Genomic DNA, 57,671 nt, shown 5'->3' with positions numbered 1-57,671 from the left:
GGCCAGCAGCACCGAATTGTCGTCCCCGGTCTGTGTCAGCACCGCGACATTGCCCGCAGCGCCCGTCTGCACCACTTCGCCGGTGTTGCCGTTGCCGGTCTGAGTCAGCGTGGCGACGTGATCCCCGGCATCTTCCTGATCGATGTCAGCGGTGTTGCTATCGCCGTCCTGCTCGATTTCAGCAGTCTGGCCATTGTTTGCCTGATTGATCGACGCGCTGTTTGCATTGCCGATCTGTTCGATGAAGACGTTTTCCGAACCCGTTGCCGGTGCCTCGATCGGAGTGAATGTCTGCGCTGCCACAGGCGCAGCGCAAAGTGCGGCTACCGAGGATGCGGCGGCGATTGCCAGCTTGGAGATCGTGTCTGTCATCATCGGTTTGGCCATCATTTCGTTATCGTAGCACAAGATGCCGGGGCAAGGACACTATCCTCGCCCCGGCATGTATGGTTGCTTAAGATCAAGGGATCGGCGGCACACCCTGCGTCACGGTGACGCTGTTGCCCGATCCACCCTGCGTCACGGTCGAGCTGTGCGCGTCGGTGTATTGGGCGACTGTCGCCGAGTTTGCGTCGCCGGTCTGGGTGATGGTGCTGCTCGCGCCGGTCGCCAACTGATCGACGTCGATCGTGTGGTTGGAACCGTTCTGGCTAATGGTGCTGGTGTTATCGATACCTTCTTGCAGCACATCAATCAGGTTAACGTCTGACGTGGTCAAATCGCCTTGGTTGATGGTGCTCGTGTTACCGTCGCCGGTCTGAACGAGAGCGATCGAGTTGCCCGTCGCTTCGCCATTCAGCCCCTGAGAACCGTTGCTTGTATTGCCATTGCCAGTTTGTTCGATGTCCGTTGAGTTCGGACCATCGCCGAACTGAGCAAAGGTTGACGTGTTTCCATCACCGATCTGGTCAACGAAGACTGTCGACACACCCGCAATAAAGCTATGATTGCCGGTCTGTGTGATGATCGACGTATTGTCGCTGCCATCCTGGACGTTCTCGGCAGTATTGGTCACACCGCTCTGCTCGATGAACGAGGAGTTCAACGAACCGCCGCTCTGATCGATCAATGCAGCGAGGTTGTTCGCAGCGCCGCCAGCAGCGTCGTCTCCGGTCTGCAGGATCGCGGCCTCATTGTCTACAGCGGTGGCTTGCTGGAAGATGAAAGCATCTTCGCCGCGTGCATTGCCTTGCTGAATAATGCCGGCAAAGCTGCCGCTGCCGTTCTGCAGGATCTCCGCATCATTGGGCGAGCCCGCGCCACCGGCATCGCCGGTCTGCTCGATCTGGGCATCGTTGCCGTTGCCGTTCTGCGTCACATTGGCGAACATGGTGTCGCCGCCTTGCAACTGGTCAACGGTTGCGGTGTTGCCATCGCCGTTCTGCGTCACGTTCACGTCAGCGCGCGATACATCTTCCTGATTGACGGTCGATGTGTTGTCCGAACCTTCTTGGGTGATGACAGTGTCGATATCGACGCCGCCATTATTCGGGCCAACCTGCACGAACGAGGTGTTGTTGCCACCGGCCGTGTTCGTCACGTTCTGGTTCACGGTCACACGGGCCGAGAACGCACCGTCCTGGATGATTTCGGAACTGTTGGCATCACCGTCCTGATTGACCGTCGCCGTAAGGCTGAAACGATCCTGCAGGATGGTCGAAGTGCCGTTGGTGCCCGACTGGGTTACGGTTGCGGTGCCACCGCTCGCGGCAACCTGATCGATCTCGGACGAGTTGTTTGCACCGGTCTGCGTGACCGTTGCAGTTTGCGAACGAGCGCTTGCAGTCTGATCGATCCGCGAGAAGTGATCGTCACCTGTCTGCGTCACTGTGGCTGTAGCACCGGTGTTCGTGCCGCTCTGGACCTGCGTGATCAGCGATTCACTCAGGCCGTCCTGCGTCACGATCGCCGTAACATTGGTGCCGTTGGTCGAAGTCGTGGACTGGAGCACGGTCGAGGTCGCACCATTGGACTGCGAGACGTCGGCATCCAGATTGCTGGTTGCTCCGCCGCTGGCAGTCTGGATGATGCCCGAAGTGTTGCCATCAAAGCTTTGAGTGACATTGGCGGTCAGCAACCCTGCTCCATCGCCCGTGGATTCCTGGACGAGGTTTGATTCGTTGCCGTTGCCCGTCTGGCTAACCACAGCCGAGGGATCGGCGAGATCAGCGCCATCATCGGTCTGAAGAATGCCCGAAAGGTTGTCGTCACCGTCCTGCGTCACATCGGCGGAAATGCCGGTGCCGTCCTGGATGATTTCGGAATCGTTGCCCGATCCGCTCTGGTCGACGCTTGCGGCAAGATCGGTGCCCGTCTGGTCGATGGTCGAGGTGCTCTGGGCAAAGGCCGGGGCCGAAACGGAAAGCGCGATAATCGATGCGCCTGCGAGAATAGTCTTTTTCATCATTCGTACCTTTCAGATGTCTGGTTTGCGACCTGTCCATCTTCGTTGGGGTATTTGTTGTAAGCGCCGGACGGACCCCCCGTCCGCCCGGCTCTCAAGCTGATGAAATCAAGGAATCGGCGGGGTGCCCTGAGTGACGGCGGCGATGTTGTTGTCGCCGGTCTGGGTCACGGTCGAAGTGCTGCCATCGTACTGCAGGACGGTTGCATCGTTCAGGCTGCCTTCCTGCGTGATGAAGCTCTGGTTGCCGATGCCAACCTGCTCGTTGAAGGCGGTGTTGTCCGTTCCGGCAACAAGGCCGTTCTGCTGGATCGCGCTCAGGTTATCGTCGCCATCCTGCTGGATGTCGGCGGTGTTGAAATCACCGCCACCGGCAAAGCCCTGATCAACAAATGCCTCGTTGCCGGTTACCGCACCGACCTGCAGAACATAGGCTTCGTTACCTTCACTGTTCTGAAAAACCTGAGCGGTGTCGAAGCTGCCAACTTGATCAATGTCGGCGATGCTGTCGCTGCTGGCATTATCTGCGCCCTGCCCGACGATCGCAAAGTTGCCGTTGCCGGCCTGGTTTACGCTGGCATCCTGCGAAGTGCCGGCCTGCGCCACCAGAGCAACGTTGTCGGCGCCCAGCTGATCAATGGTCGCAAGGGCAAGATCCGAACCGGTTTCGGTGCCGCCGACGACCGAGGTGTCGCCTTGCACGATGACGCCCGCATTGCCTGCGCCGCCGCCCTGATTGATCGTGGCTTCACCGTTGGTCGCGTCGACCTGCACGATTTCGGCGGTGTTGGTATCAGCAAGCGAATCCTGCGTGATGGTTGCAATGTTACCGTCCGAAGTACCGGTCTGATCGATATCAGCGAAGGAATCGGTGCCTTCCTGCGTGACAGAAGCGGTGTTCGTTCCAGTTGCCGACTGGTCGATGTCCGACTCGTTGCCGGTGCCGGACTGCGTTACGTCAGAATCGTTGTTGTCGCCGATCTGGCTGATGGTCGAGGTGTTCGAGCCTGTCTGCGTCACGTCGGCAGTGTTGCCATTGCCGTTCTGGGTGACGGTCGACGTGCTTTGCGCAAACGCCGGGCCTGCCATTGCAAGCGCCAACAGCGATGCTCCGGTCAAGATTGTCTTCCTCATTGTCTACTCCTCTTCGGTGATGTCGGATTGATGATGCGCGGCAGCCGCGCAGAGCCCCTTGGTCGCTGGAACGCGACGGAGAGCCTTTCCGGTAAATTCACCAGACTGCCGGTTGCGGGATGAGGAAAGCAGGCGCGTAGCGCGCGCAGCAACCGGGTGACCCGGCTGAATTTTCGCGCTCACTACGTATTTCTGCATAATTGCGTCACCTGCTTCAGCAGGCGATAACCAAGCATGGCAACGGCGCGTAAGACGCCGTGCTAAAGGGTAATCGCTACCAATATCTCGCACGCGTTGGAGTTGCAGCTCCGCTGCGTGCACCTTTTGCGACCCGCTCTTCGCGCCCCTTCTTATTTCTGGACGCGTTCGAACCTATGCTTCGATCTTAGAGGGCCAGGATCCCTTGTCCTCATCCCCTCCACCATCGACGACTGTAAGCGCGGTAAGAGAGCCCGCCCGCCTCACGGCTTCCTGAACATCTCTCGCATCGTAAATTCCGTCTCGCTCGGCGCGATAGGTTTCCATCAGCGCTCGGGTCGACTCCATATCGGAGAACCGCCAGAGGCCGAGATCAACGCCTTCAAGCACAAGGCCGTAAACCGCCTTCTCGATCGCTTGCTGCAGGGCGACCTGATCCGGCTCGTTCGAAGTGATACCCCATTCCGCTTCGAGCAGTTCGCGGAACGCCACGAAACGATAGGCGTTGGCGCCGATTGCCTGGCTGGCGATCGTCTTCGACGCTTGAACATTGGTGAGAACTTCGCCGGTACGCACCGAAACCGCACGCAGGTAAACGGTCACGGTATCCCGACGATACTCGGTCCGCGCGCCGATGCCGAGGAACGCTGCTCCGGCTCCGCCGGTCACGGTGTTGGTGTCATATCCGACAATCCCGCCTTCGAGCAGGACGCCCGCAAACAGCAGCGCCGGCAGCGCATTGGGATCAGTCTGCTCTTCACCCAGATAGCGGCGACGCATTTCACCGATGATCTGGCGCTCCTTGAGCAGGTTATCGAGACGTTCACGCTCGACAACGGTGAACCATTGACGGTTGCCCGCATCCTGCAGCGCCTTGACCAGAATCGAGCCCGCCCCTTGGGTCACAGCGCGCGACAGGATCTGGCCGGTGTTGGTCGGACGGAACTGTCCGGTCTGATCGGTAAAGCCGTAGACGGCGATCGCAACCTGCCGCTGCGGCGGGGGCAGCTGGTTGAGCAGGTTCTGCGTCTGCGTCTTCTTCGGGAAACATGCGAGGCTGGTCTGCTCAGGCAGCAGATCGCGCCCGCTCTGCCCAACGCTCATGCAGCCACTCAAACCGAGAGCAAGTGCCGCCGCAAAGCCAATCTTGGCAAACGAACGCATCAGTTCACCTCGATGAAGAGAGGAATGACAATCCGGGTTTCTTCACCGGTGTCGTCGTCGCGGATGATCAGCGTGACCGAATCGAGCGAGCGGAAGAATTCGATGGTCTGGCCGCCGAATGTGATCGTCCCCTGCTCCTGCGGATTGTCACCGAAGATCGCATCCACAATCTGCGAAGACAGGGCCGAGAGCAGCCGCGATTCAAGCTGCCGCGCAAAAATACTCGACTGGCTGTTGCGATCCACGGCATCGGGATCGCGCGTCTTGTTCTGAGCGTTGGCAATGCCAAGGATGTGATTGGAATTGAAGGGGTTGCCGCCAAAGGTCGGACTTATCGGTTCATGCACAAGGTCTTGTGCAAGAGCCGGACTTGCGGCGGCGCCGAGACCCAGCGCTAAAACTACCGCGGAAAAACGTAGCATTCTCAAACCCCCCTGCCGGCCAAGCGGCAGCCCACACACTCGTTAACCTATTCAGTCTGAGACCGCTGACGCGAATCTGACCGAGTCGAGCAACTTAATAACACGTCCAGAACGTTTGGCCAGAGATTCCGGGACTTTCCGGGCCTTTTGAGGCGGCAATGTTCTAAACCGGGACCCTAGATCGCAAACGCCAGCTTGCGCAATTTGGTTAATGTCAACTTACGCAGAAATACGACAGTCTGGCAGGAATAAGCTTTCGGTTTGTGAGCAGTCAGAGATTGGGCCGCAGCCAGCGCTCAGCAATGGCGACATCCACACCCCGGCGCCGCGCATAGTCTTCAAGCTGGTCCCGCCCGATCTTTGCCACGCCGAAATACTGCGATTCCGGATGCCCGAAATAGAACCCGCTGACAGCAGCGGTTGGCCACATCGCAAAGCTCTCCGTCAAGCTCAATCCGGCGTTTGTCCCGGCATCGAGCAGATCGAACAGGATCGGCTTCAGCGAATGATCGGGGCAAGCGGGATATCCGGGTGCGGGCCGGATGCCGCGATATTCTTCCTTTATCAGCGCCTGATTGGTGAGCTGTTCGCCCGGAGCATAGCCCCACAGATCGGTGCGGACATGCTGATGCAGCGCCTCGGCAAAGGCTTCGGCGAAGCGATCTGCCAGAGCTTTCAGCAGGATGTCCGAATAATCGTCCTTGTCCGCCTGAAACCGGGCGGAATGCGGCTCGATCCCGTGAATGCCGACAGCGAACCCGCCGATCCAGTCACCATTGGGATCGATGAAATCGGCAAGGCACATATTGGCGCGATCCCGGCTCTTGCGGATCTGCTGGCGCAGGAACGGCAGGACTGTGCGCGTTTCGCCCTCGGGATCGTGGATCGTCACATCGTCGCCGTCGCGCGCGCACGGCCAGAACCCGCAAACGCCGCGCGCGGTGAGCCATTTTTCGTCAATGATCTTGTCGAGCATGGCATCGGCATCCGCCTTCAGGCTGCGCGCGCTTTCACCGACGATTTCATCGTCGAGGATTGCCGGATAATTGCCGTGCAATTCCCACGCGCGGAAGAACGGCGTCCAGTCGATATATTCGCGCAAATCGGCAAGCGACCAGTCATCAAACACATGCACACCCGGCTTTTCGGGCGGGGCCGGTTTGTCCGACAGATAGGCGTCGTAGAAATTCGCGCGCGCTTCCTCCAGCGTCAGCAGTTGCTTTTCCGCCTTGCCCGCACGGGCATCGCGCACATGGGTGTATTCGTCTGCAACCTCGGCAACGAAAGCGTCCCGTTGGGTATCCGACAGCAGTTTTGAAGCCACACCGACCGCTCGGCTCGCATCGAGTACATGGATCACCGGACCTTCGTAATTCGGATCGATCCTGAGCGCGGTGTGGACCTTGCTGGTCGTCGCCCCGCCGATAAGCAACGGCATGCTCATCCCGGCTCGTTGCATTTCTTCGGCAACGGTCACCATCTCGTCGAGCGAAGGGGTTATCAGGCCGGACAGGCCGATCATGTCGGCCTTGTTCTCGTTCGCCGATTTGAGGATGTCCTGCCAGGGCACCATCACGCCCAGATCAACTACGTCATAGCCGTTGCACTGCAACACCACGCCAACGATGTTCTTGCCGATATCGTGCACGTCGCCCTTGACGGTCGCCATGATGATCGTGCCCTTGGAACTGCGTTCGGCCTCGGGCAGCAGTTCCTTCTCCGCCTCGATATAAGGGATGAGGTGCGCGACCGCTTTCTTCATCACGCGCGCGGACTTGACCACTTGCGGCAGGAACATCTTGCCGCTGCCGAACAGGTCGCCGACGACGTTCATGCCGTCCATCAGGGGGCCTTCGATCACCTCAATCGGCCTGCCTCCGCGATCCGCGATAGCGGCGCGGGCCTGTTCGGTATCATCGACAATATGCGCGTCGATGCCCTTGACCAGCGCGTGCTCCAGCCGCCGCTCGACGGGCCAGCCGCGCCATTCCTCGGCCGCCTTCTCGTCGGCGACGCTCTTGCCCTTGTAGCTTTCGGCGAGGTCGATCAGCCGCTCGGTCGCATCCGCTCGGCGCATCAGGATCACGTCCTCGCACGCCTCGCGCAGGGTCGGGTCGATCGTGTCGTAGACGTCGAGCTGCCCTGCGTTGACAATCGCCATGTCGAGCCCGGCGGGGATCGCGTGGTAGAGGAAGACCGAATGCATCGCGCGGCGCACGGTTTCATTGCCGCGGAAGCTGAAGGACAGGTTGGACAGCCCGCCGCTTGTCTTGGCATGCGGGCACAATGCCTTGATCTCGCGCACCGCCTCGATGAAATCGAGGCCGTAGCGGTCATGCTCCTCAATCCCGGTCGCCACGGCGAAGATGTTGGGATCGAAGATGATGTCTTCTGGCGGGAAGCCGATGCCAGTGAGGAGGTCATAGGCGCGCTTGCAGATTTCGACCTTGCGCGCCTTGGTGTCGGCCTGTCCGACTTCGTCGAATGCCATGACGACAACAGCAGCGCCGTAATCCATGCACTTGCGCGCCTGTTCGAGAAACGGTGCCTCGCCTTCCTTCATGCTGATCGAATTGACGATCGGCTTGCCGCTTACGCACTTCAGCCCTGCTTCGATCACGGCCCATTTGGAACTGTCGATCATCACCGGCACGCGCGCGATATCAGGTTCAGCAGCGATCAGCTTGAGGAAGGTCGTCATCGCGTGTTCCGCGTCGAGCAAACCTTCGTCCATGTTGACGTCGATCACCTGTGCGCCGTTTTCGACCTGGTCGCGCGCGACTTCGACGGCTGTGGCGTAATCATCCGCCATGATCAGCTTCTTGAACCGGGCCGAGCCGGTCACGTTGGTGCGCTCACCGATGTTGATGAAGCGGGCGCTTGATGCTTGCTGGTTCATGGGAATCAGGCCGCCACCACGAATGCTTCAAGCCCGGAAAGCCGCATAGCGGTTTCGGGTGTGGGAATTGCGCGAGGGGGCAAGCCCGTTACCGCTTCGGCAATCGCCTTGATATGCGCCGGAGACGAACCACAGCACCCGCCAAGGATATTGGCTTGCCCCTTCTCGGCCCATTGCCGCACCAGGAATGCAGTCGTGTCGGGCAGTTCGTCATACTCGCCCAGTTCATTGGGCAATCCGGCGTTCGGATAGGCCATCAGCAGAGTGTCCGCTATCGCCGAAAGCGACTGGATATGCGGGCGCAGCTGGTCCGCGCCAAAGCTGCAATTGAGCCCGATGGTAACCGGCTTGGCGTGCCGCACGGCATACCAGAATGCCTCGACCGTGTGGCCCGACAGGTTGCGGCCCGAAAGGTCGGTAAGCGTCATCGAGATCATCACCGGGACTTCGCGACCTAGCTCCGCCTCCAACTGCTTGACCGCCATGATCCCGGCCTTGGCGTTGAGCGTGTCGAACACGGTTTCAATCAGGATGAAATCTACCCCGCCTTCCACCAGCGCGGCGGCCTGTTCCTTGTAGACGGCGGTCAGCTCGTCGAAATCGATTTCACGATAGCCCGGGTCTTCGACATCGGGTGACAGCGACAACGTCTTGTTGGTCGGTCCGATCGCGCCCGAGACAAAGCGGGGGCGGCCGTCCTTGGCCGCATACTCATCCGCCAGCGCCCGCGCGATCCTGCCCGAAGCAATATTGATCGCGGCGACCTGATCCTCTGCCGCATAGTCGGCTTGCGAAATGCGGTTGGCGGAAAAGGTGTTGGTCGAGATCACGTCCGATCCCGCATCGAGATAGCTGCGCGTGATCTCTTCGATCACATCGGACCGCGTCAGCGCGAGGATGTCGTTATTGCCCTTCTGATCGGCGGGCAGGCCAAGATCGCCTGCGTAATCCTGTTCGGAGAGCTTGCGCTCCTGAATCTGAGTTCCGAACGCGCCGTCAAAGATCAGCACGCGCTCTTGCGCCGCGGCATTGAGCCGCTGGCGCGCTTCGCTGGGGGTGAGTGTCATCGGGCATCTCCCTTGGGCCGTTTGCCGAGCATGTGGCAGATCGCATAGGCGAGCTCAGGCCGGTTCAGGGTGTAGAAGTGGAAATCGCGCACGCCCCCGGCGTAGAGGCGGCGGCACAGTTCGGCGGCGACAGTAGCAGCGACGAGCTGACGTGCGGCGGGCCTTTCATCCAGCCCTTCGAACAGGCCATCCATCCACTCGGGTATCTGCGCTCCACAAGCTCCCGCGAATTTGCGCGCCTGCGCGACATTGGTGACGGGAAGAATACCGGGCAGAACCGGCTGCTCGATCCCGTTCTTCGCCAGTTCATCACGGAACCGGAAAAAGGTATCGGCGGAAAAGAAGAATTGCGAAATCGCGCGGGTGGCCCCCGCATCCAGCTTTCGCTTGAGATTGTCGATATCCGCCTGCGGGCAATCGGCATCAGGGTGGGTTTCGGGATAGGCGGCGACCGAAATCTCGAAATCGGCGATTTCCTTCAACCCCTTCACCAGTTCGGCAGCGCTGGCGAAGCCTTCCGGATGCGGGACAAAGGGCGCCCCCGGCTCGCCTGCATCACCGCGCAGCGCGACGATATGGCGCACACCTGCCTCCCAGTAATGCTCCGCTACTTCGCGGATTTCCGCCTTGGAGGCGCCGACACAAGTCAAGTGCGCGGCCGCCGGAAGCTTCGCCTCGGCGATGATCCGGGCGACGGTTGCGTGCGTGCGTTCGCGGGTGGAGCCGCCTGCACCGTAGGTTACCGAAACGAAGCTCGGATCAAGCGGTTTCAATTGCTGCACCGCGTCCCACAATTGCGCCTCCATCTTCTCGCTCTTGGGCGGGAAGAATTCGAAACTCACCGCGACATCTCCGGGCAGGCCCGAAAACAGCGGCGTGTCGACAGCGGTGCGGTGTTCGTGGAGTTGATCGAGTGTCGGGGTCATGATGTCGCTTTGTTGGCGGCCTGAATGGGGGTTGCGGCTTCGGCGCCGGAGGAGGTGCTGCGACGGCCGATCCAGATCTTTACAATCAGCTCAACGCCTTCGAGCGTGATCGGTTCACCGGGAGTGAAGCCCGCTGATTGCAGCAAGTCATTCATCTGGACATCGGAGAAACCGAGGCGGGCATGCTGATGCCGATCGCGCAGGTCTTCGCGATCATGCGCGGCGAAGTCGACAATCGCGATCCGCCCGCCGGGGCGCGTAACCCGCGCAGCTTCGGCCATAGGCAAGGCGGGGTCCTGCGCGAAGTGCAGCACCTGATGCAGCAGCACCGTGTCGAAACTGGCGGCGGGGAACGGCAGGTCTGCGAAATCGCCTTGTACCAGTTCCACCCGCGATGCGGGCAGATGTTGGAGTTTTGCCCGCGCGACCCGCAGCATTTCAAGGTTCTTGTCGAGCGCCACAACCCGCTCCGCCGCAGAGGCGAACAGTTCGGCCATGCGCCCAGTGCCGGTACCGATGTCGAGCACCACGCCGAGCGGCGCAGTGCCAAGCGTTGCGGCAAGTTGTTCCTCCACCTGAATGTCCGGGGTGTGGAGCGCGCGCAATTCGTCCCATTGTTCGGCGTGGCGCGCGAAGTAATCTTCGGCATTGACCTCGCGCGCCTCGCGGATCGCGGCCAGCTTGCGCCGGTCATCCTCGCAAACTGCCGCGAATTCCGGACTTTCCCGTTCGGCAGCGGCCAGCAATTGGTCGAGTGCGGCAAGCACCGGGCCGCTTGCCTCGCCACCACCAGCGGCACGCAGGAACACCCAGCTGCCTTCGCGACGGCGCTCTGCCAGACCGGCATCGCACAGGATACCGACATGACGCGAAACGCGCGGCTGGCTTTGCCCCAGAACCTGCGCCAGTTCACCCACCGCAAGTTCCATGGCCGACAGCAGCCGCGCAATGCGCAACCGCGTGGGATCAGCCAAAGCCTTGAACAGCGCGTCGATAGTCATCGCGCACGACATATAAAGATATTTTTATATGTGTAAATCCGCTGAGTGAGCCAAGCGCCCTAGGCAATTCTGGCCGCACCGGCGGACGGCTTGAAAATGCCGACCTGCGCCGGGGCCGAAACCTTGCGAATTGCCTCCACCGCGTCAACCGGCGCAAGGGCGACCAGCGATCCGCCAAATCCCCCGCCGGTCAAGCGGACTCCTCCGTCCCGGCCAAGCACTTCGCTGATCAGCTGGAACAGGCGGTCCACTTGTGGAACCGAGGCTTCGAAATCGTCCCGATAGGATCGGAAGCTGTCCGCCATCAATCCGGAAATCTGCGCAGCGTCGGCAGCCTCCAACGCGCTGGAGAACTGGCTGACTCGTGCGATTTCGCTGACGACATGGCGCGCACGGCGGAATTCGAGGTCAGGCAGATTGCCTCTTTCGGCTACCAGTTGCTCTGGCGAAACATCGCGCAGGGAAGCCGCGCCGTAATGCCGCGCCGCCGCTTCGCACTGGACACGGCGTTCATTATACGGGCTGTCGCCGAGCGAATGCCGCACACCGCTATCGATGATCACCAGCGCCAGATCGCGCGGCATGGCGATGTGCCGAAAGCTGAGGTCGCGGCAATCGAGCATCAGCGTATGCCCCGATTGCGAGCATGCCGACGCCATCTGATCCATGATCCCGCATTGCGTGCCGACCATCTCGTTCTCGGCCCTTTGCGCCACTTGAGCGAGCGTTTCGGGCGCGGCGGCTGTTCCTGCCAAAGTCGTTAGAGCGAGGCCTGAGACCACCCCTAGCGATGCAGAGGAGGACAGACCCGCTCCGATCGGGACGTTTCCGGCAATCGCGATCCGTGCCGGGGCAATCTGATGGCCGCTTTCCATCACGAAGCGGGAAACGCCGCGCACATGGTTGGCCCATTCGACCTGCGTTGCCGCGATTGGTTCACGCAGCGAAAAGCTGTCGCGCTCATCGCCCAGATCCAGCGCTACGCTTTCGATCCGTGCATCATTACCCGCGCCAATTGCGATCATGGTCTCGCGGTCGATAGCGCAGGGCAGCACCAGCCCGTCATTATAGTCGGTGTGTTCACCGATCAGGTTGACCCGACCCGGCGCGGCAAAGATCGCCTGCGGTTCCTCGCCATAGGCCGCGCGAAAGCCTGCGCGCACGCGCTCCAGCAATTGCTCGCGGTGGTTCATCGCTCGCCCCGGTAGTGCTCGGTGCCGCTGACGTTACGCAGCATTTCCGCCGCGCGTTCCGGCGTCAGGTCACGCTGCGCCTCAGCCAGCATTTCATATCCCACCATGAACTTGCGCACGCTCGCCGAGCGCAAGAGAGGCGGGTAGAAATGGGCGTGGAGCTGAAACCACTTCAACGGCGTGTCCTCGAAAGGGGACTGATGCCAGCCCATCGAATAGGGAAAGCTGGTGCGGAACAGATTGTCGTAGCGCGTCGTCAACGCCTTGAGGATTTCAGCAAGGCTGTCGCGCTCGGCATCGCCAAGTTCGGGCAGCCGCTGAACCTCGAACCGCGGCAACAGCAAAGTCTCGAACGGCCAAGCCGCCCAGAACGGGACGATGGCGATCCAGTCGGCGTTGATGTCAACGACGCGCTCGCCCGCCTGCGCTTCACGTGCCGCCAGATCGAGCAACAGGCTTGAGCCATGCTCGTCATGATAGGCGGCCTGCTGCGCGGTTTCTTCGACCAATTCGTCGGGCAGATGGGCGGTCGCCCACACCTGTCCATGCGGATGCGGGTTGGAACAGCCCATCATCGCGCCCTTGTTCTCGAACACCTGCACGCAGGCGTGCGATTGCCCCAGTTCCTCGCTCTGCCGCGCCCAGACGTCGATCACCTCGCGGATTTGGCCCGGCGCCAGTTCGGGCATCGACTTTGAATGATCGGGCGAAAAGCAGATGACCCGGCAGGTGCCGCTGGTCGTCTCCGCGCGCAGCAGTGGGTCAAAGGTTTGCTCCGGCGCGGCTCCGTCCGGCTCCAGCGCGGGAAAGTCGTTATCGAAGACGTAGACGCCCGAATAATCCGGGTTCGCCTGACCCCCGACGCGGGTGTTGCCGGGACACAGGTAGCACGCGGGATCATAGGCTGGCGGTGGCGGATCGGGCTCGCTCTCCTCCCCCTGCCACGGACGGCCCATGCGCTGCGGCGACACCTGCACCCATGCACCGGTGAGCGGATTGTAGCGCCGGTGGGGCTTCGAGAAATCCAGGCTCACGCCGCCGCCTCGCCACGCCGCCCGAATCCGACGAACTGCGCCCGGTTGCCCATCGCCCGGTTCACCGCGAGCGCAGCGATCACGCTCGTCACCAGCGTCACCACCATGAAGTCGATGTAATGCATCGCGATGTATCCTTCGGGCTGAAGGTAGAAGGTGAACCCGCCATACAGCGCCACACCCCAGATCACCCCGCCAATCGCCGCAGGAGCTTCGACATTGCGGAACAACAGACCGGCGACAAAGGCGCTGAGGATCGGCATTGAGAGCAACCCGTTCAGTTGCTGCAAAAGGTTGATGATGCTGAATTCGGTCGGATCGGCGCTGGCCGCGTCGATATAGACCGTCACCAGCATGATCGATGTCAGTGTCAGCAGCACAGATACGGCAGCGGCGAGCTTCCAGTGATCCTTCACCTCGCCCGCGAACTGTTCGTGGAAGTCGACCGAGTAAAGCGCCACCGAACTGTTCAGCACCGCGCTGAAAGTGGTGATGACAGCCGCTGCCACCATCGCCGCGAACGCGCCCGAAAGCCACGGCGGCAGCACTTCGGCAATCAGCTGGCCGTATGCCGCATCGCCGACATCGCCGAACAGCTTGTAAGCGACGATGCCGGGGATGACGACAATCGGCGGCACGATGAGGATACGGATCGCAGCGGCGGCCAGCACACCCTTCTGCGCTTCCTTGACCGTGGGCGCAGCCATCGCGCGCTGGGTGATGTTCTGATTGGTCGACCAGTAGAATATCTGGATGAAGATCATGCCGGTGAACAGCGTATGGAACGGGATCGGGCTGTCCGGCCCGCCGATCATGGTCAGCCGTTCTGCCGGGACGCCATCGGTGATGTTCCAGTCGACCGCCGCCAACGCCAGCGCCACGATCAGCAGCGCAAGGCCAAGAATTCCGATGCCGGAATAGGTGTCCATCACCGCAACCGCGCGCAGCCCGCCAAAAATCGTGTAGGCCGCCGAAATCACCGCCAGAACCGCAGCGAAAGCCAGCACCGGGAGCTGATCGCCGAACAGCGCCTGCATGAATGTGCCGCCCGAATAAAGCACGGCGGGCAGGTAGATCAGGATATTACCGAAGAGGAACAGCGCCGAAATCAGCGTACGGATGCTCCGCCCGTTGTAACGCTTTTCCAGAAGCTCGGTCACGGTGGTGCAATTGTTGCGATAATAGATCGGCACAAACACGAAAGCGAGGATCAGAAGCCCTGCAAATCCGGCGATTTCCCACCACGCCAGCAACGCCATCTGGTTGCCGTTCATGCCCACCAACTGGTCGGTCGAAAGGTTGGTCAGCGTGATCGAGCCCGCGACAAACAGCCAGCTAAGCCCCCCGCCTGCAAGGAAAACATCCTTTTTCGATCCGTCATGCTTTGCGCGGCGGATCGTCAGCCAGGTGGCAAGGCCGACCAATGCCGTAAGGACAATCGCGACACCGATCTGCACGGCACTGGTGGTGGGAAGCTGGTTCAGCATGTTATCGTTACGCCCCTCTCGCATTCCCCGCTTTGCGCGCGGGGTTTGCGCGGTTAGAGCCGAACGCCAACGAGCGGGCAAGTGCGGTTTTTCGCATCTGCACGGGGGAAGGAAAAAAGGGCGGGACGATCATTTTGACCCAAGGCGTGCACCATGTGCGGCTAGATGGCGCCGCGAAAACGCTGGTCTTTGCATTGGTCGAAGGCGGGACGGCGGATGTCGTCTACCTCGGCGCGCGCCTGCCCGAAGGTGAAGATCTTGCCGCGCTCGCTCATTCCACCATGCGTGGGCGGCACGAAAACCAGGCTGACACGCCGCCTGTGCCGGGTATCGTCCCGCAAGCTGGCCATGGCTGGCAGGGCAGCCCCGTGGCCAGCTTCCGCCGTATTTCGGGAGAGCCACTGCACACCGATTTGCGCCTGATTTCCTGGTTTCACGAAGGCAGCGAGCTTACCTGCAGGTTTGCCGATGCGCAGGCCAATATCCACCTGTCGACGCATTGGGCGATAAAGGGCAGCGACACCGTATTCTGCGACAGCGACGGCTGGAACGAGAATGCCGAGCCGATTGTGCTTGAACGGCTTGCCTCGATCAGCATGCCGATCCCGCGCCGCTTTGCCGACTTCACCGCATTCAGCGGGAGATGGGCCGGCGAAATGCGCGAAAGCCGCCAGCCGATTGCGCCCAACGGATTTGCGCGCCGCTCTGCCGGGGGAAAGCCCGGATTTGGCGGCGGCAACTGGCTGCTGCTGCACGCCGACGGTGGCGAAGAAGTGCTGGGGTTCCATCTCGCCTCAAGCGGGGATCACGATACCCGGATCGAATGCGACAATATCGGATCGGCAGACGGACGCGCCATACTCCAGATGGGAGCGGCCTTTCCTGACGGGGGCGAGGTTATCAAGCCGCAAGGCGCGTTTGGCGCGCCGCCGGTTCTGTTTGCGCTGGGTCAGAACAGGTCGGAGCTCGCCCATGCATTCCACCGCCATGCGCGCGGACACGTCCTGCGCGGACGGCCGAACTGGGGGCCGCGCAAGGTGCATCTCAATTCGTGGGAGGCACTGGCGTTCGATCTTTCCGAAAGCGGCCTGATCGCGCTGGCTGAAAGCGCCGCAGAGATTGGCGTGGAACGCTTCGTGCTGGACGATGGCTGGTTCGGTGGACGGCGCAATGACCAGAGCAGCCTTGGCGACTGGTTCGTGTCGGCTGATGTCTTCCCGCACGGGCTCGATCCGCTAATCCAACGGGTGCACGCGCTGGGCATGGATTTCGGCCTGTGGGTCGAGCCGGAAATGGTCTCTCCCGAAAGCGATCTCTATCGCGCGCATCCCGACTGGTGCCTCCATCTCGAAGGGCGGGATCGCCCGACCATGCGCGGCCAACTTGTACTCGACCTGACCCGGCAAGAGGTCCGCGATTATCTGTTCGAGCGGTTGGACGCGCTGCTGCGCGATCACGCCATCGCCTATCTCAAATGGGATCATAACCGCGACCTTTTCCCCGCAGGCGCGCGGCAATCGGATCAGGTCAGCGGGTTCTACCGCCTGCTCGATCGGCTGCGTGCCGCGCATCCGGCGGTGGAGATAGAAAGCTGTTCGAGCGGCGGGGGGCGGATCGATTTCAGCGTGCTGTCGCGCGTCCAGCGGGTCTGGCCGTCGGACAACAACGATCCGATAGAGCGCGTTCGCATCATGCGTGCTTGGTCGCAATTCCTGCCGCTGGAGGTGCTGGGCAATCATGTCGGCCCTTCACCCAATCCGATCACCGGGCGGCAAACGGACATGGATTTCCGCGCCAAGGTCGCACTGTTCGGGCACATGGGGGTGGAGGCTGATCCGGGCGCGATGAGCGAGGCGGAGCGCGAAGTGCTAAAGGCGCATATCGCGCTATACAAGCAATGGCGCGAAGTGCTGCATTCGGGCGATCTGCATTTCCTCGATCACCCCGATCCCGCCGTTTACACACAGATTGTCGTGGGCGACACCAGCGCCCTCGCCCTTGCCGCGCAGACCGGCTTTTCGGGGGAATTCGACGCCGCGCCGGTAAGGCTCAAGGGGCTTGATCCCGAAGCCCATTACCGCGTCACATTGCTGCTTCCGTGGCCGCAAAAGGCGGCGTTGTACTTGCCGAACAAGCGACACTGGCGTGACGGCTTCTCGCTTTCGGGCAGGTCGCTGATGACACAGGGCCTCGCCTTGCCCCTCACCCATCCCGAAACCGCCTTGTTGATCGCATTGGAGAAGGTTTCCGCATGAAGCTGGGCTGCTGCTATTTCCCCGAACACTGGCCCGAGGCGATCTGGGCGGACGATGCCCGCCGGATGCGCGAGACGGGGCTTTCTATGGTCCGCATCGGCGAATTCGCGTGGAGCCGGATCGAGCCGGAGCCGGGCCGGTTCGACTGGGGCTGGCTCGACCGGGCGATAGAGACCTTGCACGCGGAGGAGCTGGAAGTGGTGCTGTGCACGCCCACCGCTACACCGCCCAAATGGCTGGTGGATTCGATGCCGGACATGGTTGCCGTGGACGAACAGGGCCGCCCACGTGGCTTCGGATCGCGGCGCCATTATTGTTTCAGCCATCGCGGCTATCGCGAGCAATCGCGCCGCATTACAGACGCGATCGCCCGGCGCTATGGCCAGCACCCCGCAATCACGGCGTGGCAGACCGACAATGAATATGGCTGCCATGACACGGTGCTGAGCTTTTCCGACGCGGCGGCGGCAGCTTTCCGCGAATGGCTGGCCGCGCGCTATGGCACCATCGACGCGCTCAACACGGCATGGGGCAATGTGTTCTGGAGCATGGAATACCGCTCCTTCGCCGAAGTTGATCCACCGCATCTGACCGTGACCGAGGCGAACCCGGCGCACTGGCTCGACTATCGCCGCTTTGCCTCTGACGAGGTGGTGGCATTCAACCGCGAACAGGTGGACATCCTGCGCGAACATTCGCCGGGGCGCGATATCACCCACAACTTCATGGGCTTCTTCACCGAGTTCGATCACCACGATGTCGGGCGCGATCTCGATGTGGCGACATGGGACAGCTATCCGCTGGGTTTTCTGGAGCAATTCTGGTTCTCCGACGCGGAGAAGAACGCCTATTTGCGGCAGGGCCACCCGGACATCGCGGCCTTCCATCACGATCTTTACCGCGGTTGTTCCAATGGCCGCTGGGGCGTGATGGAGCAGCAACCCGGCCCGGTGAACTGGGCACGCTTCAACCCTGCACCGCTGCCCGGCATGGTCACGCTGTGGACGCTGGAGGCGATGGCGCACGGTGCCGAATTCACTAGCTATTTCCGCTGGCGGCAGGCCCCGTTTGCGCAGGAACAAATGCACGCCGGCCTGCTGCGGCCTGACAGCAGCGATGCCGAAGCCGCCGGGGAAGCACGCGCTGCGGCGGACGTGATCGCGAAGATCGGCCCGCAGCAATGCGCAAAGGCTCCGGTGGCGCTGGTGTTCTCCTACGAGGCGGCATGGGTGTGCGGCATCCAGCCGCAGGGGCGAAGCTTCCGCTATCTTGAGCTTGCCTACGAATGGTATTCCGCGCTCCGAGGGTTCGGGCTCGATATCGATATCGTCGCACCCGATGCCGATTTGAGTGACTATCGCGCTGTCTTCGTCCCGACCATGCCGATTGTACCAGACGGGTTCGTATCGCGCCTCTCGAACCTCACTTGCCCGGTGCTGATCGGCCCCAGATCGGGCAGCAAGAGCGAGAGCTTCTGCATTCCCGAAGGCCTGCCCCCCGGCGAATTGCGCGACCTGGTCCCTGTCACCATCACCCGTGTCGAAAGCCTGCGCGACGGGATTGTCGAAACCGGTGAAGGTTGGAGCGTCGTGCGCTGGCGGGAGGATGTGACAAGCGATCTTGCCCCCGAATTCGCGTTGGAGGACGGACGCGGCCTTGTGTTTGCGCACGGCAATCACCGCTATCTCGCCGCTTGGCCGGACGGAACCCTGTTGAACCAGTTGGTCATTCGCATCGCGGATGAAGCCCGGATCGAGCTCCTTCCGCTACCCGAAGGATTACGCGTCCGACGCAGCGCCACGCATCTGTTTGCCTTCAACTATTCGACCGGGCCGATCACCTTCGATCTGACCGGCGAAGTCATTGACCCCGCAGGCGTTTCAATTACGGCGTTGCCCCTATGAGCGCGACCAAGACCTATGCCATCATCGGCTGCGGCATGATGGGCCGCGAACATATGCGCAATCTGGCGCTGATCCCCGGTGCAAAGCTGCTCGGAATTGCCGACCCGGACGAAGGATCGCGCAATGCCGCACTGGCGCTGTCCAGAGAACTGCGGGCAGACGGGGACAAGGTCGGCGCCTACAGCGATCCGGTGGGCGCATGGGCGGATACCGCAGGAATGCTGGCGATGACGCGCCCCGACGCGGTGATCATCGCCGCGCCCAATCACACTCACCACGCCATCGTGCGCCAGCATATCGAGCCATGGCATGGCGTCCTTCTGGAAAAGCCGATGTGCACCAGCGTGGAGGACGCGCGCGATCTGGTGGCCTTTGCACAGCAGCATCCGTCTTTGTTCTGGGTGGGGCTCGAATATCGCTACATGCCGCCGGTCACGCGCTTCATCGAGCGGGTGCATTCGGGCGAGGCAGGCGATATCCGCATGCTCGCCATCCGCGAGCATCGCTTTCCGTTTCTGGTGAAGGTCGGCGACTGGAACCGCTTCAATCGCAACACCGGCGGCACCTTGGTCGAGAAATGCTGCCACTTCTTCGACCTGATGCGCCACATCCTTCAGGACGAGCCCGTGCGCGTCTTTGCCAGCGGCGGGCAGGATGTGAACCACCTCGACGAACGCTATGGCGGGGAGGTGCCCGACGTCATCGACAACGCTTTCGTGCTGGTCGATTTCAAGCGCGGGGCGCGGGCCATGCTCGACCTGTGCATGTTCGCCGAAGGGTCTGAGGAGCAGGAAGAGATCAGCGCCGTCGGCCCGATCGGCAAGCTGGAAGTGAAGCTGCCCGGCGGTGCCATCGCATGGGCACCGCGCGCCGGAGCCGTCAATGACAAGGGGCAACGCATCGCCAGCTATGTCCGCCCCGCGCCCGAAAAGGTCGAAACCCCTAAGGACGCGCTCGACGCCGGAAGCCATCATGGCGCAACCTATTTCCAGCTGCGCGATTTCCACCATGCGCTGGTTCATGGCACAAAACCGCTGATCAACGCATCCGACGGCTATCGCTCCGTCGTGATGGGCGCCGCCGCGCAGCAAAGCATCGCGACCGGCCTGCCTGTCGACATCCAATTCGAGGACTGAGAACCAATGCTCCCTGAAATGCCCCGCATCGGCTTCGGCCTCTGGAAGATCCCGAGCGAAGACACCGCGGCGAGCGTGGTCGAGGCGGTGCGTGCCGGATACCGCCATTTCGACAGCGCCGCCGATTACGCCAATGAAGCGGAAACCGGCGAAGGCCTGTCGCAAGCCGTGGCCGAAGGGCTTGTGACGCGTGAGGAAGTGTGGGTCACTTCCAAGCTGTGGAACACATTCCACGCCGCCGAGCATGTCGAGGAGGCATGCCGCAAGACGCTTTCCGACCTGCGGCTCGACTATCTCGACCTGTATCTGATCCATTTCCCGATCGCGCTCGAATATGTGCCGATCGATGTCCGCTATCCGCCCGAATGGCTGCACCATCCGGACGCGCCCGATCCAGTGATGAAGCGCGCGCCCGTGCCGTTGCAGGAAACCTGGATGGCGATGGAAACGCTGGTGCACAAAGGGCTCGTGAACCGCATCGGCGTGTGCAACTACAACACCGCGTTGATCCATGATCTGATGAGCTATGCGACGATCAGGCCCGCCATGCTCCAGATCGAGGCGCATCCCTATCTGACTCAGGAAAAGCTGATCCGCTGCGCTCGCGGATACGGCATCGACGTGACAGCGTTTTCTCCGCTGGGGGCGCAAAGCTATTTCGAGCTGGGAATGGCAGACAGCGGCGAGAGCCTGCTGGGTGCGGCGCCGGTGATGGTGGCAGCGCAAGCTCACGGAAAGACCCCGGCGCAGGTTTTGCTCAAATGGGGTGTGCAGCGCGGAACGGCGGTGATCCCCAAGACTTCAAAGCCCGAACGGATGCGCGAGAATATCGACATTGAAGATTTCGAACTGAGCGCGGTCGAAATGGCCGCGATCAGCGCACTTAACCAGAACCGACGCTTCAACGATCCGGGCGTCTTCGCCGAAGCCGCCTTCAACACCTTCCATCCGATCTATGACTGACAAGCAGACATCAGAATTTCCCGGCATCATTCCGGGCGGAGGCGATCTTGCCGCCTTCCTGAACGCCAACAAGAGCGCAGTCGATGCGGCGCTGGCCGAAGCGGGGACGCTACTGTTTCGCGGGTTCGACGTGCCCGATCCGCTGGCCTTCGATGCCGCGATCGAGGGGTATGGAGAAACGGGCTTCACCTATGAAGATTCGCTTTCCAACGCGGTGCGCACCAATGTCACGCCGCGCGTCTTCACCGCCAATGAAGCCCCCCCGAAGACAGAGATTTTCCTGCATCACGAAATGGCGCAAACACCGCTCTATCCGGCCAAGCTGTTTTTCTATTGCGAGATCGCGGCGGAAAAAGGCGGCGCGACCCCTCTATGCCGTTCGGATTGGGTATTGGACCGCATCCGCGCCGAACATCGCGATTTCTATGACGCCGTCCAGGCCGAGGGCGTGCGCTACACCAACGTCATGCCGGGCAGCGATGACGCGGGATCGGGCCAGGGCAGATCATGGCGCAGCACGCTCAGCGTGACCGACCGCGAAGGCGCGGAACGCCGGCTGAGCGAGCTCGGATACCAATGGGAATGGCGCGAGGACGACAGCCTGCGGGCGACCACGCCTGTCCTCGCCGCCATTCGCGATGTCGGCGAGGGACGCGAAAGCTTTTTCAACCAGTTGATCGCCGCCTTCAGGGGTTGGGCAGACAGCCGCAATGATCCCAACCGTTCAATCACTCTGGGCAATGGCGAGCCGATCACCACAGAACAGATGGCAGGCCCGATCGCGATCGCTGATGAACTGACCTACGATCTTGCATGGCAGACGGGCGATGTCGCGCTGGTGGACAATTTCATTGTGATGCACGGTCGCCGCCCGTTCGAAGGAAAGCGCCGGGTGCTCGCCAGCCTGATCGCCTAGGCTGCGCGCCTGCCTGAGACGATCCAGACCGTGGCGTTGAACAGCACCAGCGCCGAAATCAGAATGCCGAACAACAATCCCGGCCCTGATGTCGAGGCGAGCCCCACAGGCGAGAACAGCAGGTAGGTAGCCACGACAAAGCTGAACAGCGTGATTGCAGCGGGCTTCGCATGGCGCCACGGGGTCAGATCGACTTTCTCCTCGCGCGTGAAACGCCAGGCTTCCTCGCGAGGTCGCAGCCAGCCGCAAGCGAGCATGATCGCCACCTCGATCACGAACAGCACCGCATAGAGATGGATGAAATGCAGCGTGATCACTTCGTCAAAGACGAAGCGGATCAGGCCATAGGCGACCACATGGAATACGATGACGATCTTCGCACCCAGCGCCGGAACCCTTGCGGTAAACAGCCCGACGATCACGATCACAATGGTCGGGATGTTGTAGAAGCCGGTGAAGATGCGGATCACCTGCCACAGTCCCTCAGCCGCGAGGGAAAGCAGCGGCGCGATAGCGAAAGAAAACACCGCGATCACGACGCTCGCGATTTTTGCCACACGCACCAGTTCTGCATCGCCGACAGGCGCGGTTTTCGCAGGGGCATAAATGTCGAGCGCGAACAGCGTCGCGGCGCTGTTGAGCAGCGAATTGAACGAAGAAAACACAGCGCCCAGCAGCACGGCTAGGAAGAAGCCCGAAAGCCAAACGGGCAGGACATCGCGTATCAGCCGCGGATAGGCTTCGTCGATGCTGCCCAGCCCCGGACCGTAGAGATGGAATGCGATCACCCCGGGGATCATCATCATGAACGGCACCATGATCTTGAAGAATCCCGACAGCAGCACGCCTTTCTGCCCTTCGGCGAGGCTTTGCGCGCCGAGCGTGCGCTGGATCACATATTGATTGGTGCACCAGTAAAACAGGTTGGCGAAAATCATGCCGGTGAAGATCGTGCCGAACGGCGTCGGATCGGTGGAACTGCCGATTGCGTTGAGCTTTTCCGGATGCTGCGTGGTGAGCCGGGCAAGCCCTTGCGCGAAGCTGCCATCGCCCAGTGCCATCAGGCCAAGCACAGGCACCAGAATACCGACGATCAGCAGCCCGATGCCGTTGAGCGTATCCGACACCGCGACCGCCCTCAGCCCGCCAAATACGGCGTAGATCGCGCCAATCACGCCGATCAGCACCACCGTCAGGACCAGCGCACTGAAATCCCCAAGGCCGGTCAGCGCGGGAATGTCGAAAAAGGCGATCACCGCGAGCGAGCCCGAATAGAGCACGCTGGGAATGGTCACGAGGCCGTACCCCAGCATGAACAGCAGCACCGACATACGCCGCACGTCCGCATCGAACCGGTCATTCAGGAATTGCGGCAAAGTGGTGAAGGCTCCGGCGAGATATTTCGGCAGGAAAACCAGCGCCATGGCGATGGTTGCAACGGCGGCGGTGACCTCCCACCCCATGCTCGAAAGATTATGGCCATAGGCCGAGCCGTTGAGCCCGATCAGTTGTTCTGCGGACAGGTTGGTCAGCAGCAGCGAACCGGCGATGAAAGTCGCGGTCAGCCCCCGCCCGGCGAGAAAATAGCCGTCCCTCGTCTCCGCCGTCCCGCGCGTCTTTGCCCAGCTGATCCAGCCGACCAGCGCCATGAAGAAGGCGCAGCTTGCAAGCGTCAAGAACAACCCGTCGCCGCTCATTGCGCGCCCCGCCCCGTTCGCGCGGCGATTTGCGAACGATAGTGTTCGATGAGCGTATCCTGCCCGAATTCGGGGGTCGCCTCGGCGCTGTATTCTCCACTCACCGGATCAAGCACCAGCATGCTTTGGGTCGCGTAATAGCGTGCGATGCGGGCGTATTCGGCCTTTTCGGCAAACCAGTCGGAATAACGCTCACCCAGCGACAGAACGCCCGCCGCCGCATCGAACAGCCTTACCGGAACAGTCCGGAAGCGAGGCTCACGGCCCGCCGCCTCGAACAGCAATTCACCCTGCTGCTTGAGAGTGATGGCAGGCCCCGGCCCGCCAATCGGCAAGGTCGCACCGCGCCGCTCGGGAAGATGCAGGCAATCGACGATGTATCGAGCAAGGTCGGCATCGCTGATCGGCTTACAACGGGTGAGTTCACCGTTACCGAAAATCAGGAATGGTTTTCCCGCCAGCACCCTGTCGATCTGCCCAGACAAGGATTTGAAGAAGGCGGTCGGGCGCACGATCGTGTGATTTATCCTTGATGCCTTAAGCGCCCGTTCGAACGCGATCTTTGCGTGCTGGAAGGCCAGAAGCGGGCGCTGCACGCAAATCGCCGAAAGCAGGATGAAGTGATCGGCGCCAGATTGCTCGGCTGCATTGAGAAGGTTGAGATTGGCGCGAAAATCCACCGCCTCGGCGTCTTTGGGCGCGCCGTTGCGCGATGCGATGCATGAAACGACAGCATCGATGCGATGCTCCGCTAGGGATCGGCCAAGGCCCGATGGATCGCGCAAGTCATCATGCAGGATTGTTGCCTCTGCCAGCTCGGCTGGTTGATCCGCGCCGCTGCGCAGCAAGGCGAATGCCGCGTGCCCCTGTTCGACCAGGGCTTTGACGACAGCCCGCCCGATCGTCCCGCTTGCCCCGGCCACGAGCACGCGCCGTGCGCCGCCATCAACCCCCTCTGCACTCACGCCGGAACCGCAATGATCTTGCCGCTGAAGACAGATTGCCATGCCTGAATCTCGGCAAATACGACATTGTCGGTCGCGCGCATGATGTCGGATGCGAGCGCATAACTCAGCGCGTTGTCCGGTGCCGCCAGCAAGGCGTCGATCCGGGAGGCGATAATGTCGAGCCGCTCTGCCGTGACTTCGGAAATTTCGGCGAAACGTTCAAAATCGCCGAAATAGCGGATTCCCGCGAGCGCGCCGCCAAGAGAGGGCAGCGCCACGGCAAGCACGGTGAACCATTTCGCCGCCTTGGCAAGCCAGTCCGGATCAACCGTCCCAAGAGCCGCGAGCGCCGCAAGCGCAAGATAGATCGCGACCACGAAAACCGCGCTGACGAACAGCCGCTCGGAAAGCACGTCCAGCCCGTGGTGCGCGCGGCCCAGCCTGTGCGATTTGGCGCGGTGGTAATCACGCTGTGGATTGACGTGATGATCGCGCAAGGCTTCAAGCGCGCGCCGCAAATAGGCCTTGTCGACGACGGCGCGCGGCAGCCCAACGGCGCGCACCGCGTTGCGCACATACCATTCGGGCCACCAGGTGCCTGTCCCCCTTGGCCAGGCGGAGGAGGGGCGCGCTACACCCATGACGCATAGCATCGGGCTGTGCCTCAGATATTCCGCTGCGCGCCGCGTTTCGAACCAACGCTGATGCAGCTTCAGACGGCGACCGGCGGCGGTGTTCAGCAGGATGGCCAGCAGAAAGGTCAGCTCGATCCCGGCGAATATCCATTTCTGTGCCGGTTCCACCAGCGGAAGGTACAGAATGCCACCGATGATCGCGCATGCACCCAGCACGAAGTTGACCGTCATGCCGGATCGATGAAAATCGGAAAGCCGCGAAGAAACCGCCTCGAACCACGCAAATCGCGTGAGGATCTGTCTGGCGATCGCATCACCAATCTGATCATTGTCCGGTGCCAGCCTTGCAATGGTGGACAGCAGTGCCTGCCCACTTCCCGCAGCAATGGCATCGGGGCGTTCATAGCTGCGCCTTATCGAAGCCAGCTTGCGGCCCCAGCCGGTTTCCCCGAACAGGGCTTCGACCCGGCGGAACGCGTGCCCGCCAATCGAACTGCGATCATGCCATCGCTCAGCCTCCAGCGCTGCGATCGGATTGGCCAGCTGATCCCCGCCGGGGCGTTGCGCGGCAATGGCGTTTCCGATCGCCTCGGCAAGCTGTGCCGCTTGTTCTTCCTTGTCGAAGACCTTGGGACGAGCCACCAGTTCCTCTGGCGAATGCAGCACGCGCCACTGATCTGGACGCACGGGATCGACCAGCAACACGGGCACCCCTTCCCTCAACGCCGCAAGCGCGGTGTGGCCGGTGCCTCCTGCATTGGCAGTCGTAAGTCCGTCCCAGACGGCGATCACCAGATCGGACTGCTCGATCAAGACGCGCCCGGCCAATGCTGTGCGCCTCCCGGTTTCCGATGCCAGCGACGAAACCGCAGTGGCGTCTTGCGGGTTATCGAGGGTTTGCAGGAACAGTTCGGTCAGGCGCTCGTCCTGGTCGGCAAGTTCGAACAGGACGCCACGATCGGCCAACGCGGCGATGGTTCCCGCTCTGCTTGCGACAGCGGGATCTGATGCAACCTTGCCTGCCAATATCGCCCTGGCATCAGACGCGCTTTCCGGCCGCGCGTTGATCGCGGTGTTAAGCGCACGGCCAAAAGGCAGCGGGATCATCAATTCCCTTTCACGCTGCATTCCGGCCTGAACCGCCAGATGATCGACCCCGTCGCTGAGCAGCGTCAGCAGGCGGGCTCTGCACAAGTGTGATGCACCAACCGCTTGCTGCCGCTCTTCGAGCAAATGCTGGACCAGCCCGAACAGTTCGCCAAGCGCCTGCTCCAACGCAGTCGGGTCAGCCGGAAAGGACTTGTGAACGGCACTGTGGCCCGTGACCCCTATCGCAAAGGAGACACACGGAAGCGGAGGTGCCGCGTTCTGCGACTTGTCCTGTTGGCTTGCTTCAGGGATGGTGCAGCACCTCGAATGACTGGTCAGATCAAGCTGATCAGGATCGATACGCAATTCGTGATTGCATTCCAACCGTGTGGCGCGTGCCCACCCCGGTTTTTGCCATGATCAGGGGGCGGTGCGCCGTGTCTGGGCAGCGGACCTGAGTGCAAGGCGTTTGGCCCGTTCTATCCAGTCGAGATAATAGGCGATATCGACATAGACCGAAGGCGTGTTGAAAAGGCCGCAACCCTTCCCGCCTGACACAAGGCCCACCAGCGTGTTGCTCCGCGTTTCGACAACCGGGCCGCCGCTGTCGCCCCGGCAACTGTCGACCCCCACCCGGCTGCCTGCACAAAGCTGGCCTGGCTGGATGCGAATGCGGTTGCGACGAAAGACCCTGTTGTTCTTGCACACATCGACCGAAAAGACCTGGATCCTCCCACCCTGCAAGGTTTCCGCCGCCTTTGCCTGAAACTCTCCGTCGAGAGCGCGCGGATTGTCCGTGCTTTCCGTCGGCTTCATGTAACCCCACCCACTCATCAGAAGATTATTCGGCTCAGGCACATAGTCCGGCGACGATGGCAATATAACCTCGGTAACCCGCGACGAACGCGGGGCGTGCTCCAATTGGATCAGAGCGATGTCGTTCTTCAGTGTCCGGGGATCATAGCCTGCATGAGTCACGACGGTACGGATCGGAATGATGTTATCCATGCCCGTGATCGAATGCGTTCCAAGCCGCACCCGGCGACCGGCGAAGAACCGTTCATTGCTGAGGCTGGTCACCACGCAATGCGCCGCGGTCAGCACGAACCGGTCTCCAAGATAGACGGCTCCGCAGGTGTGATTGATTTCCCAATCTTCCAGCGGCCGCCCGTATTGCTCTTGCTGCTGAAGACGCGCGTCATCCGTCTTGTAGGCTTCGGTGCTCGGCCCGAAGAGCATGAACTGCGCCTGATAAAGCGCCTCGTCAGGCCCAAGCCGGTAACCCCTGACCAGCGCTCGCGTGGTATCGAAATATGTGTTTCGAAACCTCGTCAGTTCCTCGCTGCACAGGTTCGCACCTTCTGGCGGTTCGTAATTCTCCGGCAGGTTTCCGAATTCGTCACGGTAAGGCACACCCACGCATCGCACCGTTTGGGCTTCGTCAAATTCAAGCCGCACGGCATCTGGGCCATCAACAGCGAGTGCGGCCAGCAGGATGTCCCAGTTCTCGTATCCCTGCTGTCTCAATCGCGCCACGGCACCCGAGAATCCCTCAGGCGCGAAGCCGTCATACAAAGCCAGAAAGCTGTTCGAGGTTTCAGTCGGCGAACGGGCCAGTTTCAGGGCCAGAGTGCCACGCTGTCCCTCGTCCATGCTCATTATGACCCGCGAAAACACGGCAACGCCTTCAGGCGTCAATTTGCTGTAGAACCGCTGAAATTCTGCCTGTTCGTCTTCCCACAGTTCCTCGACAATAGCGGCATAGGCGGCGTCGGCATCGGCCTGCGGGCTTTGAGCGTGTGCCGCTGGCAGCGCGATCAAATTGAGGCAGGCAAAACAACAGAGGCTCAGAAGCAGCGAGCTTCCGAGCCTCTGGATATCGCGCAAGACGTTCAAGCGCATTGTCTCCGCCAGCGAAGGCAATGCGAAATCAAAGCTTGCAGATTACTGATCAACCGGGTTGCCCTCGGGATCCAGCGAACCATCGCCTTCGCCCTCACCTTCGGTCGCAGCGGTTTCTTCGCCGGTCATCGCTGCTTCTTCTGCAGGTGCTTCGGCTTCAGTGGCTTCTTCGACAACTTCGGTCGCTTCGGGCGCTTCAGCTTCTTCCGCAGCCGGTGCGCAAGCCGCCAGACCGGTCGCAAGCGCGATGGCGGCAGTCATCAGGATATTCTTCTTCATAGTTACCCCTGTTTCCTCGTCTCAACCAAAACCGAGACGTTGCAGTAATGACTCAAACTTTTGCGATTGTCGAACAGGATCGAGATTCTGGTCCGAACGCGACAGAACAAGCCCTGCGTCCCCTGCTGCATAGGCGCGCTCCAGCACGGCCAACGCCTCTTCGGTTTTGCCCCATTGGGCCAGCACCTGGGCCTGTTGGTAGAGGCTGTTATCGCCATAACGCTCGATCATGGCTGCGAATGCCTGCTCAGCAGCTTCGGCGTTGCCAGACTGCCGTTCAAGCATGGCCAGACCGGCCAGCTTAGCATGTAGGCTCGGCTCGCTTTCGTAGAAGGCGCGGGCTTCGTCATTGCGACCCTCGAAGCGGGCAATGTCACCGAGGATACGATTTGCAATGCTGGTGCCTTCATCAAGCGAAAGCGAACGCCGCGCCGCTTCGGCCGCCTTTAGGTAATCCCTTGCGGCGAATTCAAGCACGGCCTCGGCGCGAAACACCGGCGCGTTGAGAGGATCAAGCCGTTCGGCACGGGCAACCGCATCGCGGCCCTTGCCAAAGGCACCGATATACGAAGCAAACAGCGTATAACTCATCAATATCCGAGCATTGCCGTACCCAAGATCAAAGCTGCGTTCGTAAGGGGATTTCGCAGCGGCGATGTCCAGCTGGCCATTTGCAAAGGCCGCACCGAGCGCGGCGTGGCCATCGGCCAGATCGGGAGCGAGTTCGATTGCCCTTTGCGCCGCTTCCATCGCATTACGATAATAGGCCTTCAGTTCCTCCCCCGATGCATGGCGATTGCCAACAGCCGTCAGCACTCGTGATCGCATGGCATGGGCGGCGCCATAGTCCGGATCGATCGCAATCGCCTGATCGAGCGCCGCAAGTGCGGCCCGATCCGAGGCTTCGTCTCCCTCCGCACGGTTGTAAAGGTCAGCACCTTGCAAATAGGCATCGAGAGCCTTTGAATTGTTGGTACCGCCAATCCGCGCCGTCCCGGCCGGATCGCCCGCAGCAATGCTGGCGACCAGCGAGTCCACCACCCGGGTCGCGATTTCGGTCTGCACCAACAGCACATCGTCGAGCTCGCGATCAAACACGTCCGACCAGACGTCGAGATCGGTTGCTCCGTCGATCAATCGGACGCTTACACGCAAACGATCGCCTGCGCGCCGCACGCTTCCTTCAAGAACATTGGCAACGCCCAGCGCGGAAGCAATCGCACTTGCCGTCTGATCACCGGTCGCGAATTTGTCAGACGATGTCTGGGCCGCGACGGAAAGCTGCCGGTTCAGACTCAGGATGCTGCGCAATTCTTCGGCCAGCCCGGCGGAAAAATACTCCTGGTCCGGATCGTTGGAGAGGTTTTCGAACGCCATAACCGCGATGCTGTTGGGGCGCCCCGCATCACCGCCGAACAGTGGGTCCAGCGCCCCGGTCTGCCATGCCACTACCCCACCGGCTGTCGCCGCTAGTGCTGCGCCACCGGCAATCAGGGCAGCGCGGCGGCTGACAGCCGGTTCTGCTAGTGATGGAGCCACGGGCACGGCACCTAAAGCCGCAGCCGGCAAATCCGGACGTGCTGTTCCCGCCTTGCCCAAAGCTTCCAGCACCCGGGCAAATCCCGGACGATCGGGCACGTCGCCCTCGCCCGAAACATCAAGATACTGGATCTGTCGGAACCCAAGCGGTGGTTCTGTGCCGTCCAACGTGATCGACAAAAGGCATTTGCGATCGCGACCCCGTGTCGCCTCGTCGCGCACCCAGTCGGAATTGGCGGAAGTCTCGGTCCACGCCACCAGCACCACGTCGGCGGTTTCCAGCGCGTTTTCGGTCACCTGGAGGAAGCGGTCGCCCCCCTTCAGCAATCCGTCCCACCAGACATCGAAGCCATGGCTTTCCAGAGCTGAGATAAGCGGCAGGATCTGCTGCTGGTCGGCGCGCGAATAGCTCAGGAAAATGGAGGTCGCCTTGCCATCGGCAGGCGCGTTGTCGCTCACGAATTCCCCCTATCGCTGCACTTCAATGCTCAGACACTAGCCCAGACGTTACCGCTTGGGAAATGGTTGATTCCCGGTCTTTCGCGCAATGCGAAAAAGCACACGTGTTGCACGCGCGCCCTGACCAATCGGTCTGCTTACGAATAGTTTACGCCACAACGTTAAGGAAGGGAGTATCGGGTGTAACGTAGATGGGCCGTCTGCCTTTCACCCACTGGTTAACATTGGGGGCTGGCACATGCCAATCGTTCAGAAGTTCACGCGGTTTGATGAATCCATCGTCTGGTCGCTGCTGCATCGTTTCTACATGGAAGCCGGCCCTGCCGCCTGGTCCAACAAGATCGTGCCCCAGCGCAGCACATCCAATGCCTTTTGTGCCGATACCTATGCCTCGATCGTCGCATCCTTTTTCAAGGAACTGATGGCGGAAGGGAACAGCAAGCCTCCGGTGGTGATCGAACTGGGTGGCGGCAGCGGGCGGTTTGCCTGGCAATTCCTCAATCGCCTGTTCAACTACCACTTCTCAGACGATGATCCCTGCCCCGAATTCACCTATCTGCTCACCGACGGTTCTGAAAAGAACATTGAAGGTTGGCGCAAAAAGGACCGGTTTGCGCCGCTGGTGGAAAGCGGCGTGCTGGATTTTGCGCAGCTTCTGATCGAACCCGATCCGGTGATCCGCAAGGCGGATGGCGAATTCAAACCCGCCGATTTCGCGGATCGTCCGGTCATTATCGTGGCCAATTACCTGTTCGATTCAATCGCGGCCAATATGTTCCGCATCAAGAACCACCAGATCGAACAGGTTTTCGTCCAGACGGAATCGACCGAGCGCAAGTTCCTCGACCGGCCGATCACCTCGTTCCAGTCGATCAGCGAGCGTTTCCAGAGCCGCCCGATCAAAGACGATACGCCGACCGGCCATCCGATCATCGACGCAGCGATCCACAGCTATGCGAAGCGTCCGGGCGATTTCCATGTCGTCGTCCCGCAAATCTGCATGGAATTCATCGAGAAGTTCCTCGATCGCGACACGCCACTGCTGCTGCTGGCTGGCGATCTTGCCTATTCAGATCCATCGGAGTTCGAGCTTGAAAGCCCGCTCATCTTCGACACCTATTTCGCGCATTACACCAACCTCCACATCTTCGGCGAAATGTTCCGCGCCTATGGCGGCGACATGCAGTCGCAGCGCCACAAGGACGCCAATTTCAGCTGCAGCCTGCTGTCGCTGCCCGGCAAGAAGAAGTGGCAGGAGCTTTCGCTCGGTCGCACGCGTGAAACCGCTCTGGCGCTGCTCAAGGACTTCAACCCTTACGATGCGCACGAGATCATCGAACTGATCGAGAACACCGCCGAAGACATGTCGATCCGCCAGGCGATGGCGCTGATCCGGTTTTCGAAATTCGATCCCGATGTCGCCGCCGCCTGCATTCCGCACCTGCTGTTCAACATTGAACAGGGTGAAGAGGAAATCGACCGGGCGCAGCTCTATGAAACCTATATGGAGGCGTACCGGGCGTACTTCCCGGACGGTTCGGAAAACCAGTTCGATTGCGGAGTGGCGCAGCTCTTGTTGCGGCTCGAGTACCACGCGCAGGCGCTGCAATTGATGGACCATGCAATTCGCGAGTTCGGGGAAAGCGCCCCGCGCCTGTTCGCGTTGGCGCTGGCGTTCTTCAACCTCGGTGACGAGGATCGCGCGGAAACTGCGGCTCGTAAGGCTGCGAAGCTCGATCCGCATTTCGCCCCTGCCCAGCGCATGATCGCCGACAAGTTCGAGGAAGCTCCTGCAGCTCCTTCGCTGGGTGAGACGACAAGCTATGCGCATCTGACGGTGTCGAACCGCGATCCCAAGGTGGTGTCCAAAGCTGCCCATTTGCTTGCGGATCGCGGCGTCGTGCTGATCGAGGATCTGTTGAACGCCGATGTTGTCGCCGAATTGCGCAGCGCTCTCGATGAAAGAGTCAGCGACTGGCAATCGAGCGAGCTGGGCAAGCCCAACAACGTCGGCGACAAGCGCTTTACCGTGCCGATCCGCCTGCAGGAGCCGTTCGACAATCCGGGCGTTTATGCCAACCCGGTCCTGCTCGACACGTTACAGCGGGTCATGGGCGAAAAGCCCGTTCTGCACGCCTTCGGTTCGGTCACCACCTACGAAGGTGCACGGATGCAGCATGTGCACCGTGAACACCCTCTCCTGTTCAACACCGACGCGGGCAATGCCAATGTCCCCTGTTATGCAACCACCATCCTGATCCCGCTGATCGATCTCGACGAGGAAGCTGGCGGCACTCAGCTTTGGGAAGGCACCCATACGACGGCCAAGGACGAGGAATGGGAAGGCGATCCGCACATCTTCTACACCAAGGCAGGTAGCGCGCTGGTGTTCGATTATCGGACGTATCATGGCGGCATGCCGTGCCGTGCCTCGCACGGACGGCCGCTGCTCTACTTCACCTACACCATGCCGTGGTTCCACGACACGCTGGCGTTTGAATCCCATGCAGCGATGGGGATCAGCGACAGCGAAAGAATGAAGGTGCCCGAGCAGCATCGCGACCTGTTCCGTTTCGCAAAACCGATCGCAGCCTGAGCGGCGTTAACGATTCCGGTACGTGTTTGCCCCGTAATGAGACGCGGCATTCTGAGCGCTTGAGGACGGCATTCCGTTAGGTCAGTCAACACAACACGAGACCAACAGCCACAGTTTCAACGCTAAAAAGCGTTTGGGGGTAAGTCAGATGAAACGTCAACGTTTGAAGGAAACCTCGTTCCTCGGCGCAGCTCTTGCGATGAGTGTGACCGGGATCGAAATGCCGGCCCATGCGGCGGAACTGCCCAAGACTGGCAGCAGCATCACCATGAGCGACTTCGGCGAGATCGAAGGCTACGGCAATTTCAACGCCCTCGACATGCTGGATGAGGTCGCTCAGAAGTCGAAGTCGAAGAAGGGTTCCAAGAAGGGATCCAAGAAGGGTTCGGCAGGCAGCTCGAGCAGCGGCGGCTATTACGGCACCAGCAGCGGCGGCGATGCCAAGAAAGGTTCGAAGAAGGGCTCGAAGAAAGGCTCTTCGAAGAAGGGTTCGGCCAGCTCGACCAGCAGCGGCGGCTATTATGGCAGCAGCACGACGGGTGGCGACGCCAAGAAGGGTTCCAAGAAGGGATCGAAGAAGGGTTCGTCGAAGAAGGGCACTTCGTCCTCGACCAGCGGTGGCTACACCTCGACTTCGACCAGCGGCGGCACGACCTCCACTTCGAGCGGTGGTTCGACCACCTCGACTTCGGGCGGCTCGACCACGACTACTTCGTCTTCGGGCGGCACCACTTCCACCTCTGGCGGCACCTCGACCAGTTCGGGCGGCACCGGATCGAGCTCGGGCGGTTCTACCTCTGGCGGTTCGACTTCCGGCGGTTCGAGCGGCACTCCGGTGCCCGAGCCCAGCACGCTGCTGATCCTCGGTCTCGGCGCGGCGGCCGCGCTAGGTGGGCGCCGGCGCAAGAAAGCAAAGTCCGAAGCCTGAACTGTGGCAATCTGACTGCTGAACGAGAAAGGGAGCCGATCCGGCTCCCTTTTTTGTTTGAAAGCGACCGCTAACCTTTTCCCGTTATGGCGGGATCGTCATGGTCAGAAAACTTGCCCCTTTGCTCCTTTTCGCCACGGTGATGCTCGGCGGCTGCGATGATACTCCGCCCGCGAGCATGGCCCAGATCGAAGCCGCAATCGCGGAAAACCGGTTTATGGATGCTCGCGATGGCCTTCTGGCGCTACGCGATCACGACGGGGCTACGCCGGAAAATGCGGCGCTGCTGGCGAAGGTCATGGTTCAATTGGGGGATGGCTATTCCGCCGAACGCTATTTGCGCGAACTTGAGGCAAAACAGGGAGAAACTCCCGAATGGATGACGCTGCGCGCGCGTTCGCTGATCCTGCAAGGTCACGCCTGGAAAGCGCGCGACGTGATCGAACAATGGCCGGGCTATCCCACTCTTGCCGAAGAACGCGATCTGTTGCTGGTCTGGGCGGCAATGGAGGAAGGCGAGAATGATCAGGCCATTGCCTTGATCGACGAAGCGTTGAGGCGTCACCCGCAATCGGCAGACCTCCACGCCAAAGCCGCGCGCCTCGCAGCCTGGGAAGGCAATTGGGAGGCCGCTGACCTTCATATCGCAGACGCGCTGGCAGCTGACCCCGATCACTACGAAGCACAGCTGGTGCAAGGTGAAAGCCTGATTGCTGCAGGCGATCTCGAAGGCGCCTTGGCAACGTATCAACGCGTGGTCGAAACCCACCCTGATTTCGCCATCCCCCGCGCAAATGTCGTAGGATTGCAGCTCGACCTGAAGCAACTGCCCGAAGCCGAAGCTGCGCTGAACGAGGCGCTGGCGCAACATCCGGACTTCCCGCAATTGCGCTTTGCCTCGGCCCGCCTCAACGCGATCAGGGGCAACTGGCCGAAATCGCGCGAAATCCTGCAGTCGCTGCCTTCCGAATGGAAGCGCGAATTCCCCGCCTCAACTCTGCTGGAAGCAGAGACGGAGGCGGCACTGGGGAACCACGCGATTGCCCGCACGCTTTACGAACAGCTGGCTCAGGATCCGCGCTTTGCCGATGCTGCCAACGAACTGATGGGCCAGCTTCCCGACGCCTAACCTTATGATCGGGCTTGTCCCGGCCTTTGCAACCTGACACAGCTTGCTCAAGCCGCTGGGCAGACCGTGGAGTTGTTCGGGTTGGGAGAGTGGGCAATGCCAAAAACGCTGTCATGCAAATTGGGAGCGGCATTGACTTGTGCATGGCTTGCCCTTGCCTGCTCTGCACCATTGCATGCCCGTGAGGCTGCTTCAGAAACAATCGCAGTATCCGCCGAGCTTCCATCTTTGGAAGTCGGCAAGAGCCGTTTCGAGTTTTCGGACTGGCATGGCCCCTCTATTCCTGTCTGGACATATGTACCCGACAGGATCGATCCGCGCAGCGCACCGATCGCAATCATCATGCACGGTGCAAGCCGCAATCCCGATGATTATCGCGACGCATGGGTGGCCGGGGCGGACGAACATGGCTTCATCGTGATCGCACCGGGTTTTTCGAACGAGGATTTCCCCGGTGCCCGCGCATACAACATGGGCAGCGTACTCGACGAGAACGGCCAGCCGCTACCGCGTGCCCAGTGGACATTCTCGGTTATCGAGCCGCTGTTCGACGAAGTGGTCTCGCGGCTTGGCAGCACCCAGACCGGCTACACGCTTTACGGTCATTCGGCGGGGTCGCAATTTGTCCATCGCTTCATGTATTTCATGCCGGAGGCACGGGCGAAGCGGTTCCTGTTTGCCAATGCCGGCTGGTACACATTCCCGGATCGTTCGATCGCGTTTCCGTTCGGCCTTGATGGCACGCCGGTCAACGAGGCAAGGCTGCAGGCGGCGCTGGCCAAGGATGTCGTGGTGCTGCTTGGCGATCAGGACAATGATGCCCGACACCGCCTGCTCAATCGCAGCCGCGAGGCGATGCGGCAAGGACGCCACCGGTTCGAGCGCGGCCAGAACTTCTTCGCCAGCGCGAGCCAACTGGCGCAAGACAATGGTTGGGACTTCGGCTGGAAATTGCGCGTGATCGAAGGGGTTGCTCACTCCAACAGCGGGATTGCCGAAGGGGCAGCCGACCTGATCGAATAGATCAGCCGAAACTCAACCCCATCGCCCATCCGCCGAGCAGATAGACCAGACCGGTGATTAGGGCGATCCCGATCAGGTTCAGCACCAATCCGCCGCGTGCCATCTGACCGATGGTGACGGCGCCCGTGCTGAATGCGATTGCATTGGGCGGGGTGCCGACGGGCAGCATGAAGGCGCAGGTCGCCGCCAATGCCGCCGGAACCAGCAAGCCCATCGGATCACCCCCGATACCAATCGCAACTCCGCCCAGCACAGGAATGAACGTCGCGGCAGTGGCGGTGTTGCTCGTCACCTCGGTCAGGAACAGGACGATGGCGACAACGGCCGCGATCAGCAGGATCACCGGCAGCGCCGCAAGGCCCGACACCTGCATGCCGAACCAGTCATCCAGCCCCGTACCCGCGACAGCTCCCGCAAGGCTGAGGCCGCCTCCGAACAGCAGCAACACCCCCCACGGGAGCCCGCGTTCTGCATCTTTCCATTCAAGCACCATCCGGCTGTTGCCTTCAGCCGGGAGGAAGAACAACGCGAGGCCAGCGGCAATGGCAATCGCGGCATCGTCAAGACTGCCCAGCCAAGGCATTGCTGCGCTGACGGCAGGAATCCCGGAAAGCAGGCCCGGAACGATCCACAGCACCGCAGCCGCAGCAAACACCAGGGCAACCATTCGTTCCCCCTGATTCATCCGGCCCAGCTTCGCTATCTCGGCATTGATCAGTTCGCGGCCTCCGGGAATTTCGGCTAGGTCGAAGCGATATAGGCTACGGGTCATCACAACCCACGCGATCAGGATGAAGGAAAAGGCAAGCGGAACGCCCAGCAGCATCCATTCGACAAATCCGATCTCGACGCCCAGTTCGTCCGCGGCATAACCGGCAATGATCGCATTGGGCGGACTGCCCAGCAGCGTGCCCAGCCCGCCCATGCTGGCTGACCATGCAATCGCCAGCACCAGGCAGATGCCGAATTTCTCGATCTCCGGATCGCCTTTGGCGCTTGCCGCAATCTGCGACGGAGCATCGCCGCCGCCCGACATGCCCCGCCCCGAAACCAGCGCCAGCACCGAAAACCCGATCGGCAGCATCATTAGTGTTGTCGCCGTGTTGGAAACCCACATCGAAAGAAACCCGGTAGCCAGCATCAACCCCAGCACAATCCTGCGCGGCGAAACCCCGACGCGGCGGAGGGTCAGCAAGGCAATCCGCCGATGCAGTTCCCATTTCTCCATCGCAATCGCGATCAGGAATCCGCCAAGGAACAGGAAGACGATCGGGCTGGCATAGGATGCTGTCGTCTCGCCTACGCTGCGCGCGGTGAGCGCGGGTATCAGGACGATGGGCAAGAGCGACGTCGCCGCCAGCGGGATCGCCTCGGTCATCCACCAGAACGCCATCAGCGTCGCGATGGCGGCAACCGCACGCGCATCGCCCGACATGTCCGCTCCGTCCAACAGCGTGTGAACAATCAGGGCAAGGACAATTCCCCCAAGGCGAAAGCCCCAGACCAGCGAGGCCGGGCGCAGATTTGCTGAGTTGCTTATTGTTCGGCTCCAGTTTCGCCGGTTTCGGCAATGACGCGCCATACCTGTTCGATGGCGGGCGCTTCGATGTTCGCAGGGTCGATCAAACCCTCAAGGGCGCCCGCATCAAGATGGCGGGTCACGCGCGGATCGGCCAGCAGTGCATCAATGAACGGGACGTCATTGGTGTACGCCGCCTCGATCACCTCCTTGACCAGCGCCTCGGCTTCGACACGCGGCATGTGATCGGCCAAGGCAAAGGCGATCTGCTGCGACAGGGCAAAACCTCGCGTTTTCTGGATATTCTCGAGCATCTGCGCGGAATCGACTTCCAGACCTGCGAGCAAGCCGGTCAGCGCACGAGCGGTGCTGACCGATTCAATCGAGATTTCCTCGACCACGCGCGCCGGGCGCGAGGTGTTGTCACGCTCGAAGAAATTGACGACATCATCGCCCAGCACTTCGGCAAGGCGCGGTATTGTCCGGCCCGCATGGATCAGGCGTTCGGGGACTTGCGGGTTGCGCTTGTGCGGCATCGAGCTTGACCCGACGACGCCATCGTCCTGCCCTTCGCTGACTTCGCCGATATCGGTACCCATCAGCAAGAACACCTCCTGCCCGATCCGCTCGTGCGAACGGGCGATCAGCCCAAGCACGAGCCCATATTCGGCCAGCACGTCGCGCGTCCCGTTCCAGTCGGCGGCGTATGGCGGGTCAAATCCCAGTTCGGCGGCAAAGGACGCCTCGACCGCGATGGCCTTGTCTCCCAGCCCGGAATAATTACCCACCGCACCTTTCAGGATTGCGGAGCGTCTTACCCGAGCACGTAATTCCGCAAGGCGCTGGCGATGGCGCACATATTCGCTGATCCAGCCGCTCACCTTCTTGCCGAATGTGATGGGCTGGGCGTGTTGCCCCAGCGTGCGTCCGATCATCGGGGTTTGGGAATGATCCTGCGCCAGCTGCGTCATCGCAGCGATATTTTCGGCAAGGCAGCTGTCGAGCATCTCGATCGCCCGATCGACCTGCAGCATCGTGGCGGTTCCGTAGATATCGACGGTCGTCGCGCCGTAGTGGACATATTGATCGCCCATGGGGTTGAGCGTCTCACGCCAGACATCGAGCAGTGCGACCATGCGGTGCTGAACAATGTCATAGCGCGCGTCGAAGGATTCTTCGGGCACAAATTCGACGCTGGCCTTGCTGGTGATGTCGTCTGCGGCTTCCTGCGGGATCACTCCATGACGCGCCTGCGCGCGGGCCATCGCCGCTTCGACATCGAGAATTATCTGGGTCTGCCCGTCATATTCGAACAGGCCCCGCACCGATCCGGGGGAACAGGCCATGGCCGCACCCGGCAAAGCCAGCGATGCGACGATAGATCCACATGCGCGAAAACCGCGCGTCATCAAGCCTTGCATCACCCTCGCCCTGTCCTTTTCACCATAGATCGCATTTATGGTGACCGCGTCAATCGTTCATGGTGTAAACGCACTGAACACGGCAAGCTGCGCTTTTGCGAACGGGAACAAGGCCACAGGGTGAAACGCACAGCAATCGTGATCGGAGCCGGAGTGATCGGCGTCGCTTCCGCCTATGCGCTGGCACGCCGGGGGTGGAGTGTAACCCTGCTGGATCGCGAAGCGGGCCCGGCAATGGGCACCAGCCACGCAAACGGCGCGCAGCTCAGCTATTGCTACACTGATGCCTTGGGCAGCCCCGCCACCATGGCGGCGCTTCCCCGGATCATGGGTGGCAAGGGCGGAGTCAGTTTCGGCATCGACTTCGCCCCCGATTACCTGATGTGGCTTGCGCAGTTTGCACGCAATTGCACCGCGGCCCGGTTTCGCAGGAACACGCTGGATATCCTCGAACTCGCCCTGCAATCACGAGACGCAATGGATGCGCTTTGCGATCAGCATCAAATCGAATTTTCGCACCGCATCGCCGGAAAGATCCACCTGCTCTATTCGCAGGCGGAAATCGACCGGGCGCGTATGGTGCGCGATCTCAAGCGGACGAAAGGGGTTGAACAGGACATCCTCCCGCGCGAGGAACTGCGCCAGCTTGATCCGGCGCTCGGCAATCTTGATCCCACTGCCATCGCGGCAATATCGACCCCGGCCGAAGTGGTGGGTGACCCGCTGCTGTTCTGCCGTGCGATGAAGGGCATTCTTTCGCGCGAATACGGGGTCGCGATGCGGTTCAATGCCGAAGTCGCCGATCTGGCTGACAAGCGTCCAGAGGCGGTGGTGACACTTGCCACGGGCGAGGAATTGCGCGCCGATGTTGCCGTGGTGGCGGCGGGGACATGGAGCAATCGCCTGCTCGCGCCTCTTGGCCACAAACAGGCGATCCAGCCGATGAAGGGCTATTCCTTCGAGATGCCGCTGGTGGATGGGTCCCCGCGCATTTCGGTGACGGATGGAAAGCGCCGGATCGTCTTCACCCATCTGGGGGACCGGATGCGGGTCGCCGGGATTGCAGAGCTGGGCAATGCCACCACCACGATCGATCCGTTAAGGATGGAGTGGATGGTGGATGCGGCGCGGGATTGCATGCCTGAAGGCGGCGATTACCAACGCACCGGACATTTCTGGACCGGGATCAGGCCCGCCACCCCCGATACAAAACCGATCACCAAGCGCGCCAGCAATTCAATCGCGATCAACACCGGTCACGGCGCACTGGGCTGGACTTTGGCGATGGGTTCAGGCGAAAGGCTGGCGAAACTGCTGGATGCCTAGGAGGCGCAGCTTGCCGGTTTGAGCAGCGGGCGGCCGGGCAGTTGCCCGGTGTGTGCCCCACCTCGGATCACCACTTCGCCATTGACCAGCAAATGGACAACCCCGCTCGAAAGCTCCTCCGGCGCCGAATAGGTGGCGCGAGGCGCAAAGCGTTCCGGATCGAGCACCACGACATCGGCAAAGTATCCCGGCTTCAAATACCCGCGCCCTTGCAGTCCAATGATATCCGCCGTCTGTCCGCTGCTGCGCCGGACAAAGCGGGCCATGTCCATCATGCCACCGTCAGCCACCAGATCGCGATAGGCCTTGGGGAAGCTCGCGTATTTGCGCGGGTGCCCAGTCGATCCGTCCGATCCCGTAACGACCCAGTCACGCGCGGCAAAAGCGGCGATGTCATCAGGATTCATATTGAACGAGGCCAGCCGCGCATCACCCGTCCGCAGCACGGCAATGGCCGCATCAGCCGGGGCAATGCCTTGATCACGAGCCAATTGCTCCAGCGTCTTGCCGGTTTCGACTTCCGCTTCCCCGAGTGCACCGGTCACCAGCAACCGATCCGAACCGCCACGCCGCTCGATCGCTTCCTCAATACCCTGCCTGATGGCCAGTCTTTGCTCCGGCTTGGCCAAGCGCTCGCGCAAGGCTTCAAGCCCTCCCTCCAGCGCCCAGCGCGGCACAAGAGCGTTGGAAATGCGCGTACCGGAGGCTTCCCACGGATATTGATCGGCGCTGACCTGCTGTCCGCTGGCCTGCGCTTCCTCGATCATGGCGATCATCCGCTCGCTGTGGCCCCACACCGCCGGGCCAAGCGCCTTTATATGTGCGATGTGCACAGGCAGCCCGGCTTCACGGCCGATCTTCAGCGTTTCCGCGAGCGCCCCGGTAACGGTGACATTGTAAGTGCTCTCGTCTCGCATATGGGTGTCATAATAGCCGCCGAATTCGGTAGCGATGCGGGCCAGCGTGACGACCTCTTCGGTCTTCGCGAAATTCTGCGGGACGTAATACAGCCCGGTCGAAAACCCCCAGGCCCCTTCACACATCGCCTGCCGGGTCAAAGCGCCCATCTGTGCCAGTTCAGCAGCGTCAGGCTCCCGGTCAACCCTTCCCAGCACCTCCTCGCGCACCGCTCCGAAACCCACGAGCCACGCGACATTGGTGCCGATCCCGCTCTCAATCGCCGCAGACGCCATGTCGGCGATCCGGTAGTCACCAAAGCCGTCATTGCCGACCAGAACGGTCGTAACCCCCTGAAACGCATAGGCCTTGTTTGCGCGGCGATCCGCATCCGAGGACACGAGATCGGCGTCGGCATGGGTGTGCGGATCGATAAAGCCCGGGGCGACGACCAGTCCGACTGCATCAATGGTGTTGCGTGCCCGGAACCGCGCATCGGCATCCTCACCGACATAGACAATGCGATCATCGAGAATGGCGATGTCGATAGATCGTCCCGTCGCGCCGGTGCCATCAAACACCATTCCGCCCGCGATAATGGTGTCGACCTCGGTCGGCTCTGCAGGGGTAGTAATCGCTAAATCGTCGACGCCGCGACACCCGGAAGAAGCCAGCATCACCGTGGCAAGCACAGCCGCCGACAAGCCGGAAGGGCACCTCATTCGTCAGCAGGCGCCGGAAGCGGCGTTTCCAGCATGGTCACCATCATAGCAATCGCAGCTTCACGCCCGATCCGCCTGATCAATTCCCGATCGGTCTCGTCGCCGATTTCAAAGGTGATCCCCGGCGAGCCATAGGTGTCGTAGGTGTACGCCTTTGAGATCGGTCGCCCGACTTCGTGCCGCGCGTCGCGTTCCACCTCATATCCCGGCATCCGTTCCTGATAGAGATCAAGCCACTTGCGCGTGAACAGTTCAGGGTCGGTCGGCAGTTCATCGGGGATGGTGTAGAAAACGTCCCGATTGGTCGAATGAAAATCGATCAGCACGCGCAGATCGCGAGCGGGATCGGCTGCGACGGCATCGAGAAGACCCTGCATCAGCTGCGTTTCAGGCTGGGTGAAAGGCCCCCAGTCACGGTTCAAGTCGACCCCGCCGGTGTTGTGACGCCAATGGCCTTTCACCACGCCGTCCGGATTAAGCAACGGAACGATCAGCGTCTCGAACCGCGCACGATAGGCCTGCGCCAAGGCACTGTCTTCCGACAGTGTTTCGACGAAGGCGAACATGGCGAACGCCCCCGTAACCTCCGGCGGATGCTGCCGCCCGATCAACACCACCGTCTCGCGCTGGCCGGTGGTTTCCCCCGCCATCCTGACCATTTCGATCTCGCGCCCCTCTGCCGAACGGCCCAGCAGGCTTCTGGCGAAGAAGGGTTTGTCCCCAAACCCGTCCAGCCAAGCGTCATAGACCGATGGCGGGAGAATTTCCTGACCGGCGACGAAAAGCGGTTCGTTGCCCAGACGCAACGTAATGCTCGCGCTCCGGTCGCCGCGCTCTCCCGAGATTTCGACCTTATCGGGCGATACCGGAGTCCAGTTCACGCCATCGGTGCTGGTCTTGGGCCAATAACGGTGCCCGCAGGTTTCATAATCAAGATCGATCGTGATCCGGGCGCGCCGCGTTGGCGTTACCCTGAATGCGTACCATGCGCTGCAATTGATATCGCCTTGGTCTTCCGGTGCAATCGTGATGGCAAAGCGGCGTTTCCCCGGCGTTTCGCAGCGCGAAAAAGCCCCGGCGGGAAAGTCCTGATCGATGCGCGCAATGTTCGTTTGGCAGGCCAGATCATCCTGCGACACAGGGGCTGCATCGGTTGCGGAGGCCCCAGCGGAGACAGCAGCCAAGACCGCACACAAGGCGGCAGAAATCACTCGCAAGTGCATATGCCCCTGCTCCCTTCATCAGACCGGGGTTTCAAGGCCGGGAGTCGCACCCCCGGCCTTGTCATATCGATCAGAAATTCTTGCGAATGTCGAACGAGAATTGCCGTCCTCGCGCGCTATGCAGGCTGCCGTAGAAGCCATAGCTTTCATCCGCGAGCGGCGGGTCTTCGTCGAGCAGGTTGTTGATGCCGAAGCGCAAGCGCGTTCCGTCAAGCGCGGTGTCGTTCTCGATCGTGTAGCTGATGCCGAAATTCATCGTGAACCAGTCATCCACCCGGAAGAACGCCAGCGTATCGTCCTGCGTACCGCTGGGATCGAAAACCTGGCCGACATAGCGACCGAACAGATTGACCCGAACCGGCCCGCTTTCCCAGCCTGCCGCCGCGCTGAAGCGCCATTTTGGACGGCCGTCGATCTCCAGCAATTCCCCAAAGCCGAACGGCTGAAGCGCACCCACATCCGCTGTCGAAAGCTCGGGAATCTGCTGCAAAATAGGCGTCAGTTCATTGAACAGCCTGTCGGCGATCGGGCCTGCCGATTGATCAAAGCCGATCAGACGTGCGGCATTCACCTGGAAATCGAAGGCACCAAAGCTGGTGTCGAATTCATACATGACGCTGAAATCGACCCCTTCCGATGTCCGCTCGTCCAAGTTGCGATAGGGGTTGAGGATTTGCTGGATGTCGCCAGCGGGGAGAATCCCCGTACCGTCATACAGCGCGATCTGATCGGCCGTCGGCGCGTCGCGGATGACGTTCGGATTGGTTTCGCCGCTGAACCGCAGCAGCAGGTCGAGCAGCAGGTTGTTCTCGCTGCCGAAAATGCCGACGAGCCCTTCCTGCTTGACCTGCCAATAATCGGCGGTGATCGTCAGACCGGGAATGAAGCTGGGGGTCAGCACCACACCGAAGTTGATGCTTTCGGTGTCCTCCGGTTCAAGATCGCGACCGCCCTCGCGGAAATCGATCGTGCCGACAGTGCCGCAGTCATCGACGTTGTCCTCAATCCCCTTGATGATCTCGGCAACGCATTCAACCACATGCGTGATCGAATTGGAACGGGTTGTACCCTGATCGTTGACCTGCACGAGGTTGGGCGCACGGAACCCTTGCGACCATGCACCGCGCAACAGGATATCACGAACCGGGCGCCAGGCCAGCGCCGCACGCGGCACGAAGGCGCTTGAGGAATCCGAGAAATCCTCGAACCGGGCCGCGAGTTGCAGTTCCAGCTCGTTGATCAGCGGAATGTCCATGTCGTCGGAGACAAGAGGGATCAGCGCCTCGGCAAAGGCCGAATAGACTTCGCGGCTACCACTTGTGTCGGGCGACGGGCTGGATCCGAGCACGTCCGAACCGAAGAAGTCGCCATTCACAGCGTTAGTGAAAGTGATCGTGCCATCAAGACGCGGATCGCGATCATCCTCGAAGGTTTCGCGGCGGAACTCGACCCCCGCTGCAATGCCAACGCCTCCGGCAGGCATTTCGAACAGGTCGGGACGCGAAACCTTGAAGTCCGCCAGCGCCAACGTGGTCTCGCCTTCGCGGAAAACGTCAATCGTGATCGAGTCGATCACCGACTGCGGATTGGGTGTGCAATCGCGTTGGATGGCTCCCACATTTCCGTTTGGCACACAGCCGCCATTGAAAGGATTGTACGCGCTGGCATCGCGACGATTGATCGCATCCTGCAGCAGAGTGTTGGAGACACGGTTGCGCGTCAGGTCGGTCGTATTGGCCTGCGCATAGAGGAAGCCGGTGTCGTAATCCCATCCGCTAAACTCGCCGCGCAGTCCTGCGACCAAGCGGAATTCGTCCTTCGTGACAGAGCCGAGGCGCGGACCCGCATCGATGAAGCGATAATCTTCCATCAGGAGCGCGCGACCGTCATCGGTCACGTTCGGGCCCAGGCCATTCGTAATGCGGTTCGGGTTGGGCGATCCATCGGCAAGTGTCGTCGCGCCGAGCGGGTTCCAGAATGCCGTGGCTTCGATCCCGATTGGAACTGCCGACAGCATGGTGCTGGCCTCACGTTCGCGGAAGCTTTCGGACCGATAGTAGGAACCTTCGAAATAGAATTCCGCCGCGTCGCTCAATTCGTAATTGAACAAGGTTTGGACGTTGATCCGTTCCTTTTGCGAGAACAGGAATCGATCGGCTCCGATGTCGTGCCTCAAATCGCGATCAATAGTACCGCCGTTATCGGCACAAATCCCGTTACCCAGATCGAGAAAGCGACCATCGCTCGGCTGCCCCGAAGATCCGAAGAACGAGCAAGGCTGGATGTGGAAGTCGTCGTCGCGCAGCACGGTGGTCCGCGACGAAGTGGCGCTCGAACCCTGGATGTCGAATGCGCCCCATGCCGAATTGATCGAGCGGTTGTCGAATTGCGTATCACCTTCGAAATCGGTCCCGACAAGGAACGGACGAAGATCGCTTGATGCGGCGTAGTCGCGCTCGGTGGCGCGCATGCCGTTTTCGTAGAAATAGCCGCCGTAAACGGTGAAATTGGCGCGTCCGTCAGCGAAATCGAAACCGAGCCCTCCGTCGAGTTGGTAGCTGTAGAGGCCGGTGCCGTCAGAGGCGCGATAGTTAGCCCTGAGATATCCGCCATCGCGGTTGCCGCGCAGGATGGTGTTGACAACGCCCGCCACCGCGTCCGCTCCATAAACGGCGGAAGCACCATCGCGCAGCACTTCGACCCGGCGAATGGCGCCCGGTGCGATCGTATTGGTGTCGGGTGATACCACCGGGACAAACAATTCGGTCTGGAAGCCGGGATTGTTGAGCATCCGGCGTCCGTTGATGAGCAGCAGCGTGTTGCCGGTGCCAAGCCCGCGCAGGTTAATCGATGCGATATCTCCGCGCGCGCCATTCACGCCGCCCGACGTGTTCTGTTCGTTGAACTCCACCGAACCAGCCTGCGGGATCGCCCGGAAGAGTTCGTCGCCGGACGCTGGATCGATGCTTTCGATCAGCTCCTCGCCCACAATCGTCACAGGCAACACATCGTCGACCTTGGCTCCCTGAATTTGGGTGCCGGTAACGACAATCACGGGCCCTTCCTCGGCTGCACGACGTTCCTGCTGGGCCGTCAAGGGAGACGTCTGCTCACCCTCGGCCTGTTGTGCATTAGCACCCGTACTTGCCAAAGCTATAACCGAAGCGCCTAGCAGCGCAAAAATCCGCGATCCGTTTGTCATGTCTTGCCCCTTGCGATCATGCGATGTTCGTGCGGCCATTCCCCTGCGGCAACACGAGCAAACTTGATATGTTTAGACTTCAAAAGGGAAAAATGCGCAACAGAGTTGCCACACATTGTCCTCAAAGGGTCATAGCTTTACGTTATGGATTTAAGCAAGGAATACCGCACTCGACCAACGACGCCGACAATCGGCCCAACGCCGGCGTGTCAAATCGTGCATCGCGGCGGCCTCGCTCGTGTGCTGGATTTTCTGCGGATTTTTCGGTCTTGCGTCCGTGCAGGAAGCGCTTCAGGCGAACAGTTCGACCATCATCTTGTGGCTCGCTTCGACCAATGCGGTATCCTCGGCATCGGCCAGCGTGACCGTTACAAAGGGCAAGGTTGGCGCTCCCATTAGGGTGTAGGCCTTCAGGTCAGGTCCGGCAAACCGCCTCGCGGTAAAACCGTCCACGATGGCAAGCCCTGCGCCAAGCTTCGCAAGCTCAGCCGCAATGTAATAGGTCTGGGCTGAGATCGCCACACGCGGTTCCACGCCGACCTGCTCCAGATAGTCGTAAATCCGGTCGGCAACCGGCCCACTGTCGCGCAGGCCAATCATCTCACGCCCTTCAAGGACATGCGGCTCCAGACAATCGATATCATCGGGAAAAACGCCGGGCGGAGCAAGCACAACGAGGCTGACGGCATTGATCGTCCGGCACCTTAGCCGCAAATCAAATTCATTATCGAAGCCAATGCACAGGTCGAACCGCTTTTCGAGGAGCGCCGGGGTCACTTCGTCGGTGTGGATTGTAGCCAGGTCAAAGGTGATATGCGGATGCGTACGCCGCATGGCTGCGACCAATGGCGGCGCAATTGCAAACCCGAGCGAAGGCAGGACTCCGAGCCTGAGATGTCCGCCCTTGCGATTGCGGATATTGCCCGCCGTTCGATCGAGCGCGCCGACCCGGTCATAGATGTCGCTGACACCGCGAAACAGCTCCTTGGCCGCCTCTGTCGGATAGAGCCGCCCCTTGCGCCGTTCGAACAGCGAAAACCCGAGCTGGTCCTCCGCATGCCGCAGGACCTTGCTGACAGAAGGCTGCGACACATAAAGCTTGCGCGCCGCAGCGCTGATCGAGCCCTCTCGATAGACATGGTAGAAGACTTCGATCTGGCGCAGCCGCATGCGCGCTAATTACAGCATCCCGAAGAAAGCGGAAGATGGCTGCGATCAATAATGATGTGAGGGGCGCCGGGAAGACTTCCGACGGCATCAATCGCCGCAGATCGCGTTATATAAATCCAATGGCTTTTGAATTGCGTGTTTCCCGACAATGCTTTGCGGGGAGGAGCCGCCCCCAACTCGATCAGCGTGAGACAGACTTCGGCGAACGACCGGGTTCGGGATTGCCTAATTCGCTTGGCATGCCAAGGTGGGCTGAAAGGGTTCTGGCAGAAGCACAGGGGGTCGCATGTCGGCGTTGAATATACGCAAGAAAGCCGCATTCGCGGCGCTGCCGCTGATTGGCCTTGCCGGTCTGCAAGGCTGCGCGCTGCCGGGACAGGAGCCCCCTCGCCTCGAGCAGGCAGTGCCCTTGCCCGATCGCTGGTCTTTCGCTGAAGCCGAGGGGCAGCAGATCGCGATGGCTTCGTATTGGCAACTGCTTGGCGATCCTCTGATCGATGAATTCGTTGCGAAGGCGCGCGCACAAAACCTCGACATCGCTCGGGCAGCGGCGCAATTGCGCGCTGCCGAGGCCGGCTTGCGCGAAGTACGCGGCGCACGACTTCCCTCTGCATCCGCCAGTGGCGGGGTAGGCCGCGATGTCGGCGATCTGGCGGTCGAGGAATTCCAGTTCTCGCTCGGCGCGGATGTGTCGTGGGAAATGGATCTGTTCGGACGCATCAGTTCTTCGATCAACGCTTCCCGCGCCGATCTGGAGGCGGCGGGATTTACCGCATCCGATGTCGAACGCGTCATTGTAGCGACAGTCGCCACTCAGACAATCACCGCAAGATCAATTGCGGCACAGCTGGAAATAGCCAAGGCCTCGCTCGCCAATCAGGACGACAATCTGCAGATTGCCATGTGGCGCAATCAGGCGGGGCTGGTGTCAAGCCTCGATGTCGAACAGGCCCGCACGCAACGGGCGCAAACGGCGGCCTCGATCCCCCAGTTCGAGAGCGATCTCGTGGCAACCGCGAACGTGATTTCGACGCTGATCGGCGAGCCACCGGGAGAGGTTTACCGCAAGCTTCTCGCCGCGCCCCAATCGGTCCCCACCCCGCCTTCCGACATTGCCATTGACGCTCCTGCCGACATCTTGCGGATGCGCCCCGATGTCAGCGCGGCCGAAGCACGGTTGGCAGGCGATCTTGAACGGCTCGGCGTTGCCAGGACCCAGCTTTATCCGCTGGCTCGGCTTTCCGGCACTGTCGGCACATCGTCGTTCGGAATCGAAAACCTGTTCGAAATCATCACCGGCAACGTATTCGCCAATGTATCGCAGCTTTTGTTCGATGCCGGGCGCACTCGGGCAAGGATAGATGCCTCGCGAGCAGTATCGGAAGGATCGCTGGCGGCGTGGCAGCAATCGATCCTTTCCGCGCTCGAAGAAGTGGAAACCGCCTCGGTCGATCTGGAAGCAAGCAATCGCCGTGTTGAGGCGCTGATCGAAGCGAGCGATGGTGCGCGCAACGCCGCCATCCTTGGGCGCAGCCAGTACCAGGCAGGGCTGATCGACTTTCAGGTCCTGCTCAATGTCGAAAGCGCGCTGCTTGGCGCTCAGACTTCACAGATTGCAGCCGAAGCTGCGCGAGCCACGGCATTTGTCAGGCTGGCGCGGGCCATGGGCGGCGGTTGGCGCATGGCCGACAGCGATAATCTTCAAACAGGGAATGACGGGCAATGAATGAAACGGCAACAACGCCCGATGGGGAAGCAAGCGTTGAGGAATTTCTCGGCGTGAAGAAGCGTCCGCGCTGGCGCCGCTGGATGAAGTTCTGGCTCCCGGCCCTGATCATCCTGATCCTGATTTTGGCAGTATCGACATGTGCGGGGGGCAAGGATGAACCCAGCTACATCACCGAAGAGGTGACGGAGAAATCGCTCGATCTCACTGTGACAGCGACGGGCAATCTGCGTCCCACCAATCAGGTCACGGTGGGCGCGGAGGTCACCGGCCCGGTCGATCAGGTTCTGGTCGATGTGAATGACCGGGTGACAAAAGGGCAAGTGATCGCGGTCATCAACACCGAGATCATTGATCAGCAGATCGCTCAGGCTCGCGCCAATCTCAATGCTGCCAGAGCCAGCCTTGTCCAGGCGCAGGCCGCGCTTGAGGCAAGCAACGCCCAGCTTGTCCGCTTCAAGGAAGTGCGCGAGCTTTCAGGCGGTCGGGTGCCGTCATTGATCGAGCTTGATCAGGCCGAGGCGGCCGTAGCCCGCGATCGCGCGTCGATTGCTTCGGCGCGTGCAAATATCGATGCCGCTCAGGCAACCTTGGGCGCCAACCTGACAACCCGCAGCCGTGCCGTCATCCGGGCGCCGGTAACGGGCGTGGTGCTCGCGAGGCAGATCGAAGTCGGACAGACGGTTGTCGCCGCTTTCAATACCGTCACGCTGTTCGTGATCGCGGAGGACCTGTCTTCCATGCAACTGCGCGTCTCGATCGACGAAGCGGATGTCGGACAGGTCGAAGCCGGACAGAAAGCGACCTTCACGGTCGATGCCTATCCTGGCAGGCGGTTCCCCGCCACGCTTGAACGGGTAGACCTTGCTTCGGGCAATACCGTCAATGAACAGGCCGGAGCAGCCGCTGCGGCCGGCGCCTCGGCAGTCAGCTATGAAGCGCGGCTGATCGTCGAGAACGACGAAGGGCTGCTCCGCCCTGGCATGACTGCGATTGCCACGATATCCACCCAGTCGACAGGCAAGATGTTGCTCGTTCCCAATGCCGCGCTGCGTTACCGTCCGGCTGAGCAAGCCGAGAGCGAAGGAGGCGGTTTTGGCGTCCGGTTCGGGCTTGAACAGCAGGAACAGGAAGCGACGATCGGTGTGGGCAGCCGTCAAAAGGTTCAGGTTCTTCAGGCCGATGGTATGCTGAAAGCAATCGACGTGGTTACCGGTCGCAGCGACGGGCGGATGACGGCAGTCGAATCCGAAGATCTCGAACCGGGCATGAAAGTCGTGACCGGCGTGAAGGCTCAGAGCGGATGAGCGAACCACCCCTGATCGAACTTGAAGGCATAACCAAGGTCTTCGGAACCGGCCCGGCGGCGTTCCAGGCGTTGAAGGGTGTCGACCTGACGATCGATCGTGGTCAGTTCGTGGCGATCATGGGACCGTCTGGCTCAGGCAAGTCGACGACAATGAACATCCTCGGCTGTCTTGATGTGCCAACAGGCGGAGTGTTTCGTTTTCGCGGGGTCGAGGTCCAGAAAATGGACCGCGACCAGCGCAGCCTGTTGCGGCGCAAGTACCTTGGTTTCGTCTTTCAGGGATTCAACCTGCTTTCACGCACGACAGCGCTTGAGAATGTCGAGCTGCCGTTATTGTATCGCGGTGAGAAGAAAAGCGTCCGGCGCGAAGCGGCCATGCATGCGCTCGACCAAGTCGGGCTGGCTCCATGGGCCTCGCACACTCCGGCGGAACTATCCGGCGGGCAGCAGCAGCGCGTTGCCATCGCCCGCGCGCTCGTGTCCGGGCCTGACGTGCTGCTCGCTGACGAACCGACCGGCAATCTCGACACCGAACGGTCTATCGAGATCATGGAGTTGATGCGCAAACTGAATTCCGACGGCATCACGGTGATCATGGTGACACATGAAGAGGAAATGGCGGCTTACGCGAAGACCGTGATCCATTTCCGCGATGGTCTGGTTGAGCGGACCGAACGCGGGGCGCGCAGCCTCGATGGAATGGAGGCACAGGCCTGATGCTGGGAGCAACCTTTCTCCTCGCGCTGCGGGAAATCCGGCGCCACCTCATGCGTTCGATCCTTACCACGCTGGGAATCATCATCGGTGTCGCAGCAGTGGTGACCATGGTGACGTTGGGCAACGGCGTGACGGCATCGGTACAGGAAGAAATATCCTCGCTCGGTGCGAGCAACTTCATCGTCTTTCCGGTGCGCACCGATCGCGGGGCAATCCGGCGGTTCGAGCTGGACGATGTGCAAGCGGTAGAACAACAGATAGCCGGCGTCGAAGTTGCTGCCGGAAATGTCGGATCAAGCGCGACCGCATTCTATAACGGGCAGGATTGGGACACGCGCGTTACCGGGGCAAACAGGGATTTCCTCAATGCCCAAACGATCGAAGTGGTCGAGGGACGGCCATTCACTGAAAGCGAGGAGACCGCAGGCCAGAACGTCTGCTTGCTTGGACCCAAAGTGCGCGAGGCGATCTTTTTGCCGGATGTCAGTCCTGTTGGTGAGGAAATGCGGCTTGGCGAGGTGCCCTGCACGGTCATCGGCGTGCTGGAAGAACGTGGCCAAGGCGGCGGCGGCGCCGATGATGACGATACGGTGATGATGCCGCTGAAGACCGTTCAACGGCGTTTCAGAGGCGATGACTCACTCGATTACTTCGTGCTGCGTTACGACACCGCCTATTCCGCAACTGTCATTCAGGACTCGCTTGTCGATCTTCTGCGCGAGCGGCGTCTGTTGCAAGGCGACGAACCCAACGACTTCAACATCATCGACACCGCTCAGGTCAACGATGCCTTGGGCGCGGTCACAGGCGCGCTTACGGCGATGGTCGCAGTGATTGCTTCGATCAGCCTTCTGGTCGGCGGCATAGGCATCATGAACATCATGCTGGTTTCAGTCACGGAGAGGACGCGCGAGATCGGCATCCGTTTGGCAATCGGGGCGCTGGCACGCGAAGTGCGGCTCCAGTTCCTGACGGAAGCGGTTGTCTTGTGCGCATTCGGGGGGATTGTCGGCCTGCTGCTCGCATTCGGCGCATCAGTCCTGATTGCCGGGCTGATCGACGTGCCCTTTGTCTTTGATCCCATGGTGAACGTCATCAGCTTCCTGTTCGCATCCGGCATGGGGATCGTTTTCGGATACTATCCGGCGCGCCGCGCGTCGCAACTCGATCCGATTGATGCCTTGCGACACGAGTAGCCTGACTCAACTTGCCCTGTGGCCAAGGTGGTAAGTCATGATTTCCAGCACTCGCGCTATCGCGAGGCCTGCGGGATCCTCTTCGCGCAGCATTGCAAAACTGCCTGAAAGCCAGAGCGCGCAATGCCCGTGAACCGTCGCAATCAATGAACGCACAAGGCTCCTTGTGTCCACTCGGTCGGCGAAGTCCAGCGTCGCAGCGACTTCGCGATCGACTATTCCGGTCAAGGCATCACGCGCTGCCTCATCCTCTGGCGCGATAGCCACCGATTTGTCGATCCTGTGATCATAGATCGCCATCCAGGCGTTCCGATTCTTGTCAGCAAAGTCGAAATAGGCACGCACCAGAGCTTCGATCCGACCTGCCCGATCTGCCGGAGCCGCTTCAAGCGCGGATTCGAGCGACCTAGCCCATTCCCTGAATGTCCGGCTGTTGATCGCCAGCAGATAGCTGTCGAGTTGGCCGAACACGTTGTAAATCGTGCCAACGGAATAACCTGCTCGCCGCGCCGCTTCTCTTGCAGAAAATCGCGCGAAGCCGCGTTCCGCCATCAGTTCGTGTCCGCATGACACAAGCAGTTCACGTAAATCCTCAGGTGAATGATCGGAACGTCTTCCCATGAAGATGGTGGATAAGCGATAAATTAAACATTGTCTATTTATTAATTGAACACCGCTCAATTATGTGACAGTGATATAGCGAATCGATTGGAGGCAGACTGGTGATCAGTGCGTTCAGAATTGCAGGCTGGGGCTCGTACCTCCCTCGAACGACACTGTTGTCGAGCGATCTGGACGCTCGCCATGGCCATGCTCCGGGCTGGACAGAACGCGAATTCGGGATTGTGTCGCGGCACGTTGCTCAAGCCGATGAAACCACCAGCATGATGGCCGCTGAAGCCGCTAGGCAAGCGCTTGATCGCGCGGGCTGGGACGTTCAGCTGCCTGACGGGATCATTGGCGGCTGTGGAGTGATGGAACAGCCCATACCTTCGACGGCGGCTCTGGTTCAGGATCGCCTCGGCTTTGGCAAGTCGGGCGTGCCCTGCTTCGACGTCAACCAGACCTGCCTGTCATTTGTTGCCGCACTGAACATTGCCGCGTTGGGCATCAGCACGGGCCGATGGAGACGCGCGCTGATCTTCGCAAGCGACATCGCTTCCGCCGGGCTTGATCCCGCCAACCCGAAAACCCGCTCAATCTTTGGCGATGGCGCTGCAGCGATCGCCATCGAAGCTTGCGGGGATCAGGCATCAGGCATGCTGTCAGTCGCGAGCGTCACCAATGGTGCGCACCACGGCCTCGCGCAATTGCGGTCTGGCGGCACAAGGCTCCGGGTCAGCGAAGGGTACGACGCGCTTATCGCGGGCTCCTATTTCGAAATGGACGCCTTCGGGATCTTCAAGGCCGCAGCCAAGGCATTGCCCGGAGTGATCGAGCAGGCATTGGATGACGCCGGTGTAAACCGCGAACAGATCGATTGCGTGATCTGCCATCAGGCCAGCGCACCGGGAGTAGAGCACGTCCGGCGCCTGTTTGAGCCGACACCGGACCGTGTGATCAACATATTCCCGCGAACGGGTAATCAGATCGCGGCATCCATCCCGACCGTGCTTGCGCATGCTCTGGAAACGGGAGCGGTTCGACCGGGCTCGACAATTATGCTCCTCGGCACAGCCGCCGGGATCAGTGCGACTGCCATGGTGATCCGGATTTGACTGCGCGCCACATCCTGATCACCGGCGCAACCGGCGGGCTTGGTATGGCTCTGGTGCGGGAAGCCGTTGCCAGAGGCCACAAAGTGACCGCGACAGGTCGATCAATACATGGCCAACCCGCACTGGAGAACGCCGGGGCCCGCTTCGTCCGATGCGATCTGGAGGATGGGCGCAGCGACATACCTGCCTTGCTTGAAGGCTGCGACAGCGTGATCCACGCCGCCGCGCTGTCCGCAAGCTGGGGCCCGCGCGATGATTTCGTCAGCGCGAATCTGACTGTCACAACACGCCTGATCGAAGCGGCCAGACAATCAGGCGTCTCAAGGTTCGTCTTCGTGTCCTCCCCTTCGATCCACGCCTGTTTTGAAGATCGCGTCGGAATCACAGAGGAAGACCCGCCTGCATCACAGCCTTTGAATTACTATGCGGAGACGAAGCTGCAGGCGGAGCGCCATGTCCTAGCATCTTCGACACCGATGATGCGCTGTTGCGCAATCCGTCCTCGCGCACTGGTGGGAGAGGGCGACCGCGTGATCCTTCCGAAGTTGGCTCAGTTGGCGCGGCGCAGGAAAATGCCGCTGCCGGGCGGAGGTCAGGCCTTGATCGAACTGACAGACTTGCGCGATGCCGCATGGGCAATTTGCGAAGCGGAACAGCGCGCCGAGACCATCGGCGGACATGCGATAAACATTTCAGGAGGTCAGCCGATCAAGGTTCGGGACCTCGCGACAAGGTTGGCCGCGGCATTGGGGACACGCCCGAAACTGGTCGACCTCCCCCTCCCCTTGGCCAAAGCGATCGCCCATGCTGCCGAAACCATCGCGCATCTTGCACGATGCGAGAGCGAGCCGGTGCTGACGCGCTATACCTTTGCAACCCTCGCCTATTCGCAAACCTTTGACCTGACCTGTGCGAACCGGTTGCTCGGCTACGCACCCCGGCATGATGCGAAAGAGACGCTGCTGCAACAGGCGCGTGCCAAAGCTTCGCCTCAAGACGATGCGAGCTGATTTGATCGCCGGATCGTGGCTGCGCACCAGGCGGCAGATGCGCGCGTCACCTGCGCAACTGGCCCGCTCTCGCGCAAACCAATGGCAAGAATTGCAGCCGGCACTTGCCCGGACCCCGGCGCTAGCCTCTTGCTCAGGCAAGCCGATCACCGATTTCCCCGTTCTCGAACCTCGGGAAATCCGCGAGGACTACGGCGCGTGGAATTCGCTTGGGCTCGATCACGAAACGCTTGCGGTATTGGCTGACCGGGCTGAGCAAGGGCATCCGACCGGCAGGATTTCAGCAGGTTGGTCAACCGGCAGTGGCGGGGGCGCTCGCGGGCTTTTCCTGGCCAGTGCGGCAGAACGCGCCGACTATATCGGACAAAGCCTTGCCCGCTTGCTGCCGGCCCGCGCTTTGCTGCAGCGGCAAAGGCTCGCCTTGCACCTGCGCGCCGGAAACGCGCTGTACAGCGATGTCGGTTCAAACCGATTTGCCTTCGAGCATTTTCCGTTGGCAGCTCCACTCGAAGAGACAATGGCGGGACTTGCCCGGTTTGACACTACAATCCTTATCGCCCCGCCGCACCGATTGCTGGACTTCGCCCGGTCGGGCCTGCGGCTGCCATCGCTGCAACATCTGTTCTGGGGCAGCGAACCCATGAGCGAATGCGAACGGGATTGCATCGAGCGAGCCTTCGCCCTGCGCCCGCGAGCCATCTATCAGGCGACAGAAGGATTCCTCGCCGCTGAATGCAGGCACGGGAATCTGCACCTCAACGAACACGCGATCGAGTTCGAGTTCGTGCCTGTTCCGGGCACCGCAGGATTTCGCCTGATCGTCAGCGACCTGCGCAGGTTGAGCCAGCCGATCATCCGCCTGCGTCTGGACGATTATGTCGAGCTTGAAGATGGCACATGCCCCTGCGGATATGGCGGCCGCATCATTCGCCCGCCGCAGGGCCGCGTACAAGACTTGTGGCGGTTCGCCGATCGCACCGTCACACCTCCACAAGTAATCGAGGCGGTGGAAGCGGTGCTGGGATGCGATCACGATTGGCAAGCCTTTGCCGACGGTCGGAGCGTTACCCTGCGCACGCGAAGCAACGCACCCAGCCATCTTGCAGAAAAGGCGGTCGAACGCCTGCAAGATCTGGCGCGCGTCAAAACGGCGCACCGGCCCGATTTTGGCGGTCACGATGGGCCAAAGCGGCGCAAGGTGGTGTGGCGTGACGACTAGGTCGGTCTTGATCACAGGCGCTCGTTCTGCAGCGGCACTCGACATTGCGCGTGATTTCAGCGGTGCGGGTTGGCGCGTGCATCTCGCTGACAGCACCGTTTCGCGAATGGCGCGCTGGTCTTCGCTCGAAATCCGTCACCATCGCTACCCCTCCCCTCGGCAGGAAGGGGCAGCTTTCCGGAGTTGGGTTGCGGGAGCCGTGAAGGAATTCGGCGTCGATCTGGTCGTGCCTACCTGCGAGGAAGTCTTCCACCTTGCCACCGCGCCGATGCATGATGCGCTCGGCGAAAGGCTCTTTGCGCCGCCACAGGAAACTTTGCGCCGATTGCATGACAAGCTGCTGTTTGCACAGGCGGCGCGAACCTGGGGGCTACCAACCCCGGAAAGCATCGCTGTCGGCTCAGCGGCCGATCTTGATCAATTCACAGCAGACAGCAGCGAATGGGTGTTCAAGCCGCGCTTCACCCGGTTTGGCGGTTCGACCCTTATCGGACCCGATGCCCGCAGCTTGGCGGCGCTGGCGGACGCGATTGACGATGGCTGGATGGCACAGCGCCGGATCAGAGGGGACGAGGCGAGCCTGCATTTCATTGCCCATCGCGGCACGCTCTGCGCCTTTGCCGCCTATGGTTCGGGCTGGCGATTGAAGGGCGGCGCCTCCTATGCTTTCGAACCCGTGTCGCAGGCGCGGGCAGAACACTTGCGCAGCCTTGCCGAAGCTTTGGTGCACGGCGGGAATCTGCATGGCCAGTTCGGGTGCGATGTGATGTTTGACGAAGCGGGAGAGGCGATGATCATCGAATGCAATCCGCGTGCGACAAGCGGGGTGCACTTGCTGGCTGGTGACGGCGCGTTGGCGCGGGCAATCGGTGATGGAGCGTCGCTGCCACCCGGAGATCAACCCACTGCCTATCTCGGCCCGGCAATGGTCGCGTTTGGCCTGCCCCATGCGCTTGCCAGCGGAAGGATC

43 protein-coding genes (2 of these 43 cut by a window edge) are annotated in these 57,671 nt (G+C 61.0%); 18 read left to right on the top strand and 25 right to left on the bottom strand.

From position 1 onward, the window contains the following. From L1K66_RS05910 to L1K66_RS05855, 12 genes are all read right to left on the bottom strand, one after another. Positions 1-390, bottom strand: partial view of a hypothetical protein gene (locus tag L1K66_RS05910; RefSeq protein ID WP_252260041.1) — the 5' portion only. The gene continues 279 nt to the left of window position 1, outside the view; 390 of the gene's 669 nt are visible here — the first part of the coding sequence; the start codon lies at positions 388-390; the stop codon falls past the left edge of the window. Between the two features lie 70 nt (positions 391-460). Beyond that, positions 461-2,407: a beta strand repeat-containing protein gene (locus L1K66_RS05905; RefSeq protein WP_252260040.1), complete on the bottom strand. Its 1,947-nt coding sequence runs from the start codon at positions 2,405-2,407 to the stop codon at positions 461-463. Positions 2,408-2,512: 105 nt separating this feature from the next. Next, a complete protein-coding gene (locus tag L1K66_RS05900; protein ID WP_252260039.1) occupies positions 2,513-3,538 on the bottom strand; it encodes a hypothetical protein in 1,026 nt (341 codons plus the stop codon). 372 nt (positions 3,539-3,910) lie between these two features. Next, positions 3,911-4,900 carry a CsgG/HfaB family protein gene (locus L1K66_RS05895; RefSeq protein WP_252260038.1) on the bottom strand — a complete coding sequence of 330 codons (990 nt, stop codon included), beginning with the start codon at positions 4,898-4,900 and terminating at the stop codon, positions 3,911-3,913. Then, on the bottom strand, positions 4,900-5,322 hold the full coding sequence (locus tag L1K66_RS05890) for a curli assembly protein CsgF (protein WP_034952110.1): 423 nt from the start codon (positions 5,320-5,322) through the stop codon (positions 4,900-4,902). The genes L1K66_RS05895 and L1K66_RS05890 overlap by 1 nt, the downstream gene beginning before the upstream one ends. A 271-nt stretch (positions 5,323-5,593) precedes the next feature. Further along, positions 5,594-8,221 carry a methionine synthase gene (gene metH / locus L1K66_RS05885; protein ID WP_252260037.1) on the bottom strand — a complete coding sequence of 876 codons (2,628 nt, stop codon included), beginning with the start codon at positions 8,219-8,221 and terminating at the stop codon, positions 5,594-5,596. A 5-nt stretch (positions 8,222-8,226) separates the two neighbouring features. After that, on the bottom strand, positions 8,227-9,288 hold the full coding sequence (locus L1K66_RS05880) for a homocysteine S-methyltransferase family protein (protein WP_252260036.1): 1,062 nt from the start codon (positions 9,286-9,288) through the stop codon (positions 8,227-8,229). Then, positions 9,285-10,214, bottom strand: a complete 930-nt coding sequence (metF, locus tag L1K66_RS05875) for a methylenetetrahydrofolate reductase [NAD(P)H] (protein WP_034952106.1) — start codon at positions 10,212-10,214, stop codon at positions 9,285-9,287. Before metF ends, L1K66_RS05880 begins: the two co-directional genes overlap by 4 nt. After that, positions 10,211-11,215 (bottom strand): ArsR/SmtB family transcription factor, encoded by a 1,005-nt coding sequence (locus L1K66_RS05870; protein WP_252260035.1) that lies wholly within the window; start codon positions 11,213-11,215, stop codon positions 10,211-10,213. Before L1K66_RS05870 ends, metF begins: the two co-directional genes overlap by 4 nt. A 59-nt stretch (positions 11,216-11,274) precedes the next feature. After that, positions 11,275-12,408, bottom strand: a complete 1,134-nt coding sequence (galK, locus tag L1K66_RS05865; RefSeq protein ID WP_252260034.1) for a galactokinase — start codon at positions 12,406-12,408, stop codon at positions 11,275-11,277. Continuing rightward, positions 12,405-13,442, bottom strand: a complete 1,038-nt coding sequence (locus tag L1K66_RS05860) for a UDP-glucose--hexose-1-phosphate uridylyltransferase (protein WP_252260033.1) — start codon at positions 13,440-13,442, stop codon at positions 12,405-12,407. Before L1K66_RS05860 ends, galK begins: the two co-directional genes overlap by 4 nt. After that, a complete protein-coding gene (locus L1K66_RS05855; protein ID WP_252260032.1) occupies positions 13,439-14,929 on the bottom strand; it encodes a sodium:solute symporter family transporter in 1,491 nt (496 codons plus the stop codon). Before L1K66_RS05855 ends, L1K66_RS05860 begins: the two co-directional genes overlap by 4 nt. 134 nt (positions 14,930-15,063) lie before the next feature. Between L1K66_RS05855 and L1K66_RS05850 the strand changes: the two genes are divergently transcribed. The 5 genes from L1K66_RS05850 to L1K66_RS05830 are packed head-to-tail and all read left to right on the top strand — an operon-like array spanning position 15,064 to position 22,103. After that, positions 15,064-17,184, top strand: a complete 2,121-nt coding sequence (locus tag L1K66_RS05850) for an alpha-galactosidase (RefSeq protein WP_252260031.1) — start codon at positions 15,064-15,066, stop codon at positions 17,182-17,184. Beyond that, positions 17,181-19,088 carry a beta-galactosidase gene (locus L1K66_RS05845; protein ID WP_252260030.1) on the top strand — a complete coding sequence of 636 codons (1,908 nt, stop codon included), beginning with the start codon at positions 17,181-17,183 and terminating at the stop codon, positions 19,086-19,088. The genes L1K66_RS05850 and L1K66_RS05845 overlap by 4 nt, the downstream gene beginning before the upstream one ends. Next, complete coding sequence (locus L1K66_RS05840) at positions 19,085-20,224, top strand: Gfo/Idh/MocA family protein (RefSeq protein ID WP_252260029.1); 1,140 nt, start codon at positions 19,085-19,087, stop codon at positions 20,222-20,224. Before L1K66_RS05845 ends, L1K66_RS05840 begins: the two co-directional genes overlap by 4 nt. 18 nt (positions 20,225-20,242) lie before the next feature. Beyond that, positions 20,243-21,187, top strand: a complete 945-nt coding sequence (locus L1K66_RS05835; RefSeq protein ID WP_252260028.1) for an aldo/keto reductase — start codon at positions 20,243-20,245, stop codon at positions 21,185-21,187. Next, positions 21,180-22,103 (top strand): TauD/TfdA family dioxygenase, encoded by a 924-nt coding sequence (locus L1K66_RS05830; protein WP_252260027.1) that lies wholly within the window; start codon positions 21,180-21,182, stop codon positions 22,101-22,103. The genes L1K66_RS05835 and L1K66_RS05830 overlap by 8 nt, the downstream gene beginning before the upstream one ends. Here the strand turns inward: L1K66_RS05830 and L1K66_RS05825 are convergent. The 6 genes from L1K66_RS05825 to L1K66_RS05800 all read right to left on the bottom strand — a co-directional run bounded on the left by L1K66_RS05825 (position 22,100) and on the right by L1K66_RS05800 (position 30,650). Continuing rightward, positions 22,100-23,800, bottom strand: a complete 1,701-nt coding sequence (locus tag L1K66_RS05825; RefSeq protein WP_252260026.1) for a solute:sodium symporter family transporter — start codon at positions 23,798-23,800, stop codon at positions 22,100-22,102. The two genes, L1K66_RS05830 and L1K66_RS05825, sit on opposite strands and share 4 nt — an antisense overlap. Next, on the bottom strand, positions 23,797-24,807 hold the full coding sequence (locus L1K66_RS05820; RefSeq protein ID WP_252260025.1) for an NAD(P)H-binding protein: 1,011 nt from the start codon (positions 24,805-24,807) through the stop codon (positions 23,797-23,799). Before L1K66_RS05820 ends, L1K66_RS05825 begins: the two co-directional genes overlap by 4 nt. Beyond that, positions 24,762-26,837, bottom strand: a complete 2,076-nt coding sequence (locus tag L1K66_RS05815) for a hypothetical protein (RefSeq protein ID WP_252260024.1) — start codon at positions 26,835-26,837, stop codon at positions 24,762-24,764. Before L1K66_RS05815 ends, L1K66_RS05820 begins: the two co-directional genes overlap by 46 nt. Positions 26,838-26,891: 54 nt before the next feature. Further along, positions 26,892-28,292, bottom strand: a complete 1,401-nt coding sequence (locus L1K66_RS05810; RefSeq protein ID WP_252260023.1) for a serine protease — start codon at positions 28,290-28,292, stop codon at positions 26,892-26,894. Between the two features lie 123 nt (positions 28,293-28,415). Next, positions 28,416-28,652 carry a hypothetical protein gene (locus tag L1K66_RS05805; RefSeq protein ID WP_034952089.1) on the bottom strand — a complete coding sequence of 79 codons (237 nt, stop codon included), beginning with the start codon at positions 28,650-28,652 and terminating at the stop codon, positions 28,416-28,418. A gap of 21 nt (positions 28,653-28,673) precedes the next feature. Further along, on the bottom strand, positions 28,674-30,650 hold the full coding sequence (locus tag L1K66_RS05800) for a TIR domain-containing protein (RefSeq protein WP_252260022.1): 1,977 nt from the start codon (positions 30,648-30,650) through the stop codon (positions 28,674-28,676). A 238-nt stretch (positions 30,651-30,888) separates the two neighbouring features. On the opposite strand from L1K66_RS05800, the gene L1K66_RS05795 reads away from it, so the two are divergent. The 4 genes from L1K66_RS05795 (at position 30,889) to L1K66_RS05780 (ending at position 36,326) form a co-directional block, all read left to right on the top strand. Then, positions 30,889-33,246: a phytanoyl-CoA dioxygenase family protein gene (locus L1K66_RS05795; protein WP_252260021.1), complete on the top strand. Its 2,358-nt coding sequence runs from the start codon at positions 30,889-30,891 to the stop codon at positions 33,244-33,246. A gap of 148 nt (positions 33,247-33,394) precedes the next feature. Next, positions 33,395-34,174 (top strand): PEP-CTERM sorting domain-containing protein, encoded by a 780-nt coding sequence (locus L1K66_RS05790; protein ID WP_252260020.1) that lies wholly within the window; start codon positions 33,395-33,397, stop codon positions 34,172-34,174. Positions 34,175-34,274: 100 nt separating this feature from the next. Next, on the top strand, positions 34,275-35,303 hold the full coding sequence (locus L1K66_RS05785; RefSeq protein WP_252260019.1) for a tetratricopeptide repeat protein: 1,029 nt from the start codon (positions 34,275-34,277) through the stop codon (positions 35,301-35,303). A 228-nt stretch (positions 35,304-35,531) separates the two neighbouring features. After that, on the top strand, positions 35,532-36,326 hold the full coding sequence (locus L1K66_RS05780) for a hypothetical protein (RefSeq protein ID WP_252260018.1): 795 nt from the start codon (positions 35,532-35,534) through the stop codon (positions 36,324-36,326). 1 nt (position 36,327) lies between these two features. Here the strand turns inward: L1K66_RS05780 and L1K66_RS05775 are convergent, their stop codons facing one another. Together L1K66_RS05775 and L1K66_RS05770 are read right to left on the bottom strand one after the other, a co-directional pair. Next, a complete protein-coding gene (locus L1K66_RS05775; protein ID WP_407931989.1) occupies positions 36,328-37,833 on the bottom strand; it encodes an SLC13 family permease in 1,506 nt (501 codons plus the stop codon). 29 nt (positions 37,834-37,862) lie between these two features. Next, entirely contained in the window at positions 37,863-39,266 is a 1,404-nt protein-coding gene (locus L1K66_RS05770) for a lyase family protein (RefSeq protein WP_252260016.1), read from the bottom strand. 120 nt (positions 39,267-39,386) lie between these two features. Here L1K66_RS05770 and L1K66_RS05765 point away from each other — a divergent pair, with 120 nt between their 5' ends. Next, positions 39,387-40,592, top strand: a complete 1,206-nt coding sequence (locus tag L1K66_RS05765; RefSeq protein ID WP_252260015.1) for an FAD-dependent oxidoreductase — start codon at positions 39,387-39,389, stop codon at positions 40,590-40,592. On the opposite strand, the gene L1K66_RS05760 is transcribed toward L1K66_RS05765, so the two are convergent. The 4 genes from L1K66_RS05760 to L1K66_RS05745 form a co-directional block, all read right to left on the bottom strand. After that, complete coding sequence (locus L1K66_RS05760; protein WP_252260014.1) at positions 40,589-42,193, bottom strand: N-acyl-D-amino-acid deacylase family protein; 1,605 nt, start codon at positions 42,191-42,193, stop codon at positions 40,589-40,591. The genes L1K66_RS05765 and L1K66_RS05760 overlap by 4 nt on opposite strands. A 14-nt stretch (positions 42,194-42,207) precedes the next feature. Further along, on the bottom strand, positions 42,208-43,395 hold the full coding sequence (locus tag L1K66_RS05755) for a M14 family metallopeptidase (RefSeq protein ID WP_252260013.1): 1,188 nt from the start codon (positions 43,393-43,395) through the stop codon (positions 42,208-42,210). Between the two features lie 109 nt (positions 43,396-43,504). Beyond that, positions 43,505-46,636 carry a TonB-dependent receptor domain-containing protein gene (locus tag L1K66_RS05750; RefSeq protein ID WP_252260012.1) on the bottom strand — a complete coding sequence of 1,044 codons (3,132 nt, stop codon included), beginning with the start codon at positions 46,634-46,636 and terminating at the stop codon, positions 43,505-43,507. 291 nt (positions 46,637-46,927) lie between these two features. Continuing rightward, complete coding sequence (locus L1K66_RS05745; RefSeq protein WP_252260011.1) at positions 46,928-47,806, bottom strand: LysR family transcriptional regulator; 879 nt, start codon at positions 47,804-47,806, stop codon at positions 46,928-46,930. Between the two features lie 286 nt (positions 47,807-48,092). On the opposite strand from L1K66_RS05745, the gene L1K66_RS05740 reads away from it, so the two are divergent. The 4 genes from L1K66_RS05740 to L1K66_RS05725 are packed head-to-tail and all read left to right on the top strand — an operon-like array spanning position 48,093 to position 52,754. Continuing rightward, on the top strand, positions 48,093-49,532 hold the full coding sequence (locus tag L1K66_RS05740) for an efflux transporter outer membrane subunit (RefSeq protein WP_252260010.1): 1,440 nt from the start codon (positions 48,093-48,095) through the stop codon (positions 49,530-49,532). Continuing rightward, a complete protein-coding gene (locus L1K66_RS05735) occupies positions 49,529-50,839 on the top strand; it encodes an efflux RND transporter periplasmic adaptor subunit (RefSeq protein ID WP_252260009.1) in 1,311 nt (436 codons plus the stop codon). Before L1K66_RS05740 ends, L1K66_RS05735 begins: the two co-directional genes overlap by 4 nt. After that, the gene (locus L1K66_RS05730) at positions 50,836-51,558 is read left to right on the top strand and encodes an ABC transporter ATP-binding protein (RefSeq protein WP_252260008.1); all 723 of its coding nucleotides are present in this window, start codon (positions 50,836-50,838) and stop codon (positions 51,556-51,558) included. The genes L1K66_RS05735 and L1K66_RS05730 overlap by 4 nt, the downstream gene beginning before the upstream one ends. Continuing rightward, a complete protein-coding gene (locus L1K66_RS05725; protein WP_252260007.1) occupies positions 51,558-52,754 on the top strand; it encodes an ABC transporter permease in 1,197 nt (398 codons plus the stop codon). The genes L1K66_RS05730 and L1K66_RS05725 overlap by 1 nt, the downstream gene beginning before the upstream one ends. A 6-nt stretch (positions 52,755-52,760) precedes the next feature. Here L1K66_RS05725 and L1K66_RS05720 read toward each other — a convergent pair whose 3' ends face one another. Then, on the bottom strand, positions 52,761-53,375 hold the full coding sequence (locus L1K66_RS05720) for a TetR/AcrR family transcriptional regulator (protein WP_252260006.1): 615 nt from the start codon (positions 53,373-53,375) through the stop codon (positions 52,761-52,763). Positions 53,376-53,476: 101 nt separating this feature from the next. Here L1K66_RS05720 and L1K66_RS05715 point away from each other — a divergent pair, with 101 nt between their 5' ends. From L1K66_RS05715 to L1K66_RS05700, 4 genes are all read left to right on the top strand, one after another. Further along, a complete protein-coding gene (locus L1K66_RS05715) occupies positions 53,477-54,472 on the top strand; it encodes a 3-oxoacyl-[acyl-carrier-protein] synthase III C-terminal domain-containing protein (protein WP_252260005.1) in 996 nt (331 codons plus the stop codon). Next, the gene (locus L1K66_RS05710; protein ID WP_252260004.1) at positions 54,469-55,482 is read left to right on the top strand and encodes an NAD-dependent epimerase/dehydratase family protein; all 1,014 of its coding nucleotides are present in this window, start codon (positions 54,469-54,471) and stop codon (positions 55,480-55,482) included. The genes L1K66_RS05715 and L1K66_RS05710 overlap by 4 nt, the downstream gene beginning before the upstream one ends. Before the next feature lie 91 nt (positions 55,483-55,573). Next, positions 55,574-56,701, top strand: coding sequence for a hypothetical protein (locus tag L1K66_RS05705; RefSeq protein WP_252260003.1), 1,128 nt, complete (start codon positions 55,574-55,576; stop codon positions 56,699-56,701). Further along, on the top strand, positions 56,691-57,671 hold the 5' portion of the coding sequence (locus L1K66_RS05700) for an ATP-grasp domain-containing protein (RefSeq protein WP_252260002.1). Its footprint extends 186 nt past the window's final position; only the first 981 of its 1,167 coding nucleotides appear in the window; it begins with the start codon at positions 56,691-56,693; its stop codon lies beyond the right edge, outside the window. Before L1K66_RS05705 ends, L1K66_RS05700 begins: the two co-directional genes overlap by 11 nt.

Origin of the sequence: Erythrobacter aurantius (assembly GCF_023823125.1) — a bacterium.
GTDB lineage: Bacteria > Pseudomonadota > Alphaproteobacteria > Sphingomonadales > Sphingomonadaceae > Erythrobacter > Erythrobacter aurantius.
Note: the sequence above shows the minus strand (reverse complement) of the source record. Positions and strands in the feature narration are given on the sequence as shown.

Coding starts and splice junctions, on each gene's coding strand:
- L1K66_RS05750 (WP_252260012.1), bottom strand. CDS start 46,636: ATGACAAACGGATCGCGGATTTTTGCGCTGCTAGGCGCTTCGGTTATA.
- L1K66_RS05740 (WP_252260010.1), top strand. CDS start 48,093: ATGTCGGCGTTGAATATACGCAAGAAAGCCGCATTCGCGGCGCTGCCG.
- L1K66_RS05855 (WP_252260032.1), bottom strand. CDS start 14,929: ATGCTGAACCAGCTTCCCACCACCAGTGCCGTGCAGATCGGTGTCGCG.
- galK (WP_252260034.1), bottom strand. CDS start 12,408: ATGAACCACCGCGAGCAATTGCTGGAGCGCGTGCGCGCAGGCTTTCGC.
- L1K66_RS05795 (WP_252260021.1), top strand. CDS start 30,889: ATGCCAATCGTTCAGAAGTTCACGCGGTTTGATGAATCCATCGTCTGG.
- L1K66_RS05785 (WP_252260019.1), top strand. CDS start 34,275: ATGGTCAGAAAACTTGCCCCTTTGCTCCTTTTCGCCACGGTGATGCTC.
- L1K66_RS05820 (WP_252260025.1), bottom strand. CDS start 24,807: ATGGCAATCTGTCTTCAGCGGCAAGATCATTGCGGTTCCGGCGTGAGT.
- metF (WP_034952106.1), bottom strand. CDS start 10,214: ATGACCCCGACACTCGATCAACTCCACGAACACCGCACCGCTGTCGAC.
- L1K66_RS05835 (WP_252260028.1), top strand. CDS start 20,243: ATGCCCCGCATCGGCTTCGGCCTCTGGAAGATCCCGAGCGAAGACACC.
- L1K66_RS05900 (WP_252260039.1), bottom strand. CDS start 3,538: ATGAGGAAGACAATCTTGACCGGAGCATCGCTGTTGGCGCTTGCAATG.
- L1K66_RS05870 (WP_252260035.1), bottom strand. CDS start 11,215: ATGACTATCGACGCGCTGTTCAAGGCTTTGGCTGATCCCACGCGGTTG.
- L1K66_RS05725 (WP_252260007.1), top strand. CDS start 51,558: ATGCTGGGAGCAACCTTTCTCCTCGCGCTGCGGGAAATCCGGCGCCAC.
- L1K66_RS05730 (WP_252260008.1), top strand. CDS start 50,836: ATGAGCGAACCACCCCTGATCGAACTTGAAGGCATAACCAAGGTCTTC.
- L1K66_RS05830 (WP_252260027.1), top strand. CDS start 21,180: ATGACTGACAAGCAGACATCAGAATTTCCCGGCATCATTCCGGGCGGA.
- L1K66_RS05770 (WP_252260016.1), bottom strand. CDS start 39,266: ATGCAAGGCTTGATGACGCGCGGTTTTCGCGCATGTGGATCTATCGTC.
- L1K66_RS05905 (WP_252260040.1), bottom strand. CDS start 2,407: ATGATGAAAAAGACTATTCTCGCAGGCGCATCGATTATCGCGCTTTCC.
- L1K66_RS05825 (WP_252260026.1), bottom strand. CDS start 23,800: ATGAGCGGCGACGGGTTGTTCTTGACGCTTGCAAGCTGCGCCTTCTTC.
- L1K66_RS05880 (WP_252260036.1), bottom strand. CDS start 9,288: ATGACACTCACCCCCAGCGAAGCGCGCCAGCGGCTCAATGCCGCGGCG.
- L1K66_RS05735 (WP_252260009.1), top strand. CDS start 49,529: ATGAATGAAACGGCAACAACGCCCGATGGGGAAGCAAGCGTTGAGGAA.
- L1K66_RS05805 (WP_034952089.1), bottom strand. CDS start 28,652: ATGAAGAAGAATATCCTGATGACTGCCGCCATCGCGCTTGCGACCGGT.
- L1K66_RS05845 (WP_252260030.1), top strand. CDS start 17,181: ATGAAGCTGGGCTGCTGCTATTTCCCCGAACACTGGCCCGAGGCGATC.
- L1K66_RS05890 (WP_034952110.1), bottom strand. CDS start 5,322: ATGCTACGTTTTTCCGCGGTAGTTTTAGCGCTGGGTCTCGGCGCCGCC.
- metH (WP_252260037.1), bottom strand. CDS start 8,221: ATGAACCAGCAAGCATCAAGCGCCCGCTTCATCAACATCGGTGAGCGC.
- L1K66_RS05840 (WP_252260029.1), top strand. CDS start 19,085: ATGAGCGCGACCAAGACCTATGCCATCATCGGCTGCGGCATGATGGGC.
- L1K66_RS05790 (WP_252260020.1), top strand. CDS start 33,395: ATGAAACGTCAACGTTTGAAGGAAACCTCGTTCCTCGGCGCAGCTCTT.
- L1K66_RS05895 (WP_252260038.1), bottom strand. CDS start 4,900: ATGCGTTCGTTTGCCAAGATTGGCTTTGCGGCGGCACTTGCTCTCGGT.
- L1K66_RS05745 (WP_252260011.1), bottom strand. CDS start 47,806: ATGCGGCTGCGCCAGATCGAAGTCTTCTACCATGTCTATCGAGAGGGC.
- L1K66_RS05720 (WP_252260006.1), bottom strand. CDS start 53,375: ATGGGAAGACGTTCCGATCATTCACCTGAGGATTTACGTGAACTGCTT.